Origin of the sequence: Cupriavidus sp. KK10 (genome assembly GCF_018223725.1) — a bacterium.
GTDB classification, from domain to species: domain Bacteria; phylum Pseudomonadota; class Gammaproteobacteria; order Burkholderiales; family Burkholderiaceae; genus Cupriavidus; species Cupriavidus necator.
In genome coordinates, this window is record NZ_CP073677.1 from 387,627 (window position 1) to 442,483 (window position 54,857).

General features: G+C 67.3%; 57 protein-coding genes and 1 tRNA gene (2 of these 58 cut by a window edge). 33 read left to right on the forward strand and 25 right to left on the reverse strand.

Annotated features, from left to right (window positions below; translation table 11 throughout):
* The 4 genes from ptsP to mnmH all read left to right on the forward strand — a co-directional run.
* Positions 1 to 1,050, forward strand: partial view of a phosphoenolpyruvate--protein phosphotransferase gene (gene ptsP, locus KB879_RS02005; RefSeq protein ID WP_153953190.1) — the 3' portion only. Its footprint begins 723 nt before the window's first position; only the last 1,050 of its 1,773 coding nucleotides appear in the window; its start codon lies beyond the left edge, outside the window; the stop codon is at positions 1,048 to 1,050.
* A gap of 214 nt (positions 1,051 to 1,264) precedes the next feature.
* Positions 1,265 to 1,570: a bacterioferritin-associated ferredoxin gene (locus KB879_RS02010; protein ID WP_041227713.1), complete on the forward strand. Its 306-nt coding sequence runs from the start codon at positions 1,265 to 1,267 to the stop codon at positions 1,568 to 1,570.
* A 126-nt stretch (positions 1,571 to 1,696) separates the two neighbouring features.
* Positions 1,697 to 2,176, forward strand: coding sequence for a bacterioferritin (gene bfr, locus KB879_RS02015; RefSeq protein ID WP_013955425.1), 480 nt, complete (start codon positions 1,697 to 1,699; stop codon positions 2,174 to 2,176).
* A 191-nt stretch (positions 2,177 to 2,367) separates the two neighbouring features.
* Positions 2,368 to 3,471, forward strand: a complete 1,104-nt coding sequence (mnmH, locus tag KB879_RS02020; protein WP_153953191.1) for a tRNA 2-selenouridine(34) synthase MnmH — start codon at positions 2,368 to 2,370, stop codon at positions 3,469 to 3,471.
* Between the two features lie 9 nt (positions 3,472 to 3,480).
* Here the strand turns inward: mnmH and KB879_RS02025 are convergent, their stop codons facing one another.
* The 3 genes from KB879_RS02025 to gpmA all read right to left on the reverse strand — a co-directional run bounded on the left by KB879_RS02025 (position 3,481) and on the right by gpmA (position 6,954).
* Positions 3,481 to 4,254: a molybdopterin-synthase adenylyltransferase MoeB gene (locus tag KB879_RS02025; protein ID WP_211980658.1), complete on the reverse strand. Its 774-nt coding sequence runs from the start codon at positions 4,252 to 4,254 to the stop codon at positions 3,481 to 3,483.
* Positions 4,255 to 4,420: 166 nt separating this feature from the next.
* Positions 4,421 to 6,028 (reverse strand): S41 family peptidase, encoded by a 1,608-nt coding sequence (locus KB879_RS02030; protein WP_013955428.1) that lies wholly within the window; start codon positions 6,026 to 6,028, stop codon positions 4,421 to 4,423.
* Positions 6,029 to 6,207: 179 nt separating this feature from the next.
* A complete protein-coding gene (gpmA, locus tag KB879_RS02035; protein ID WP_010814831.1) occupies positions 6,208 to 6,954 on the reverse strand; it encodes a 2,3-diphosphoglycerate-dependent phosphoglycerate mutase in 747 nt (248 codons plus the stop codon).
* A gap of 188 nt (positions 6,955 to 7,142) precedes the next feature.
* On the opposite strand from gpmA, the gene KB879_RS02040 reads away from it, so the two are divergent.
* The 5 genes from KB879_RS02040 (at position 7,143) to KB879_RS02060 (ending at position 10,706) form a co-directional block, all read left to right on the forward strand.
* Complete coding sequence (locus KB879_RS02040) at positions 7,143 to 7,556, forward strand: rhodanese-like domain-containing protein (RefSeq protein WP_041227714.1); 414 nt, start codon at positions 7,143 to 7,145, stop codon at positions 7,554 to 7,556.
* 83 nt (positions 7,557 to 7,639) lie between these two features.
* Positions 7,640 to 7,897: a glutaredoxin 3 gene (gene grxC / locus KB879_RS02045; RefSeq protein WP_013955430.1), complete on the forward strand. Its 258-nt coding sequence runs from the start codon at positions 7,640 to 7,642 to the stop codon at positions 7,895 to 7,897.
* A gap of 155 nt (positions 7,898 to 8,052) precedes the next feature.
* Positions 8,053 to 8,571, forward strand: a complete 519-nt coding sequence (gene secB, locus KB879_RS02050; protein WP_010814828.1) for a protein-export chaperone SecB — start codon at positions 8,053 to 8,055, stop codon at positions 8,569 to 8,571.
* Between the two features lie 104 nt (positions 8,572 to 8,675).
* Positions 8,676 to 9,692, forward strand: a complete 1,017-nt coding sequence (locus KB879_RS02055) for an NAD(P)H-dependent glycerol-3-phosphate dehydrogenase (protein ID WP_211980659.1) — start codon at positions 8,676 to 8,678, stop codon at positions 9,690 to 9,692.
* A 36-nt stretch (positions 9,693 to 9,728) separates the two neighbouring features.
* Positions 9,729 to 10,706: a tripartite tricarboxylate transporter substrate binding protein gene (locus KB879_RS02060; protein WP_013955432.1), complete on the forward strand. Its 978-nt coding sequence runs from the start codon at positions 9,729 to 9,731 to the stop codon at positions 10,704 to 10,706.
* A 16-nt stretch (positions 10,707 to 10,722) separates the two neighbouring features.
* On the opposite strand, the gene trmL is transcribed toward KB879_RS02060, so the two are convergent.
* Together trmL and KB879_RS02070 are read right to left on the reverse strand one after the other, a co-directional pair.
* A complete protein-coding gene (trmL, locus tag KB879_RS02065; RefSeq protein ID WP_211980660.1) occupies positions 10,723 to 11,193 on the reverse strand; it encodes a tRNA (uridine(34)/cytosine(34)/5-carboxymethylaminomethyluridine(34)-2'-O)-methyltransferase TrmL in 471 nt (156 codons plus the stop codon).
* A gap of 83 nt (positions 11,194 to 11,276) precedes the next feature.
* The gene (locus tag KB879_RS02070; protein ID WP_249221243.1) at positions 11,277 to 11,945 is read right to left on the reverse strand and encodes a ComF family protein; all 669 of its coding nucleotides are present in this window, start codon (positions 11,943 to 11,945) and stop codon (positions 11,277 to 11,279) included.
* A gap of 70 nt (positions 11,946 to 12,015) precedes the next feature.
* On the opposite strand from KB879_RS02070, the gene KB879_RS02075 reads away from it, so the two are divergent.
* From KB879_RS02075 to KB879_RS02110, 8 genes are all read left to right on the forward strand, one after another.
* Positions 12,016 to 12,969, forward strand: coding sequence for a methyltransferase domain-containing protein (locus KB879_RS02075; RefSeq protein WP_193351035.1), 954 nt, complete (start codon positions 12,016 to 12,018; stop codon positions 12,967 to 12,969).
* A gap of 272 nt (positions 12,970 to 13,241) precedes the next feature.
* Positions 13,242 to 13,751, forward strand: coding sequence for a DUF2244 domain-containing protein (locus KB879_RS02080; protein WP_013955437.1), 510 nt, complete (start codon positions 13,242 to 13,244; stop codon positions 13,749 to 13,751).
* Positions 13,752 to 13,809: 58 nt separating this feature from the next.
* Positions 13,810 to 15,072, forward strand: coding sequence for a cytochrome c oxidase subunit II (coxB, locus tag KB879_RS02085; protein ID WP_013955438.1), 1,263 nt, complete (start codon positions 13,810 to 13,812; stop codon positions 15,070 to 15,072).
* Between the two features lie 38 nt (positions 15,073 to 15,110).
* The gene (gene ctaD / locus KB879_RS02090) at positions 15,111 to 16,718 is read left to right on the forward strand and encodes a cytochrome c oxidase subunit I (protein WP_010814820.1); all 1,608 of its coding nucleotides are present in this window, start codon (positions 15,111 to 15,113) and stop codon (positions 16,716 to 16,718) included.
* 74 nt (positions 16,719 to 16,792) lie between these two features.
* Positions 16,793 to 16,924, forward strand: coding sequence for a cytochrome oxidase small assembly protein (locus KB879_RS02095; protein WP_010814819.1), 132 nt, complete (start codon positions 16,793 to 16,795; stop codon positions 16,922 to 16,924).
* Between the two features lie 17 nt (positions 16,925 to 16,941).
* Entirely contained in the window at positions 16,942 to 17,553 is a 612-nt protein-coding gene (locus KB879_RS02100; RefSeq protein WP_013955439.1) for a cytochrome c oxidase assembly protein, read from the forward strand.
* 39 nt (positions 17,554 to 17,592) lie between these two features.
* Entirely contained in the window at positions 17,593 to 17,817 is a 225-nt protein-coding gene (locus KB879_RS02105; protein WP_013955440.1) for a DUF2970 domain-containing protein, read from the forward strand.
* A 144-nt stretch (positions 17,818 to 17,961) separates the two neighbouring features.
* Complete coding sequence (locus tag KB879_RS02110; RefSeq protein WP_013955441.1) at positions 17,962 to 18,822, forward strand: cytochrome c oxidase subunit 3; 861 nt, start codon at positions 17,962 to 17,964, stop codon at positions 18,820 to 18,822.
* A 129-nt stretch (positions 18,823 to 18,951) separates the two neighbouring features.
* Here KB879_RS02110 and KB879_RS02115 read toward each other — a convergent pair whose 3' ends face one another.
* Positions 18,952 to 19,161, reverse strand: a complete 210-nt coding sequence (locus tag KB879_RS02115; protein WP_013955442.1) for a twin transmembrane helix small protein — start codon at positions 19,159 to 19,161, stop codon at positions 18,952 to 18,954.
* A gap of 75 nt (positions 19,162 to 19,236) precedes the next feature.
* Here KB879_RS02115 and KB879_RS02120 point away from each other — a divergent pair, with 75 nt between their 5' ends.
* From KB879_RS02120 to KB879_RS02140, 5 genes are all read left to right on the forward strand, one after another.
* On the forward strand, positions 19,237 to 20,004 hold the full coding sequence (locus KB879_RS02120) for an SURF1 family protein (protein WP_211980661.1): 768 nt from the start codon (positions 19,237 to 19,239) through the stop codon (positions 20,002 to 20,004).
* Between the two features lie 53 nt (positions 20,005 to 20,057).
* The gene (locus tag KB879_RS02125; protein ID WP_194946769.1) at positions 20,058 to 20,708 is read left to right on the forward strand and encodes a cytochrome C oxidase subunit I; all 651 of its coding nucleotides are present in this window, start codon (positions 20,058 to 20,060) and stop codon (positions 20,706 to 20,708) included.
* 10 nt (positions 20,709 to 20,718) lie between these two features.
* On the forward strand, positions 20,719 to 21,831 hold the full coding sequence (locus KB879_RS02130) for a heme A synthase (RefSeq protein ID WP_013955445.1): 1,113 nt from the start codon (positions 20,719 to 20,721) through the stop codon (positions 21,829 to 21,831).
* Positions 21,828 to 22,772, forward strand: a complete 945-nt coding sequence (cyoE, locus tag KB879_RS02135) for a heme o synthase (protein WP_013955446.1) — start codon at positions 21,828 to 21,830, stop codon at positions 22,770 to 22,772. The genes KB879_RS02130 and cyoE overlap by 4 nt, the downstream gene beginning before the upstream one ends.
* Positions 22,773 to 22,900: 128 nt before the next feature.
* Entirely contained in the window at positions 22,901 to 23,521 is a 621-nt protein-coding gene (locus tag KB879_RS02140) for an SCO family protein (RefSeq protein WP_211980662.1), read from the forward strand.
* Between the two features lie 106 nt (positions 23,522 to 23,627).
* On the opposite strand, the gene rpoH is transcribed toward KB879_RS02140, so the two are convergent.
* Complete coding sequence (rpoH, locus tag KB879_RS02145; protein ID WP_371827408.1) at positions 23,628 to 24,524, reverse strand: RNA polymerase sigma factor RpoH; 897 nt, start codon at positions 24,522 to 24,524, stop codon at positions 23,628 to 23,630.
* A 369-nt stretch (positions 24,525 to 24,893) separates the two neighbouring features.
* Between rpoH and KB879_RS02150 the strand changes: the two genes are divergently transcribed.
* The gene (locus tag KB879_RS02150; protein WP_211980664.1) at positions 24,894 to 25,769 is read left to right on the forward strand and encodes a pirin family protein; all 876 of its coding nucleotides are present in this window, start codon (positions 24,894 to 24,896) and stop codon (positions 25,767 to 25,769) included.
* Between the two features lie 19 nt (positions 25,770 to 25,788).
* On the opposite strand, the gene ybiB is transcribed toward KB879_RS02150, so the two are convergent.
* From ybiB to KB879_RS02175, 5 genes are all read right to left on the reverse strand, one after another.
* Complete coding sequence (gene ybiB / locus KB879_RS02155) at positions 25,789 to 26,781, reverse strand: DNA-binding protein YbiB (protein WP_211980665.1); 993 nt, start codon at positions 26,779 to 26,781, stop codon at positions 25,789 to 25,791.
* A 95-nt stretch (positions 26,782 to 26,876) separates the two neighbouring features.
* Entirely contained in the window at positions 26,877 to 27,680 is an 804-nt protein-coding gene (locus tag KB879_RS02160; protein ID WP_013955451.1) for an ABC transporter ATP-binding protein, read from the reverse strand.
* 18 nt (positions 27,681 to 27,698) lie between these two features.
* Positions 27,699 to 28,604: a nitrate ABC transporter permease gene (gene ntrB, locus KB879_RS02165; protein ID WP_211980666.1), complete on the reverse strand. Its 906-nt coding sequence runs from the start codon at positions 28,602 to 28,604 to the stop codon at positions 27,699 to 27,701.
* A gap of 51 nt (positions 28,605 to 28,655) precedes the next feature.
* Complete coding sequence (locus tag KB879_RS02170; protein ID WP_211980667.1) at positions 28,656 to 29,966, reverse strand: CmpA/NrtA family ABC transporter substrate-binding protein; 1,311 nt, start codon at positions 29,964 to 29,966, stop codon at positions 28,656 to 28,658.
* 365 nt (positions 29,967 to 30,331) lie between these two features.
* Entirely contained in the window at positions 30,332 to 30,979 is a 648-nt protein-coding gene (locus tag KB879_RS02175) for an ANTAR domain-containing response regulator (protein ID WP_211980668.1), read from the reverse strand.
* 255 nt (positions 30,980 to 31,234) lie between these two features.
* Between KB879_RS02175 and KB879_RS02180 the strand changes: the two genes are divergently transcribed.
* Both KB879_RS02180 and maiA read left to right on the forward strand, forming a co-directional pair.
* On the forward strand, positions 31,235 to 31,936 hold the full coding sequence (locus tag KB879_RS02180) for a fumarylacetoacetate hydrolase family protein (RefSeq protein ID WP_211980669.1): 702 nt from the start codon (positions 31,235 to 31,237) through the stop codon (positions 31,934 to 31,936).
* Between the two features lie 4 nt (positions 31,937 to 31,940).
* A complete protein-coding gene (gene maiA, locus KB879_RS02185) occupies positions 31,941 to 32,588 on the forward strand; it encodes a maleylacetoacetate isomerase (RefSeq protein ID WP_013955456.1) in 648 nt (215 codons plus the stop codon).
* A gap of 72 nt (positions 32,589 to 32,660) precedes the next feature.
* Here maiA and ftsY read toward each other — a convergent pair whose 3' ends face one another.
* Positions 32,661 to 33,821: a signal recognition particle-docking protein FtsY gene (gene ftsY / locus KB879_RS02190; RefSeq protein ID WP_013955457.1), complete on the reverse strand. Its 1,161-nt coding sequence runs from the start codon at positions 33,819 to 33,821 to the stop codon at positions 32,661 to 32,663.
* A gap of 217 nt (positions 33,822 to 34,038) precedes the next feature.
* Here ftsY and KB879_RS02195 point away from each other — a divergent pair, with 217 nt between their 5' ends.
* The 5 genes from KB879_RS02195 to KB879_RS02215 all read left to right on the forward strand — a co-directional run bounded on the left by KB879_RS02195 (position 34,039) and on the right by KB879_RS02215 (position 38,820).
* Entirely contained in the window at positions 34,039 to 35,586 is a 1,548-nt protein-coding gene (locus KB879_RS02195; RefSeq protein ID WP_211980670.1) for a pitrilysin family protein, read from the forward strand.
* Positions 35,587 to 35,595: 9 nt separating this feature from the next.
* Complete coding sequence (locus tag KB879_RS02200; RefSeq protein WP_211980671.1) at positions 35,596 to 36,978, forward strand: pitrilysin family protein; 1,383 nt, start codon at positions 35,596 to 35,598, stop codon at positions 36,976 to 36,978.
* A gap of 82 nt (positions 36,979 to 37,060) precedes the next feature.
* Positions 37,061 to 37,765 carry a 16S rRNA (guanine(966)-N(2))-methyltransferase RsmD gene (rsmD, locus tag KB879_RS02205; protein ID WP_013955460.1) on the forward strand — a complete coding sequence of 235 codons (705 nt, stop codon included), beginning with the start codon at positions 37,061 to 37,063 and terminating at the stop codon, positions 37,763 to 37,765.
* Positions 37,766 to 38,005: 240 nt separating this feature from the next.
* Positions 38,006 to 38,491: a pantetheine-phosphate adenylyltransferase gene (coaD, locus tag KB879_RS02210; protein ID WP_010814369.1), complete on the forward strand. Its 486-nt coding sequence runs from the start codon at positions 38,006 to 38,008 to the stop codon at positions 38,489 to 38,491.
* A gap of 68 nt (positions 38,492 to 38,559) precedes the next feature.
* A complete protein-coding gene (locus tag KB879_RS02215) occupies positions 38,560 to 38,820 on the forward strand; it encodes a YfhL family 4Fe-4S dicluster ferredoxin (RefSeq protein ID WP_010814370.1) in 261 nt (86 codons plus the stop codon).
* A gap of 98 nt (positions 38,821 to 38,918) precedes the next feature.
* Here KB879_RS02215 and KB879_RS02220 read toward each other — a convergent pair whose 3' ends face one another.
* The 8 genes from KB879_RS02220 to KB879_RS02255 all read right to left on the reverse strand — a co-directional run bounded on the left by KB879_RS02220 (position 38,919) and on the right by KB879_RS02255 (position 47,187).
* Positions 38,919 to 40,778: a PhoX family phosphatase gene (locus tag KB879_RS02220; protein WP_211980672.1), complete on the reverse strand. Its 1,860-nt coding sequence runs from the start codon at positions 40,776 to 40,778 to the stop codon at positions 38,919 to 38,921.
* Positions 40,779 to 40,973: 195 nt separating this feature from the next.
* Entirely contained in the window at positions 40,974 to 41,570 is a 597-nt protein-coding gene (gene pth / locus KB879_RS02225) for an aminoacyl-tRNA hydrolase (RefSeq protein WP_013955462.1), read from the reverse strand.
* Positions 41,571 to 41,721: 151 nt separating this feature from the next.
* Complete coding sequence (locus tag KB879_RS02230; RefSeq protein WP_153953202.1) at positions 41,722 to 42,339, reverse strand: 50S ribosomal protein L25/general stress protein Ctc; 618 nt, start codon at positions 42,337 to 42,339, stop codon at positions 41,722 to 41,724.
* A 132-nt stretch (positions 42,340 to 42,471) separates the two neighbouring features.
* Positions 42,472 to 43,425 carry a ribose-phosphate pyrophosphokinase gene (locus tag KB879_RS02235; protein WP_010814374.1) on the reverse strand — a complete coding sequence of 318 codons (954 nt, stop codon included), beginning with the start codon at positions 43,423 to 43,425 and terminating at the stop codon, positions 42,472 to 42,474.
* Positions 43,426 to 43,519: 94 nt separating this feature from the next.
* A tRNA-Gln gene (locus KB879_RS02240) sits at positions 43,520 to 43,596 on the reverse strand.
* A gap of 59 nt (positions 43,597 to 43,655) precedes the next feature.
* Positions 43,656 to 44,534 (reverse strand): 4-(cytidine 5'-diphospho)-2-C-methyl-D-erythritol kinase, encoded by an 879-nt coding sequence (ispE, locus tag KB879_RS02245; protein WP_013955464.1) that lies wholly within the window; start codon positions 44,532 to 44,534, stop codon positions 43,656 to 43,658.
* Between the two features lie 8 nt (positions 44,535 to 44,542).
* Positions 44,543 to 45,136, reverse strand: a complete 594-nt coding sequence (gene lolB / locus KB879_RS02250; RefSeq protein WP_013955465.1) for a lipoprotein insertase outer membrane protein LolB — start codon at positions 45,134 to 45,136, stop codon at positions 44,543 to 44,545.
* Between the two features lie 92 nt (positions 45,137 to 45,228).
* Entirely contained in the window at positions 45,229 to 47,187 is a 1,959-nt protein-coding gene (locus KB879_RS02255; protein ID WP_013955466.1) for a tetratricopeptide repeat protein, read from the reverse strand.
* 153 nt (positions 47,188 to 47,340) lie between these two features.
* Here KB879_RS02255 and mutM point away from each other — a divergent pair, with 153 nt between their 5' ends.
* The 3 genes from mutM to mutY all read left to right on the forward strand — a co-directional run bounded on the left by mutM (position 47,341) and on the right by mutY (position 51,732).
* On the forward strand, positions 47,341 to 48,219 hold the full coding sequence (mutM, locus tag KB879_RS02260; protein ID WP_013955467.1) for a bifunctional DNA-formamidopyrimidine glycosylase/DNA-(apurinic or apyrimidinic site) lyase: 879 nt from the start codon (positions 47,341 to 47,343) through the stop codon (positions 48,217 to 48,219).
* Positions 48,220 to 48,501: 282 nt separating this feature from the next.
* Positions 48,502 to 50,454 carry a dynamin family protein gene (locus tag KB879_RS02265; protein ID WP_211980673.1) on the forward strand — a complete coding sequence of 651 codons (1,953 nt, stop codon included), beginning with the start codon at positions 48,502 to 48,504 and terminating at the stop codon, positions 50,452 to 50,454.
* Between the two features lie 99 nt (positions 50,455 to 50,553).
* Positions 50,554 to 51,732, forward strand: coding sequence for an A/G-specific adenine glycosylase (mutY, locus tag KB879_RS02270; protein WP_211980674.1), 1,179 nt, complete (start codon positions 50,554 to 50,556; stop codon positions 51,730 to 51,732).
* A gap of 23 nt (positions 51,733 to 51,755) precedes the next feature.
* On the opposite strand, the gene KB879_RS02275 is transcribed toward mutY, so the two are convergent.
* From KB879_RS02275 to hprK, 4 genes are all read right to left on the reverse strand, one after another.
* Positions 51,756 to 52,415, reverse strand: coding sequence for an LON peptidase substrate-binding domain-containing protein (locus KB879_RS02275; protein WP_013955470.1), 660 nt, complete (start codon positions 52,413 to 52,415; stop codon positions 51,756 to 51,758).
* Between the two features lie 91 nt (positions 52,416 to 52,506).
* On the reverse strand, positions 52,507 to 53,391 hold the full coding sequence (rapZ, locus tag KB879_RS02280; protein ID WP_013955471.1) for an RNase adapter RapZ: 885 nt from the start codon (positions 53,389 to 53,391) through the stop codon (positions 52,507 to 52,509).
* A 117-nt stretch (positions 53,392 to 53,508) separates the two neighbouring features.
* Positions 53,509 to 53,901, reverse strand: coding sequence for a PsiF family protein (locus KB879_RS02285; protein ID WP_010814383.1), 393 nt, complete (start codon positions 53,899 to 53,901; stop codon positions 53,509 to 53,511).
* Between the two features lie 162 nt (positions 53,902 to 54,063).
* A protein-coding gene (gene hprK, locus KB879_RS02290; protein WP_010814384.1) for an HPr(Ser) kinase/phosphatase crosses the window boundary here: on the reverse strand, positions 54,064 to 54,857 show its 3' portion. It continues 178 nt past the right edge of the window; only the last 794 of its 972 coding nucleotides appear in the window; its start codon lies beyond the right edge, outside the window; its stop codon occupies positions 54,064 to 54,066.

Below are 54,857 nucleotides of genomic sequence, written 5' to 3' on the forward strand. Positions count from 1 at the left end.
GACCCGACCGCCATCATCCTGGAAGAGTACCGCCACCGGCAGAGCGAGCGCGCGCTGGAAAAGAAGCGCCTGCAGCGGCTGCGGCATACCCCGGCGGTGACGCTGGACGGGCTGGAGATCGACCTGCTGGCCAATATCGAGATGGCCGAGGATGCCGGCGCGGCGCTGTCGGCCGGCGCGGTCGGCGTGGGCCTGTTCCGCTCTGAATTCCTGTTCATGAACCGGCGCGACGAGCTGCCGGGCGAAGACGAGCAGTTCCAGGCCTATCGCGGCGCTGTCGATGCCATGCACGGGCTTCCGGTGACTATCCGCACCATCGACATCGGCGCCGACAAGCCGCTCGATGCCCGGGGCGACGGCCGCAGCGATGACTTCGAGACCGCGCTGAACCCGGCGCTGGGTCTGCGCGCGATCCGCTGGTCGCTGTCCGAGCCGGGCATGTTCCTGACCCAGCTGCGCGCGCTGCTGCGGGCTTCGGCCTTCGGCCCGGTGCGGCTGCTGGTGCCGATGCTTGCGCACGCCAGCGAGATCGACCAGACCCTGGCGCTGATCGCCAAGGCCAAGCGCCAGCTCGACGAGCGCGGCGAGGCCTACGATCCGGGCATGAAGGTCGGTGCCATGATCGAGATCCCGGCGGCGGTGCTGCTGCTGCCGCTGTTCCTGCGCAAGATGGACTTCCTGTCCATCGGCACCAACGACCTGATCCAGTACACGCTGGCCATCGACCGCGCCGACAACGCGGTGGCGCACCTGTTCGACCCGCTGCACCCGGCGGTGCTGCAGCTGGTGGCGCGCACCATCCGCGAGGCCAACCGCGCCGGCGTGCCGGTGGCCGTGTGCGGCGAAATGGCGGGCGACCCGTCCATGACCCGGCTGCTGCTGGGCATGGGGCTGCGCGAGTTCTCGATGCACCCGGCGCAGCTGCTGCGGGTCAAGCAGGAGATCCTGCATGCCCACTGCGAACGGCTCGAGCCGTTGGTCGACCAGGTCCTGCAGGCCTACGATCCGGAGGAGCAGGCGACGGCTTTGCGGCAGCTGGCACGACCATAAAGCCAACAGGGTTTTCTGGTGCAGCAGGGCGGCTGATGCAGCACTTTAATAAGCTGGAAAGTGCCGCCTCAGCCGCCTTCTTTTTGCATCCTGTGGCGTCTACCCGACCTCTTCCTATGTGGCTTAATGGGAATTGTTATCATTATTGATCTCTGATATTCTGACGTTCATTCGCAGTGGCATGCCGGTGCCACGCGCCCCACAGGAGGGAGTTGTGTACGTCTGTATCTGCAACCAGATCACCGATCGTGAGATTCACGGTGCTGCGCACCTGGGCATCGAAACCCTCGACGAACTGGCCGAAACGCTTGGTGTCGGCACGTGCTGCGGCCGCTGCCGCGACTGCGCGCAGCAGGTGTTGCAGGAAGGCGTGGCAGCGGTGCGCAACGTCACCGTGGCGACCCTCGCCAACATCCAGGTTGTGGAGATTTCTTCCTGTTCCGCATCGGGCCCATGTACCATAATGGACACTCGGGACCCGGCAGTCGCGAACGACCAGCGCAAGGCGCTGGTGGCCTGAACGCGCCCATGAACTGAAGATCCGGTTCACGGCGCGCTTTTGCGCTTTTTCCTTTTTCACTGACTGCACGGCGCCATTGGCGCCGTTTCGTGTTTTTGCGCGGGCCCGGTGCAACAGGAGCCGCCAATGAAAGGTGACAAGAAGGTCATCCAGCATCTGAACGCCCAGCTCAAGAACGAGCTGACCGCGATCAACCAGTATTTCCTGCACGCCCGCATGTATCGCCACTGGGGCCTGAAGAAGCTCGGCGAGGTGGAGTACAAGGAATCGATCGGCGAAATGAAGCACGCCGACCGCCTGATCGAGCGCATCCTGATGCTGGACGGCCTGCCCAACCTGCAGGACCTGCACAAGCTGCTGCTCGGCGAAGACACGCCCGAAATGCTCAAGTGCGACCTGAAGCTCGAGCAGACCGCGCACGCCACCGTCAAGGAAGGCATCGCCTACTGCGAATCCGTGGGCGATTACGTCAGCCGCGAAATCCTGGTCGATATCCTCACCGATACGGAGGAACATATCGAATACCTGGAAACGCAGCTGGACCTGATCGACAAGGTTGGGCTGCAGAACTACCTGCAGTCGCAGTTGGAGCCGGGCGAGCAATAAGCCGGTCTCCGGCGTGGCCGCTCTCGATGAGCGGCCCGCCCCAGCGCGCGGCGCCATTCGGCATCGCCGTTTTGCTCGCCTGTTGGCAGTAACCCTTCTCATTCCAATTCCTGTCTTCATCCAGGCGTCGCTGGCGGGCAAAGGCTCCTGTCCCGCCACGGCGCCGCGCGGAACTCACCCTATGACCAGTGATGCGCCCTGACACCGCGGACTTCCGCACCCTGTTCCTCAGCGGCGTGGCCATGCTTGACGTGCGCGCGCCGCTGGAATTCGCGCGCGGGGCCTTCCCCGGCGCGGTCAACCTGCCGCTGATGGACGATGCCGAGCGCCATGAGGTGGGTCTGTGCTATGCGCAGAAGGGCCAGCAGGCGGCAATCGAACTTGGCCACCAGCTGGTTTCGGGCCTGCGCAAGGCGGCGCGGATCGCAGCCTGGGCGGAGTTTGCGCGCGCGCATCCGGACGGCTACCTGTATTGCTTCCGCGGCGGGCTGCGCTCGCAGCTGGTGCAGCAATGGTTGCACGCGGCCGGTGTCGATTACCCCCGCGTGACTGGCGGCTACAAGGCGATGCGCGGCTTTCTGATCGAGACCACCGATGCTGCGGCGGCGGAGCAGCAGTGGTTCGTGCTGGGCGGCCTGACCGGCAGCGGCAAGACCGATGTGCTGGCCGACGTGCCCGCCGCGATCGACCTCGAAGGCCATGCGCGGCACCGCGGCTCGGCCTTCGGGCGGCGCGCGCTGGCGCAACCGCCGCAGATCGATTTCGAGAACGCACTGGCCATCGACGTACTGCGGCATATTGACGCAGGCTGGCGCGCGCTGGTGGTGGAGGACGAGGGCCGCTATATCGGCAGCCGCGACGTGCCGCAGGCGCTGACGCAGCGCATGCAGGCCAGCCCGCTGGTGTGGCTGGACGCGTCGTTCGATGAACGCGTGGAGCGCGTGCTGCGCGACTATGTTCAAGGGCTGGCGGCGGAGTTCATCGCCGAGAAGGGCAGCACGGAAGGCTTCGAAGCCTACGCCACGCGCCTGCGCGAGGCCATGGCCGGGATCTCGCCGCGGCTGGGCGGCGCCCGCTACGGCAAGCTGTCAGCGTTGCTGGACCAGGCGCTGGCGCAGCAGGCGGAGCGGGGCGAGGTGGATTTGCACCGCGACTGGATTGCCGTGCTGCTGCGCGAGTACTACGATCCGATGTACGCCTTCCAGCGCGAACAGCACGAGGCGCGCATCGTCTTTCGCGGCGACCGCGCCGCCGTCACCGACTGGCTGCGGGCGCACACGGCGCAGCGGGACTAGCCTTCGGCTTCAGTGCCCGGCGCAGACCGGGCAATCCGGCGTACGTGCCAGCCGCATCGTGGTCCATTCCATCGACAGCGCATTGACCATCAGCAGCCGGCCCGCCAGGCTCTCGCCGACACCGGCGAGCAGCTTGAGCGCCTCGGCCGCCTGCACCGTGCCGACCATGCCGACCAGCGGCGCGAACACGCCCATGGTGGCGCAGGCCACTTCCGGCGCGGGTTCGGCCGGCGGGAACAGGCAGGCATAACAGGGCGCGTCGGGCTGGCGCCGGTCGAACACGCTGATCTGGCCATCGAAACGCAGCGCCGCGCCTGACACCAGCGGCACCTTGTGGCCCACGCAGGCGCGGTTGACCGCCTGGCGCGTAGCGAAGTTGTCGCAGCAGTCGAGCACCACGTCGGCCGTGGCGACGAGCTGGTCAAGCTCTGCATCGCCCACGCGCGCGGGCACCGTCACGATCTCCAGCCCGGGGTTGATGCGCAGCATGCCTTCGCGCGCCGAATCCACCTTGGGACGGCCCACGTTGGCGGTGGTGTGGATGATCTGGCGCTGCAGGTTGGTCAGGTCGACTTCGTCGTTGTCGACCACCGTGATGCGGCCCACCCCGGCCGAGGCCAGGAACGGCAGCGCGGCCGCGCCCAGGCCGCCGGCGCCGATCACCAGCGCATGGCCGGCAAGCAGGCGCCGCTGGCCCTCGATGCCGAGCTCGTCCAGCAGGATGTGGCGCGAGTAGCGCAGCAGTTGTTCGTCGTTGAGGCCGTCGTTCTGGTCGTCGTTCATGATGGCTGGCGCGGGGCTGGTGCGGCGCTTCGTGTTGCGGTGAGGGCGGCAGGGCCGGGCAGGTCACGCCTGGCATTGTGCTCCAAGTTGCTTTCCCATGCCGGGCGGGCGGGAATGAAAAAAGCGGCCCCGCAGGGCCGCTTCTGGTGTGGCGCAAGCCCCGGCTTCAGGGAGCCTTGCCCGTCGGCGTGCCCAGCGGCTCGCCGATCGGGGCGCTGGCTGGCGGCTGCTTGGCGGGGGCCGGTGCCGCCGGCTTGGCTGCCGGTGCGCTGGCGCCCTTGGCGCCGCTCTTGCCCGAGGGCTTTGCCGCCTTGCCGTTGTCGGCCGGCGGATTGGTTTCCAGCTTCGACTTGGAGCGCTTGACCGGCTGGCCGTTGAGCTGGGCGATGGCCTGCTGCAGCATGAAGTCTTCGGCCGAGCCAAATTCCACCGGCTTCTTGCGGCGGTCCTTCTCGCGCTCTTCCGGTGACTTCTTCGCGTTCTCTTCTTCCAGGCGGCGCAGCTCGTCCACGCGGCGCTGCTCGCGCTCGGTCATTTCCGGCTCCTCCGATTCCTGCTTGTTGTGCAGGTGGCGCTCGGTGTCGATCTCGCGCGTGATCAGCGCGTCGTCTGGATCGCCTTCGGGGTTCTGGTCGACCGGGATGTCCGGACGGATGCCCTTGGCCTGGATCGACTTGCCGCTCGGCGTGTAGTAGTACGCGATGGTCAGCTTGATGCCGGTGTCGTTGGTCAGCGGGCGCACGGTCTGCACCGAGCCCTTGCCGAAGGTGGTCTTGCCCATGATCTGCGCGCGGTGATGATCCTGCAGCGCGCCGGCCACGATCTCGGAGGCCGAGGCCGAGTAGGCGTTGGTCAGCACCACCATCGGGATCTTCTTGTACAGCGCGGGCAGGCCCTTGAGCGGATCGTCTTCCAGCGACGACAGGCGGTAGTTGTTGTACGACGCCTTGTACACGCGCTTGGCATCGGGCACCTGGCCGTTGGTGGATACCACCGTGGCGTCTTCCGGCAGGAACGCCGCGGCCACGCCGACCGCGCCCTGCAGCACGCCGCCGCCGTTGTTGCGCAGGTCCAGCACCAGGCCCTTCATGTTGGGGTTCTTCTGCGCCAGCTCGGCCAGCTTGCGGGACAAGTCGGAGATGGTGCGTTCCTGGAAGCTGGTCAGGCGGATCCAGCCGATATTGTTGTCCAGCATCTTGGCCTTGACCGACTGCACGCGGATTTCGGCGCGCGTGATCGAGACCGGGAAGGTGCGTTCCTCGCTCTTGCGGTAGATGGTCAGCGTGACCTTGGTGCCGGGCTCGCCGCGCATGCGCTTGACCGCCTGCTCCAGCGGCAGGCCGCGCACGGGCTTGTCGTCGATGCGGGTGATCAGGTCGCCCGGCTGGATGCCGGCGCGGAAGGCCGGGGTGTCCTCGATCGGGTTGATCACCTTGACCAGGCCTTCTTCCTGCGAGATCTCGATGCCCAGGCCGGCAAAGCGCCCGCGCGTGCCTTCCTGCAGTTCCTTGAAGTCTTTCTCGTCGAGGTAGGACGAATGCGGGTCGAGGCTGGCGACCATGCCCTTGATGGCTTCGGTCAGCAGTTTCTTGTCATCGACCGGCTCCACGTACTCGCGCTTGATCTGCCCGAAGATATCGGCCATCAGCCGCAACTGGTCAAGCGGCAAGGGCCCCGATGAGTTCTGGGCGGTCGCCGAAATCTGCAGCGTGGCGAGCACGCCGGCGACGAGGCCGACAGAAACTAGGCTGATGTTCTTGAGCGTCTTGCGCATGAGGGCTGCCTGAACGTGTACTCGAAGTACTGGTGTACGGTAGGGAGATTATGCCGGCTGCGGCCGCCCGGCGCCGGGCGGTTTGTCCGACAGTATAAGTGCGTGTGGTGAAACGGGCCTGTCCCGTCCCGGCTCAGGGTGGGCGGCCGCACATCCGCGCGCGGCCGCCCGGGCCGGCTTCAGCGTGCCTTGCCCTGGCTGGCCACGGCCGCCAGCGAGGCGGCGATGGCGTCCTGGTCACCCAGGTAGTAGTGGCGCAGGGGGCGCAGGTCGGCGTCCAGCTCATAGACGAGCGGGGTGCCGTTGGGGATATTGAGTCCGACGATATCGTCATCCGAGATCTGGTCCAGGTATTTCACCAGCGCGCGGATGCTGTTGCCATGGGCGGCAATGACCACGCGCTTGCCGGATTGGATGTCGGGGGCGATGGATTCGTTCCACAGCGGCATCACGCGGGCCACGGTGTCCTTCAGGCACTCGGTCAGTGGGATCTCGTTGCGCGGCACATTGGCGTAGCGCGGATCGTCGTACGAGGCACGCGGATCGGTGGGCTCCAGTGCGGGCGGCGGCGTGTCATAGCTGCGGCGCCACACCAGCACCTGCTCGTCGCCGAACTTGGCGGCGGTTTCTGCCTTGTTCAGGCCGGCCAGCGCGCCGTAGTGGCGCTCGTTCAGGCGCCATTCGTTGCGCACCGGGATCCACATCAGGTCCATTTCATCCTGCACATGCCACAGCGTGCGGATGGCGCGCTTGAGCACCGAGGTATAGGCCACGTCAAAGCCCAGGCCGGCATCCTTGAGCAGCTTGCCGGCCTGGCGCGCCTGGTCGGCGCCGGTTTCGGTCAGGTCGACGTCGACCCAGCCGGTAAAGCGGTTTTCAAGGTTCCACGTGGATTCGCCGTGGCGGATGAGGACGAGCTTGTACATGCTGCTGCTTCCAGAGAGTAGGTAACCTGCATGCGTCCGCGCCGTCACCTGGAGGGGGCTGATGGGTTCCTTGTGGACATCCCATGTCTCAGACAGGCGACAATGGCGGATGGCCATGCGACGGCAGGGCCTGGACGCCAAACCGCGTATTTTATAATGCCGCCGACCCAACCTACCGGAATGCCAACGTGAATTTCTTCGCCGACTACAACAACCTCGCTCTGATCGCCCTCGCCGTGGTCTCGGGCGGCCTGCTGGCCTGGCCCGCGATTTCGCGCAGCACCCGCGGCAAGACCGTCAATACGGCCGCCGCGACCCAGCTGATCAACAAGCGCGGCGCGGTCGTGGTCGACATCCGCGAGCCCGCCGAGTATGCCAAGGGTCACCTGCCCCAAGCCAAGAGCGCGCCGCTGGCCGACCTGCCCTCGCGCGCGGCCGGCCTTGCAAAGGACAAGGCTGCCCCCATCATCGTCGTGTGCCAGACCGGCCAGCGCTCGGGCAAGGCCCAGGCAGCGTTGAAGGAAGCCGGTTACAGTGAGATCTACGCGCTCGAGGGCGGCATCGCCGCCTGGCAGCAGGCAGGCCTGCCGCTGGTGAAGTAATCCCGGGCAGCACCGCCGTATCCGTCACAGCGCGCCCCCGGCCAGGCCGGGCTGCGCGCGCATTGCATTCAAGGAGAACCCGCATGGCCCGTGTCGTCATGTACAGCACCGTTGTGTGCCCGTATTGCCTGATGGCTGAACGCCTGCTCAAGTCCAAGGGCGTGGAAATGATCGAGAAGATCCTGATCGACCGCGAACCCGGCAAGCGTGAAGAGATGATGGCCCGTACTGGTCGCCGCACCGTGCCGCAGATCTACATCGACGAGACCCACGTGGGCGGCTTCGACGACCTCTCGGCGCTGGACCGCCAGGGCGGCCTGGTGCCGCTGCTGGCTGCCTGAGCCGGTTCCGGCACACTCCCGGCGCGGGTGAATTCGCCACCCGCGTCATGTACCATATGCGTTTTCCAACCGGGCACCGGCCACCCTTGCACGACGCAAGGGCTGCGGCCACCGCGCCCGATGCACATCCAGCCCATCCTCCCCGGAAGCCTTTCATGAGCGACCAGCAAAACACCCAGCAGGACGATCAACCCTTCTTCAACATCCAGCGCGTCTACCTGAAAGACATGTCGCTGGAGCAGCCCAATTCGCCCGGCATCTTCCTGGAATCGGAAGCCCCGTCGGTGGAAGTGCAGGTCAACGTCGGCGCTTCGCAGCTGCAGGAAGGGATCTTCGAGGTGGTGGTGACGGGCACCGTGACGACCAAGGTGCAGGACAAGGTTGCCTTCCTAGTGGAAGCGCACCAGGCCGGCATCTTCGATATCCGCAACGTGCCGGTGGAGCAGCTGGACCCGCTGCTGGGCATCGCCTGCCCGACCATCCTGTACCCGTACCTGCGCGGCAATATCGCTGACGTGATCACCCGGGCCGGCTTCCAGGCCATCCACCTGTCGGAAATCAACTTCCAGGCGCTGTATGAGCAACGCCTGCAGGCCGCCATGGAAGAAGCCCAGGGTGCCGAAGGCGGCAACAGCGGCATCGTGATGCCCGACGGCAGCCAGGCCCGCCACTGATTCCGGCGGCCTGAGCCATCATCGAAACGGGGCTGCGGCCCCGTTTCGACTTTGGACTACCATCGGTGGCGTGAACCTCCGCGCCATCTTCTGTTCGAGCTGCCATGAAACTGACCTTCCTCGGTGCCGGTGCCTGGGGCACCGCCCTCGCCAGCCATGCCGCGGCCACCAACGACGTGGTGCTGTGGGGACGCGATCCCGCGCAACTCGCGGCGATTGCGGCCACGCGTGAGAACGCCGCCTACCTGCCCGGCGTGACGCTGTCCGGGCGGCTGGCGGTGCAGGCGGATTTCGAGCAGGCCGTGGCGCATGCCGCCGACGATGCCGACGGCATTGTGGTGGTGGCAACGCCGGTGGCGGGCTTGCGCGAGATGACGCGCCGGCTGGCCGCGCGCAGCGCCAGGCCGGTGTCGATGCTGTGGTTGTGCAAGGGCTTCGAGTCCGGCACCCACCTGCTGCCGCACCAGATGGTGCGGGCCGAGCTCGATGCCACCGGGCGCACCGAGGGCTTTGCCTACGGCGTGCTGACCGGCCCCAGCTTCGCGCGCGAGGTGGCGCTGGGGCTGCCGTGCGCGCTGACTGTGGCGGGCAACGAGCCGTCGCTGGCCGAACGCGCGCAGGCGGCTTTCCACCATCACGCGATGCGCATCTACGGCAGCGACGACCTGACCGGCGTGGAAGTCGGCGGTGCGGTCAAGAACGTGCTGGCCATTGCCACCGGCGCCAGCGACGGGCTGGGCCTGGGCCTGAACGCGCGCGCCGCGCTGGTGACGCGCGGGCTGGCCGAGATGACGCGCCTGGGGCTGGCGCTGGGCGGCCGGGTCGAGACCTTCATGGGCCTGGCCGGCGTGGGCGACCTGATCCTGACCGCCACCGGCGACCTGTCGCGCAACCGCAAGGTCGGCCAGCAGCTGGCGGCGGGGCAGAGCCTAGAGCAGATCCTGGCCGGGCTGGGCCACGTCGCCGAAGGCGTGCGCTGCGCCCAGGCGGTGGCCGAGCTGGCCGCCACGCACGGCGTCGAGATGCCGATCGCCCGCGCGGTCTGCGCGGTGCTGTTCGACGGGCTGAGCGCCGCCGATGCGGTGGCGCAGCTGCTGCAGCGCGACGCGCGCGACGAATGACTACCCGCGTATCCACCTTCTGATCCTCTGCACCGCATGCCCACACGACGACAAGCGCTGATCGCGCTGGCGGCTGCCTGCGCTGCCGGGACTTCCGGCAGCGTCTTCGCCCAACCCTGGCCCGCGCGGCCGATCCGCATGGTGGTGCCGTTCCCGCCGGGCTCGTCGCCCGACTTGATCGCGCGCATCGTGACCGAAAAGCTGGCCGCCGCGCTGGGCCAGCCGGTGGTGGTGGAAAACCGTCCCGGCGCCGGCGGCAATATCGGCACCGGCATGGTGGCGCGCGCCGCCCCCGATGGCTATACGCTGCTGTTCACCATCAACGGCCCGCTGGTGACCGCGCCGACGCTGTCGCGCAACCTGAACTACGACCCGTTCCGCCAGCTGGCGCCGGTCACGCTGGTGGCGACCTCGCCCAACGTGCTGGTGGTGGATGCGCGCCTGCCGGTGCACAACCTGCGCGAGTTCGTCGCGCTGGCACGGTCGAAGCCGGCTGAGCTGAACTATGGCTCGCCCGGCAACGGCAGCGCCTCGCACCTGGCGATGGAGCAACTGAAGGCGATGGCGGGCATCGACCTGCAGCACGTGCCGTACCCCGGCTTCCCGCAGATCACCACGGCGATGGTGGGCGGGCAGGTGCAGGCGGGCTTCATGGTGCCGGCGATCGCGATGCCGCAGGTCAACGCGGGCAAGCTGCGCGTGCTGGCCGTGACCACCACGGGGCGCACGGCGGTGTTGCCGTCGGTGCCGACGGTGGCGGAATCCGGCTACCCGGGCTTCGAGGCGATTTCCTGGCAGGCGGTGCTGGCGCCGGCGGGCACGCCGCAGGCTGTGATCGACCGGCTCTACCGCGAGCTGGTGGCGATCATCGGCAGCGCCGACGTGCGCGACAAGATGCGCGCGCAGTATTTCGTGCCGGCCGGTACCGCGCCAGCCTCGCTGCGCCAGACCATGGTGAGCGAGAAGGCACGCTGGGACAAGGTGATCCGCGCCGCCGGCGTGCAGCCGGAGTAGGCGCTGGCCGGGCGGCTCAGCTGCCGCCTTCGAACCCGTTCTGGCGCCACGCCTCGAACACCACCACGGCGACCGTGTTCGACAGGTTCAGGCTGCGGTTGTCGGGCCGCATCGGCAGCCGGATGCGCTGCGCGGGCGGGAACCAGTCGCGCCGCTCCGGTGATAGCCCGCGCGTCTCGGAACCGAACACGAACCAGTCCCCGGGCCGGAACGCCATCTGGCCGAACGGCGTCGAGCCGCGCGTGGTCAGCGCGAACATGCGCGCCGGGTCGGGCTGCTCGCTGGCCATGAGCGCGTCCCAGCTTTCATGCACGCGCATGGTGGCGTACTCGTGGTAATCCAGTCCCGCGCGGCGCATGCGCGCGTCTTCCAGCGGAAAGCCCAGGGGTTTGACCAGGTGCAACTGCGCGCCGGTGTTGGCGCACAGGCGGATCACATTGCCGGTATTGGGCGGGATTTCCGGTTCGACCAGGACGACATTGAACATGATGCAGGGGATGGCGGGCGCGCTGCGCCCTTCGTCAGAACGGTGCGCAGCTTACCGCGCGCACCGGCCAGTGTCATCCAAAGCTACGGCGTGCGCAGCGCGACGATCACGCTGACGCGGGCCGCGCCATGCGCCTTGAGCACGCTGGCGGCTTCGTGCACGGTGGCGCCGGAAGTCATCACATCGTCCACCAGCGCCACGTGCAGGCCGTCCAGCCGCACGGCGCGCGCCAGCCGGAAGGCGCCGCGCAGGTTCACCTGCCGGGCGGCCAGGTCCAGCGCGCGCTGGCTGCCGGTGTCGCGCTGGCGCTGCAGCAGCACCGGGTCGGCGCGCAGGCCCAAGTGGCGCGCCAGCGGCCGCGCGATTTCCCAGGCCTGGTTGAAACCACGCGCGGCCAGCCGCTGCGGTGACAGGGGGATGGGTGCGATCAGGTCGGGCGGCGCCCGCCGGGCGCCGGCCCAAGCCCCCGGCAGCCCCGCGGCCAGCCGGGCCGCGAGCCAGCCCGCCAGTGGCAGCGCGTGGCCGAACTTGAGCGCCAGCACCAGCTGGTCCTGGGGCGACGCGTAGTCGCCCAGCGTGTGGGCGTGATCGAATGCCAGGGGCGATGCGGCGCAGGCCGGGCAGTGGAAGTGGCGCCCCAGCGCCAGCGCGCAGGCCGGCCAGCACCTTGCCGGCGGCGCCGGCAGCCAGCGCGGCGCGCGCGTATACTTGCCGTCCGGCCGCAGCCCATCGGGCGCCGCGGCCGCGTTCATCCGGCGCCCGGGCCTGATCCTGTATCTGCCCCCGCGCCGGTTCCTGATTTTCTTGCTGCCCTGTCTGCCCGTGTCCCTGCATGCCGCTGATTCCCCCGATGCCTTCCTGCCCCCCGCGCGCCTGACCCGGCTCGCCTTCGACCGGCGCAGCCGCGGCTTCGGCCAGCTGGACTTCCTGCTGGGCGAAATCGGCCGCCGCATGCAGGAGCGCATGGAAGTGATCCGCCTGGCGCCGCAGCGCGCGCTGGATATCGGCTGCGGCCACGGTCAGGGCCTGGCCGGGCTGCGCGACCGCTTCCCGGATGCGCAGATTGCCGGGCTGGACATCTCCGGCGCGATGCTGGCCGAGGCCGGCCAGCGCGACCCGCAGCGCCGGCCCGGCTGGATCGGCCGCATGCTGGGCAAGCGGCCGCTCTTTGACCTGGTCCAGGGCGATCTTGCCACACTGCCTTTTGCGCCCGCGAGCTTCGACCTGCTGTGGTCCAACCTGGCGCTGCACTGGCATCCGGAGCCGCACCGCGTGTTCCCGGAGTGGCACCGCGTGGCGCGCGACGAAGGGCTGGTGCTGTTCTCGCTGTTCGGCCCGGACACCCTGAAGGAGCTGCGCGCGGCCTTTGCCGAAGTCGACGAAGCTCCCCATACGTTGCGCTTTGTCGACATGCACGATATCGGCGACATGCTGGTGCACAGCGGCTGGTCCACCCCGGTGATGGACATGGAGACGCTGACCGTGACCTACGAGTCCCCCGCCACGCTGCTGCGCGAGGTGCAGGCCTTCGGCGGCCTGCGCGGGCCGGCCGCTGCGCTGCCGCAGGGCCTGCGCGGCCGCGGCTGGTACCAGGCGCTGGCGCAGGCGCTGGAGCGGCGGCGCAACGCCGACGGCGTGATCCCGCTCACCTTCGAGATCGTCTACGGCCACGCCTGGAAGCTGGCCCCGCGTGGCGGCCAGGCGGTCGACGACCAGGGCCGCGCGGTGGTGCCGCTGGACCAGATCGGCCGTGCAAGGCCGCGCCGGACAAGTTAAAACAGAGTTAACTTGCGCCGGTGCGGGATTGCCGCAAACATAGCACCGGCGCGGCGGGCAGGGCGATGGCGGGGCTCTTCCCTATGCACAGAATCAAGCGGCGCGCAAGCCGTCCGGTCAAGGCGCGCCCTTGTCCGTGTATAGGAAGCGCCCTATAATGCGCCAGTTTGTCGCAGTGGTCCCCTGGCACAAGAACGTCCTGGTTTTGCACTTGCACTGTGCGGCCCGGGCGCCATCGTCCCGGGTGTGCATCCGATGCAGAGTGGTTGGCGATGCAAGACTTGGGTATCGCACTCCAGACGGCAGGTGGTGACTCCGGCGGAAATCTCGACGGACCTCTCCCCGCGCCCCACGACTGGCTGATGAAGCGGAATTGCTCGCTGTCTCCACGCCAGGTCGGCTGGTTTTACCTCTCGATCCTCACGGTTTCGCTTGCCATCGCGTTGTTTTTCGCGTGGCAAGGGTCCTGGCTCGTGCTGCCATTTGCCAGCATCGAGCTGATCGGGCTGGGGATCGCGCTGCTGGTGTATGCGCGCCATGCGACAGACTATGAGCGCGTCAGCATTACCGACGGCATGCTGGTCGTGGAGACAGCCAGCGGCACAAAGGTGACGCGCCGGGAATTCAACCCGCGCTGGGTGCGGGTCGAACTGGGTGAATCGTTCCGCGCGCTGGTGACGCTGCGCTCGGGCGGGCGTGAGGTACAGGTGGGGTGTTACGTGGACCCGTACCGGCGACGCAAGTTCGCGCAGGAGCTCGCAGCGGCCTTGCGCCGCCTCTGAGAGGCGGCGGTGGCGGCGGCGGGGACAGATTTGAATCTGTAAATTGGGTAGATAACAAATGAAAATGTGGAAGAAGGCATCCGCAGTTTGTCTGGCCGGCGCGTCCCTGCTTGCCAGCCAGACGGCGTCCGCGGTCAGCGACATGCCGGGCGGCCCCGCCGTGCGCCAGCTCAACCTGACCGAGCCGGTTACCAAGATCGCCGAACAGATTCACTGGCTGAACTGGATGATGCTGATCATGTGCACGGTGATCTTCATCGCGGTATTCAGCGTGATGTTCTATTCCGTCTTCAAGCACCGCAAGTCCAAGGGTGCGAAGCCTGCTGCCTTCCACGAGAGCATCACGGTCGAAGTGATCTGGACCATCGTCCCGTTCATCATCGTGATTGCGATGGCCCTGCCGGCGACCAAGACCGTGGTGGCGATGAAGGACACCACCAACTCCGACGTCACCATCAAGGCCACCGGCTACCAGTGGAAGTGGGGCTATGACTACCTGAAGGGCGAAGGCGAAGGCATCTCCTTCGTGTCGACCCTGACCACCCCGCGCGAGCAGATCAACAACGAGCAGCCCAAGTCGAACACCTACCTGATGGAGGTGGACAACGAGCTGGTCGTGCCGGTCAACAAGAAGATCCGCATCGTTACCACTGCCAACGACGTGATCCACGCCTGGATGATCCCGGCCTTCGGCGTCAAGCAGGATGCGATCCCCGGCTTTGTGCGCGACACCTGGTTCAAGGCCGAGAAGATCGGCGTGTACCGCGGCCAGTGCGCCGAGCTGTGCGGCAAGGAACACGCCTTCATGCCGATCGTGGTGCGCGTGGTTTCGGACGCCGACTACACCAAGTGGGTCGACGGCAAGAAGAAGGAGCTGGCGGCCAAGGCCGACGATCCCAACAAGACCTGGACGCTGGACGAGGCCAAGGTGCGCGGCGAGAAGATCTACGCAGCCAACTGCGCGGTCTGCCACCAGCCCAACGGCAAGGGCGGCGGCGCCTTCCCGGCGCTGGACGGCTCCAAGGTGGTGAACGGCCCCAAGGCCGGCCAGATGCACATCCTGCTCGAAGGCAAGGGCGGCATGCCGTCGTGGAAGCAGCTCTCGGATACCGAGCTGGCCATGGTCATGACCTATACGCGCAACGCCTGGAGCAACAAGACGGGTGAAGTGATCCAGCCGAGCGACTTCGTGGGTGCCCGCGCGGGCAAGTTCCCCGAGGGCGGCGGCGCGGCCGGCGGCGAAGCGCCGAAGGCCGAAGCCAAGCCGGCCGACAAGGCTGACAAGCAGGCCAGCCTCGCGGGCAACCGCGTCGCGGGCTGACCCGCTGAAGACAGAACAGGATTAGAGGAGCATTTGCGATGAGTACTGCTACCCCGGACGCGCTCGCCCATCCGCACGATCACGCGCATGACGACCACGCGCACGACCACCCGCATGGCTGGCGCCGCTGGCTGTTCGCGACCAACCACAAGGACATCGGTACGCTGTACCTGCTGTTCTCGTTCATCATGCTGCTATCGGGCGGCTTGCTGGCACTGCTGATCCGCCTGGAGTTGTTCGAGCCGGGCCTGCAGTTCTTCCGCCCCGAGCTGTTCAACCAGTTCACCACCATGCACGGCCTGGTGATGGTGTTCGGCGCGATCATGCCGGCCTTCGTCGGCTTCGCCAACTGGATGATCCCGCTGCAGATCGGCGCGTCCGACATGGCGTTCGCGCGCATGAACAACTTCAGCTTCTGGCTGATGCCGCCGGCCGCGCTGCTGCTGGCCGGCTCGTTCCTGGTCCCGGGCGGCGCCACCGCCGCCGGCTGGACCCTGTACGCGCCGCTGTCGGTGCAGATGGGCCCGGGCATGGACATGGCCATCTTCGCGATGCACATCATGGGTGCGTCGTCGATCATGGGCTCGATCAACATCATCGTGACCATCCTCAACATGCGCGCCCCGGGCATGACGCTGATGAAGATGCCGATGTTCTGCTGGACCTGGCTGATCACCGCCTACCTGCTGATCGCCGTGATGCCCGTGCTGGCTGGCGCCATCACCATGGTGCTGACCGACCGCCATTTCGGCACGAGCTTCTTCTCGGCCGCCGGCGGCGGCGACCCGGTGATGTACCAGCACATCTTCTGGTTCTTCGGCCACCCCGAGGTGTACATCATGATCCTGCCGGCCTTCGGGATCGTCTCGCAGGTGGTGCCGGCGTTTGCCCGCAAGCGCCTGTTCGGCTACAGCTCGATGGTGTACGCCACCGCCTCGATCGCCATCCTGTCGTTCATCGTGTGGGCCCACCACATGTTCACGACCGGCATGCCGGTGACCGGCCAGCTGTTCTTCATGTACGCGACCATGCTGATCGCGGTGCCCACCGCCGTGAAGATCTTCAACTGGATCGCCACCATGTGGCGCGGCTCGATGACCTTCGAGACCCCGATGCTGTTCTCGATCGGCTTCATCTTCGTGTTCACCATCGGCGGCTTCACCGGCCTGATGCCGGCCGTGGCCCCGATCGACATCCAGCTGCAGGACACCTACTTCATCGTGGCGCACTTCCACTATGTGCTGGTGGCCGGCTCGCTGTTCGCGCTGTTCGCGGGCTTCTACTACTGGGGTCCGAAGTGGAGCGGTTTCATGTACAACGAAACCCGCGGCCAGATCCACTTCTGGGGCTCGATCATCTTCTTCAATGTCACCTTCTTCCCGATGCACTTCCTGGGTCTGGCCGGCATGCCGCGTCGCTATGCCGACTATCCGACCCAGTTCGCGGATTTCAACGCGATCGCGTCGATCGGTGCGCTGGGCTTCGGCCTGATGCAGGTGTACTTCTTCTTCTTCGTGGTGCTGCCGTCGTACCGCGGTGGCGAGAAGGCCGCCGACAAGCCCTGGGATGGCGCCGAGGGCCTGGAGTGGACCGTGCCGTCGCCGGCGCCGTTCCACACCTTTGAAGTTCCCCCGCAGGTCCGCTAAGGCGCGGCCAGCGTAATCAGGCAGCGGGAGGCGGCAGCGTCCGCCTCCCGCGCCGGCAGGCAACAGAAGCAACTATGCAGTCTCCAGACAAAAGCCCATCACGCCCGGACCAGAAGGCCGCCAACCGCCGCCTTGGCCTGATCCTGCTGTCGATCGTGGTGGTTTTCTTTCTGGGGTTCTTCGCCAAGATGATGTTTCTTGGCTGAGGCGGCAGGGTAGCGAGATGAGCAACGACCAGCAGGCTGGCAGGGAAGCGGACAAGCGGTTCAACCGCGGCATGATGCTGCGCCTGGTCGTGATCGTGGCCGTGATGTTCGGCTTCGGCTATGCGCTGGTGCCGCTGTACAAGAAGATCTGCGAGATCACCGGCATCAACGTGATCACCACGCGCGAGCTGCACGGCGCGGTGAAGAACACGCAGGTCGACAAGAGCCGCACCATCACGGTGGAGTTCGACTCCAACGCGCGCGGGCCCTTCGCCTTCCGGCCGGTGAAGAACAGCATGGAAGTGCACCCGGGCGAGATGGCGACGATCGTCTATGAGGTGGCCAACGGGCAGCCGCGCGATATCTCGGCGCAGGCCATCCCGAGCTACGCGCCCAAGCAGGCGACCCAGTATTTCATGAAGCTGGAGTGCTTCTGCTTCAAGCAGCAGACGCTCAAGGCGAAAGAGGCGCGCGAGATGCCGGTGGTGTTCGTGATCGATCCCGCGCTGCCCAAAGATGTGAAGAATATTACGCTGTCGTACACCTTCTTCGAGGTGGGTGCGCCGGTGGCGCAGGCGCCCGAGGGCCAGGTGGCGCCGCAGCCGGCACCGGCCGGCAAGGGCATCTGAGACGGCTGCGGTGCATGCCGGGGCTGAGGAGGACGGGCGATGGATGAGATGAAGGACGCGGTCAAGCGCAAGATGTCGTTCGCGCAAACCATGCGCGCGGTGCTGTGGTCGTTCATCGGCCTGCGCAAAGGCGCCGAGCACGAGCGCGACATGGCCCGGTTAAACCCGGTGCATGTGGTGATCGCAGGCGTGATCGCGGCGGCCATCTTCATCGCGGTGCTGGTGGTCATCGTGCGCATCGTGGTGGGACAGGCAGCGGGATAGCAGGGCAGGAAGGGTAGACAACAAAAGCAGTCGCAGAACAAAGCAACCGCGGCGGCGGGGCCGGCCCAGAGGAGGGGGCGGCCCGCAGTGCCAAAGCGCGGATCACGAATACTGAATCAAAGACTCTGAGCTGGAGATAAAAGAATGAGTGCGAATCGCGCAAACGCTCCGTACTACTTCGTACCGGGCCCGTCGCGCCACCCGATCACGGCAAGCTTCGGCCTGCTGATGACGGGCGCGGGAGCCGCCGGTTGGGTAAACGGGCAGCCCTGGGCGCCGTACCTGTGCGGCTTCGGCCTGCTGTGGTTCCTGTTCGTGCTCAAGAGCTGGTTTGGCGACGCCATCAGCGAGTCCGAAGGCGGCATGTACGGCAAGAACATCGACCTGTCGTTCCGCTGGTCGATGGGCTGGTTCATCTTCTCGGAGGTGATGTTCTTCGCGGCTTTCTTCGGCGCGCTGTTCTATGCCCGCACCATCGCCATGCCGTGGCTGGGCGACCTGAACAACAAGATCCTGTGGCCCGACTTTGCCGCGGTGTGGCCCAACACCGGCCCGGCCGGCGTGGTGGAAAGCTTCCAGACCATGGGTCCGTGGCCGATCCCGACCATCAACACCGCGCTGCTGCTGATGTCCGGCCTGACGCTGACCTGGGCGCACCACGCGCTGCTGGCCGGCAAGCGCAGCCAGCTGATCCAGGGCCTGTCGCTGACCATCCTGCTGGGCGCGGTCTTCATGTGCTTCCAGGTGTACGAGTACATGCACGCCTACTCGGAACTGAACCTGAAGCTGTCCTCGGGCATCTACGGCTCGACCTTCTTCCTGCTGACCGGCTTCCACGGCTTCCACGTGACCATGGGCGCTATCATGCTGACCGTGGTGCTGATCCGCGTGCTGAAGGGCCACTTCACGCCTGATCACCACTTTGCATTCGAAGGCGCTGCCTGGTACTGGCACTTTGTTGACGTGGTGTGGCTGTTCCTCTACGTCGTGGTGTACTGGCTGTAAATCCGGCTGCCGTACCCGCCGGCGCGCCCCTCGGGGGCGGCCGGCGCCAACGCAAAAGAGAAACGCCGCAGGAGGTTGTCCAGCCTGCGGCGTTTGTCTTTTGCGGGCCTGCTGCCCGCGTCCTGGCGTTCAGGGCGCCATGCGGATGCCCGTGCTGTGGATCCAGCCCATCCAGTTCGAGAACAGGATGAACAGGAACAGCGCCACCGAGAACCCGACACGCAGCATCAGCGAGCGCATCATGTTGGGCGTCGTGCCGCGGTCGCGCATCATGAAGAACAGGGCGGAGGCCAGGCTGGCGATGATCAGGATGAAGGCAACGATGATGACAATGCGCATGGCGGGGCAGGTCGGGGCAAAGAGCGACGGAAAAACCCATTATCGCACCGGCCCGCGTTGTGGTCCCGCCTGGCGATGACAGTGCGCCGCAGGTTCAGCCCGCTGCCGCTGGCCGCCGCGCTGGTGGTGATCGCCGTGACCTGCGCGCTGGGCAACTGGCAGCTCAACCGCGCGCACGACAAAGAGGCGCGCGCGGCGCGGCTGCAGGCGCTGTCGGCGCAGCCGCCGGTGTTGCTGGGCACGGCGCCGCTGCCGCAAGTTGTGACCGACCGCACGGTCCGCGTGACCGGGCGCTTTGACACGGCCCGCAGCGTATTGCTGGATAATCGCCCCCACGGCAATGGCAGCAGCCCCGGGGATAGCCGCGCCGGCTTCCTGGTGCTGACGCCGCTGCGGATTTCAGCCGCCTCGCCAGCGCCAGCAGGTGCCGCCGGCGCCATGCAGGCGGTGCTGGTGCTGCGCGGCTGGCTGCCGCGCGATGCCCAGGACCGCACCAGGATTGCGCCGTTCCCCACGCCCGAGGGCGAGGTAACGATCGAAGGCACGGCACTGGCGGCCGTGCCGCGGGTCTATAGCCTGGGCCAGGACGCCGCTGGCAGCAAGATCCGCCAGAACCTGGACATCGCTGCCTATGCGGCCGAAACCGGCCTGGCGCTGCACCCGCTGGTGCTGGAGCAGCGCAGCGACACCGGCGATGGCCTGGCGCGCGACTGGGCCCCGGCCGACTTGGGCGCGGACCGACACTACGGCTATGCCTTCCAGTGGTTCGGGCTGGCCGCGCTGACGGTGGTGCTGGTGGCCGTGCTGGGCTGGCGCCGCGCGCGCCGGGTGGCCGCACCGTAACTCGAATGAACCGGGCGCATGCGCTCGCCGAAGACAAAGGACAGACGTACTCCATGGCACAGCAAGACTCCGCCCCGGCCGCCGCGGCCTCGCCGCCGGATACCCGCATCGATGCGCGCACGCGCCGCGGCCGCCTGCAGATGCTGATGCTGTTGCTGGTGTGCGCGTCGCCGGTGATTGCCTCTTACTTCACCTACTACGTGATCAAGCCGCGCGGTGGCGCCACCAACTACGGCGCGCTGGTCGACCCGCAGCGGCCGATGCCGCCGGTGCGCGTCACCGACGAGCAGGGTCGTGCCGTGCCGCTGGAGCAGTTCCGCGGCAAATGGCTGCTGGTGACCGCCGATCCGTCCGCCTGCGACGAGGCCTGCGCGAAGAAGCTCTTCACCATCCGCCAGATCCGCGCCGGGCAGGGCCAGGACCGCGAACGGATCGTGCCGGTGTGGCTGGTGACCGATGATGGCAAGATCGACGAGCGCCTGACCGCCGCCTACAACGAGCCCTACGCCGGTGTGCGTTTCCTGCGCATCGACCGCCAGGCCGCCCAGCAGTGGCTGCCGGCCGAACCCGGCAAGCGCGCCGAGGACACCCTGTTCCTGGTCGACCCGCTGGGCAACCTGATGATGCGTTTCCCGCAGGACCCGGACCCCAAGAAGATGAGCGGCGACCTGAAGAAGCTGCTCAAGGTCTCGCGCATCGGCTAAAGGGGACGGCATGCTGCTGCAACTGGCCATCATCGGCATCCTGATCGCGCTGTTTCCGCTGTCCTACGTGCTGGTGAAAGGGGACCGCAACAAGTACCGCAAGCTCGCCTGGATCACGGCGTTCCTGACGCTGGACCTGATCATGTTCGGCAGCTTCACGCGCCTGACCGACTCCGGCCTGGGCTGCCCGGACTGGCCCGGCTGCTACGGGCACTCCAACCCGCACGCCGCGATGGAGCCGATCCGCGCGGCCGAGACCGCGCTGCCCAGCGGCCCGGTGACGCTGGCCAAGGCGTGGATCGAGATGATCCACCGCTACTTCGCCATGGCGGTCGGGGTGCTGATCATCACGCTGATGGTGCTGGCGTGGGTCAAGCGGCGCGAGCTGAAGCAGTCGCCGTGGTTCGCCACCGGGGTGCTGCTGCTGGTGTGCGTGCAGGGCGCGTTCGGCGCCTTCACTGTGACCCTGAAGCTGCAGCCCGTCATCGTGGTCACGCACCTGATGCTGGGCATGGCCCTGCTGGCCGTGCTGATCCAGCTGGGCTCGCGCAACGATCCGCCGCACCCGGTCGCGGCGCAGGCCGCGCGCCTGCGCTGGCCGGTGCGCATCGGCCTGCTGCTGCTGGTGATCCAGATCTTCCTGGGCGGCTGGGTCAGCACGAACTACGCGGTGCTGGCCTGTACCGACTTCCCGCTGTGCAACGGCCAGCTGGTGCCCGAGATGGATTTCCGCCACGGCTTCACGCTGTGGCGCCAGCTGGGCATGACCGCCGACGGCGACTACATCCCGCACGCGGCGCTGGTGGCGATCCACTGGGTCCACCGCGGCTTTGCCTTTGTCGTGCTGGGCTACCTGGCGTGGCTTGGCCTGCGCGCGCGCAGGCTTGAAGGGCTCGCGCGCGCGGCCGGCTGGCTGCTGGGCACGCTGGTGCTGCAATTGGCCACCGGGATGTCCAATATCGTGTTCGACTGGCCGCTGGTGGCCGCGGTTGCGCACAACGGCGGCGCGGCGCTGCTCCTGCTGCTGCTGGTCCGCCTCCACTACAATACAGGGCTCGCAGGGCTCACCATGCGGGCCGCCGGCGCCCCCGCTGCCGTGCCGAACGCCGCCCGCGCCACATGAAAGACAAGACCCCTTCCGTGGTTACCGCTACCCACCCCCATTCGCTGGGCAAGTTGAGCCGGATACGGCACCTTGCCCGACAATACGCCGCCCTGACCAAGCCGCGCGTGACGCAGCTGGCCGTGTTCTGCGCCATCATCGGCATGTTCCTGGCCACGCCCGGCATGGTGCCGTGGCGCGTGCTGATCGGCGGCGCCGCCGGCATCTGGCTGCTGGCCGGTGCGGCCTTTGCCATCAATTGCCTGGTCGAGCAGAAGATCGACGCGCTGATGCGCCGCACCGCGTGGCGCCCGTCGGCCACCGGCGAGATCACCACGCCGCAGACCCTGGTGTTCTCCGCCATCCTGGGCGGCGCCGGCATGTGGCTGCTGCACGTCTACGCCAACGACCTGACGATGTGGCTGACCTTTGCCACCTTCCTCGGCTACGCGGTGGTCTACACCATCCTGCTCAAGCCGGCCACGCCGCAGAACATCGTCATCGGCGGACTGTCCGGGGCGATGCCGCCGGCGCTGGGCTGGGCCGCGGTGGCGGGCGAGGTGCCGGCCGAGGCCTGGTTCCTGGTGCTGATCATCTTCACCTGGACCCCGCCGCACTTCTGGGCACTGGCGCTGTACCGCCGCGCCGACTACGCCAAGTCCGGCCTGCCGATGCTGCCGGTCACGCACGGCGAGCGCTATACGCTGCTGCATATCCTGCTGTACACGCTGATCATGATCGCCGCGACGCTGCTGCCCTTTGTCTACGGCATGAGCGGCTATATCTACCTGGCGGCCGCGCTGGCGCTGGGCGCGGGTTTCCTGGCCTATGCCTGGAAGATGTACCGCAACTATTCAGACGAACTGGCGCAGCGCACCTTCCGCTTCTCGATCCTGTACCTGTCGCTGCTGTTTGCCGCGCTGCTGGTCGACCACTACTTCAAGTTCGTGCCCCAGGTCTGACCTGTGGCCCACCGGCTGCGGCATCTTGTCGCGGCCGGCGCAGCGTGGCGACACGATCGGCGATACTGCGTGATGTCGCCGCCCTCCGGTGCCGCCGTTTCCTCCCACCCCTGACCGGTTTCCGCCGCATGCCCCGCCTAAGCCCCGCCTCCGGCCTGTTCGCCGCCTTCCGCCGCTTTTCCCTGCTGGCCGCGCTTGCGCTGGCCGTGGCTGCCTGCGGGCAGCAGAAGGTCTCGTTCCGCAATGTCGACATCACCGGCGCGGCGGACTTCGGCAAGGACTTCTCGCTGACCGACCATCACGGCAAGGTGCGCACCATCGCCGACTTCAAGGGCAAGGCGGTGGTGATGTTCTTCGGCTACACCCACTGCCCGGACGTGTGCCCGACCACGATGGCCGAACTGAAGGCGGTGATGGAGAAACTGGGCCCGGACGCCGACCGCGTGCAGGTGCTGTTCGTCACGGTCGATCCGGAACGCGACACGCAGGCGCTGCTGGCCCAGTACGTGCCGGCCTTCGATGCGCGCTTCCTGGGGTTGCGCCCGGCCGACGAAGCCGCACTGCAGAAGGTGACCAAGGACTTCAAGGTGTTCTATGCCAAGGTGCCGGGCAGCTCCCCGAGCAACTACACGGTGGACCACTCCGCGGGCAGCTATGTGTTCGATCCGGAGGGCAAGCTGCGGCTGTTCATCCGCCACGGCCAGGGTCCGGATCCGATCGCGCACGACCTGAAACAGCTGCTGTCGTGATGTGAAAGGGAGGGAAGGGGTGCGGCATAACGTCGCACTTGTCCCCTCGCGGGCAACAAAAAGGCCGGTCCAGTGGACCGGCCTTTTGCATGGCTGGGGGAGCGGGTCAGGCGAACGCCTGCAGCGCCCCCTTCATCTTCTTCATGGCCGCGGCCTCGATCTGGCGGATGCGCTCGGCCGAGACGCCGAACTCGTCAGCCAGCTCATGCAGCGTGGAGCCGCCCGAGCCATCGTCCTCGACGTGCAGCCAGCGCGCCTCGATGATGCGGCGGCTGCGTTCGTCCAGCTTGGCCAACGCCTCTTCCAGACCCTCGACCTGCATGCGGTCGTGGCGCTTGGCTTCCAGCACGCGGGTGGGCTCGTTGTGGTTGTCCGCCAGGTAGGCGATGGGGGCGAATTCCTCTTCGCCGTCGTCGATCTGGCCTTCCAGCGCCAGGTCGCCGCCCGACAGGCGGGTTTCCATCTCCATCACTTCTTCGGGCTTGACGTTCAGCTCGCGCGCCACGGCCTCGACCTGCTCCGGCGTGAACGTGTGTGCGCCCTGCTTGTGGCTGCGCAGGTTGAAGAACAGCTTGCGCTGGGCCTTGGTGGTGGCCACCTTGACCATGCGCCAGTTCTTCAGCACGTATTCGTGGATCTCGGCCTTGATCCAGTGCATCGCGTACGACACCAGGCGCACGCCCTGGTCGGGGTCGAAGCGCTTGACCGCCTTCATCAGGCCGATATTGCCTTCCTGGATCAGGTCGGCGTGGGGCAGGCCGTAGCCCAGGTACTGGCGGGCAATCGACACCACCAGGCGCAGGTGGGACATCACCATCTGGCGGGCAGCATCAACGGAGTCGTGGTCGCGGAGCTCGCGCGCCAGGCGCTGCTCTTCCTCCGCGGTCAACAACGGAATCCGGTGGACAGCCTGGATATAGCTGTCGAGGTTGCCAACGGTGGCCGGGAAGGTCAGCGCAAAGCTGCCCGTGCTCCGGGGTGCCGTCGGCAGACGGTTATTCAGGGTTTGGTCGGCAGACAAGACTGCGTTCACTCAATGGCTCCTTTCGCATCCGGCGGTTCGGTTGCCGGTGTGCCGCGCCTCTTGGTCGGCGGCACTGCAACACATATTAGCACTCAGGCCGGGTGAGTGCTAATTGGAGTCCCGATGGCAGTGATAGTTCCACTCGATTGCTCTTGCGGATAGCATAGCTACTTACCGCTTCGAGCGGCGGAAACGATACCCACGGTTCGGCGCACAGGATATTAGAGCGGCGCGGGGCACGGGGGTTCTGCCCGCTGCTGCAATGATTTGTTGCAGCAGCGGCTACACTCGACCCACCTGCGGCGCGCTGGCATCCTTGCGAGCCTCTCTCATTCCACCGGAGGAGTTATGTCTGCTATCGAACACTTGCTCAAGCCGCATGTGCGCGACCTGGGCGATTTTACCGTGCGCCGGCTGTTGCCCGCCGCCGCTACCCAGACCGTCGGGCCGTTTATTTTCTTCGACCATATGGGGCCGGTGCAGCTGCCGCCGGGCGCCGGCGCTGATGTGCGTCCGCATCCCCATATCGGGCTGGCCACGGTCACCTACCTGTTCGAGGGCGAGATCATCCACCGCGACAGCCTGGGCAGCGACCAGGCGATCCGCCCAGGCGACGTCAACTGGATGACCGCCGGGCGCGGCATCGTGCACTCGGAACGCTCGCCCGAGCATGTGCGCCCCGCCGGGGCCCGGCTGCACGGCATCCAGACCTGGGTGGCACTGCCGCAGGAGCATGAGGGTGCCGAGCCGTCGTTCTTCCACCATCCCGCTGCCACGCTGCCGCAGATCGAGCGGCCGGGCGTGCGCATGGTGGTGATTGCGGGCGATGCCTTTGGCCAGGTCTCTCCGGTCAAGGTCTTCAGCCGCACCCTGTATGTGGCGATCGAGCTGGATGCGGGCGCGAGCGTGGAGATCCCGGCCGAGCATGCCGAACGGGGCGTCTATCCGGTGGATGGCGCGGTGGCGCTCGACGGCGAGCCGCTGCCGGCCGAGCATATGGTGGTGCTCACGCCGGGCCAGCCCGCGACGCTGACGGCCACGGCGCCGTCGCGCGTGATGCTGCTGGGCGGCGACCCGACCGACGGGCACCGCTTTATCTACTGGAATTTCGTTGCCAGCAGCAAGGTGGCGATCGAGGCTGCCGCCCAGCGCTGGGAGGACGATCAGTTCCCGCACGTGCCGGGCGAGACCGAGCGCATCCCGCTGCCTCCGCGCAAGGCCTGACAGCGGTCCCGGGGCTGGCTCAGACCGGGCTGGCCCAGGTCACGTGGGTGCCTTGCCGCAGGCATTCGCGGATGGCATCGACCTGGATCGCGATCGGTGCCGGCACCGGCACCGCGCCGTCCAGCACGCGCCGGATCCAGGCCACGGTCTGGCCGGCGTCGCTGCCGGGCGGCAGTTCAGGTACTTCGGCCAGTGAACCCACGGCCGGATCGACCAGCGTCTGCTGGTGCCCCTCATGCAGCCAGTCGATGCGGCTGGTGCGGCGCGCATCGGCCACCACTTCGCCCTCGGTGCCGCGTGCCAGCAGCACGTTGGCGGGCTCATGCGAGAAGTAGTCGGTCAGCGTCTCGCGGTATTCGGGGTGGGTGTAGCTGTACAGGCGCAACCCTTCCGCGGGCGAATGCTCGCCCACCGGCTGCAGCATCTTGGCCACCGTATGCGCCGAATTGCGCAGGCCGATCACGGTGCGCCGCTCCAGCAGCTGCGACAGCCCGGGCGACAGCACATCCACCGGCAACACCGCGAGCGGCCCGAGGTCGCTGCCCTCGCGCAGCCGTGCCGAGGCCTCGTCGGTCGTCGCGCACAAGGGCACGCCCAGGGCCTCGAACAGCGTCATGCTAGTCACGCGGCCATTGAACAGGCGCGTGCCGTGCACCAGCACGGGGACATCTTCGCGCGCCAGCAGCAGCGCCAGCAGCGGCACCAGGTTGGGTTGCTTGCGCGCGCCGTTGTAGCTGGGGATCACCACCACCTGCCGGTCAGGCGGCGCCGGCAGCGGCTGGCAGTGCGCATGGGCGGCTTCCAGCATGCCCGCCAGCTCGTGCGGGGCCTCGCCCTTGATGCGGTAGGCCATCAGGATGGCGCCAAGCTCCAGGTCGGAGACGCGCCCGGCCAGCATGGCGTCGAACAGGGCCTGCGCGTCTTCGCGGGGCAGCGCGCGCGCGCCGTTGACGCCGCGGCCGATCTCCTTGATATAGCGGGCAGCAGGGAAGGACGTGGCTGGCGTGGTCATGGCGGCGTGGGGGTAGTCTGTTCTGGGTTCATGATAGCGGAGCCAGGCCGCCGCGCCCACCGCCGCCGGTCACCGCGCATCGCCTCCTGAGGACACTACGCGGCTTCCTGCAGCGCCGGGTTGCGCTGCTTGCGGTAGAGGAAGTCCAGCACCGCGGTGCGGCAGGCGTGATAGGCCTTGTCATCGGCCAGCGCGACGCGGTCGCGCGGGCGCGGCAGGCCCACCTTCAGGATCTCGCCGATGGTGGCGGCCGGGCCATTGGTCATCATCACGATGCGGTCGGCCAGCAGCACGGCCTCGTCGACGTCGTGGGTCACCATCACCACCGTGCTGCGAGTGCGCGCCACGATCTTGATCAGCTCGTCCTGCAGGTGCGCGCGCGTGAGCGCATCGAGCGCGCCGAAGGGCTCGTCCATCAGCAGCACCTTGGGCGCCATCGCCAGCGCGCGGGCAATGCCCACGCGCTGCTTCATGCCGCCGGAGATTTCATGCGGGTACTTGTTCTCGGCGTGCGTCAGGCCCACCAGCGCCAGCGTGTCATGCGTGCGCGCCTTGAGCTGTGGCTTGCTCTCGTTGGCGGCGAAGACGCGCTCCACGCCCAGGTAGACGTTCTCGAAGCACGTCAGCCACGGCAGCAGCGAATGGTTCTGGAACACCACCGCGCGCTCTGGCCCCGGCCCGGCGATCTCGCGCCCGGCGCAGATCAGCGCGCCGGTGGTGGGCGTGGCCAGTCCCGCGACCAGGTTCAGCAGTGTGGACTTGCCGCAGCCGGAATGGCCGATCAGCGTGATGAACTCGCCCTCGGCGATCTGCAGGTTGATATCGCGCAGGGCGACGAACGGGCCCTTGCGGGTCTTGAAGGTCTGGCCGACGTTTTCGATGCTGACGAACTTGTCCATGGCGATTCTCCCCGCGTATCAGTTGGTGCCGTAGCTGAAGCGCCGGGCCAGCGCCAGCAGCGCGTGCTCGAGCAGCAGCCCGATGATGCCGATCACGAAGATCGCGATCACGATGTGCTCGACCTTCAGGTTGTTCCATTCGTCCCACAGCCAGAAGCCGATGCCGGTGCCGCCGGTCAGCATCTCGGCCGCGACAATCACCAGCCACGCGGTGCCGATCGACAGCCGCACGCCGGTCAGCATGTAGGGCAGCACTGCGGGGAACAGCACCCGCGTGAATACCTTCCATTCCGACAGGTCCAGCACGCGCGCCACGTTCAGGTAGTCCTGCGGCACGCGCGTGACGCCCACCGCGGTGTTGATCACCATCGGCCAGATTGAGCAGATAAAGATCGCCCAGATCGCGGCCGGGTTGGCGGCCTTGAACAGCAGCAGGCCGATCGGCAGCCACGCCAGCGGCGAGACCGGGCGCAGCAGGCTGATCACCGGCGCGGTCATCGCGTTCAGGAAGGCAAAGCGCCCGATCAGGAAGCCGGCCGGGATGCCGACCAGCGCGGCCAGGCCGAAGCCCGCCGCGACGCGCGCCAGCGATGCCAGCACGTTCCAGCCGATGCCCTGGTCATTGGGCCCGTTGCGGTAGAACGGGTCGGCAAACAGCGGCACCGCGGCGTTCCATGTGGCCTGCGGCGTGGGGATGGCCGGGATCATCGTGGCGATGCCGTGCCAGGCCAGCACGAACAGGGCAAAACCCAGTACCGGCGGCACGGCCTTGAGCACCAGCGCGGCGACCGCTTCGCGGCGTTGCGCACGCCGGGCCTGCGCGGCGATTTCCTGCTCGCGCCGGCGCGCCCGCTCCTTGGTGTCGGGGTCGGCGCTGGCGGCTACGGTTGCACCATCGGGCGCAGTGTGGGCTATGGCATTCACGTCTGGCTCCTTTCGTCAGGGGCACTGCGGATCAGTGGGGGAAGGCTTGCGTCAGGCCTTGATCTTGAAACCGTCGGCGTAGGCCTTGGGGTCTTTGCCGTCCCAGACCACGCCGTCGATCAGCTTGGCGCTGCGCATGTCGCTCTTGGGCAGCGGCACCTGGGCGGCGGCGGCGGCCTGCTTGTAGACGTCGATGCGGTTGACCTGCCTGGCCACGGCGAGATAGTCCGGATGTTCCTTCAGCAGGCCCCAGCGCTTGTGCTGGGTCAGGAACCACATGCCGTCGGACAGGTACGGGTAGTTGGCGCTGCCGTCCTGGTAGAACTTCATCGCGTCGGGGTCGTCCCAGGTCTTGCCCAGGCCGTTGGTGTAGCGGCCCAGCATGCGGTCCAGGATGATGTCCATGTCAGTGTTGACGTAGGACTTGGCGGCGATGGTCTCGGCGGTCTTGCGGCGGTTGGAGGCCGACGCATCGATGAACTTCGATGCCTCCAGCACCGCGGCCACCATCGCGCGCGCGGTGTTGGGGTATTTCTGCACGAATTCGGCGGTGGTGCCCAGGGTCTTCTCGGGGTGGCTCTTCCAGATGGCCTGCGTGGTCTCGGCGGTGAAGCCGATCTTGTCGGCGATGGCGCGCGCGCCCCAGGGCTCACCCACGCAGAAGCCGTCCATATTGCCCACGCGCATATTGGCCACCATCTGCGGCGGCGGCACCGTGATCGCCTTGGCGTCCTGCATCGGGTTGATGCCGTTGGCTGCCAGCCAGTAGTACAGCCACATCGCATGCGTGCCGGTGGGGAAGGTCTGGGCGAAGGTGTAGTCGCGCTTCTCCTTCATCATCAGCGCCTTCAGGCTGGCGCCGTCCTTCACGCCTTTCTCGGCGAGCTTGGAGGACAGCGTGATGGCCTGGCCGTTGTGGTTCAGGTTCATCAGCACGGCCATGTCTTTTTTCGGACCGCCGATGCCCAGCTGCACGCCGTAGATCAGGCCATACAGCACGTGCGCCGCGTCCAGCTCGCCGTTGACCAGCTTGTCGCGCACGCCGGCCCACGAGGCTTCCTTGGTCGGCGTGATCTTGATGCCGAATTTCTTGTCCAGCCCGAGCGTGGCGGCCATCACCACCGAGGCGCAGTCGGTCAGCGGGATAAAGCCGATGCGCACATCGGTCTTCTCGGGCGCATCCGAGCCCGCAGCCCACGCACCGGCGCGCACCAGCGGATCGACCAGCGTCATCACGCTGGCGCCGGCGATGGTGGCCAGCACGCGGCGGCGGCCGCTGCTGGCCGGGACGGCGTCGGCAGCCGCGTCGGAAACGTGGACGGCTGCGTGCAGCGGCTTGGCAATCCTGAGGCGAGAGGGCATTGCATGGCTCCAAGAAAAAAGGCGTCCCTGCCGCGACCGGCTTCGCCAGAAGACCGGTGCGGCGCAGGGACGCCGTTGTCCGTGGCGTGACGCAGCCCGCGTTGGCCGTGTCCGCCGAAATGGTTGGTCGGCCGCCGTTGGCCGATACCTGCATAACGCAAGGCGTATGCCAGCCTGTGCAGTGCAGCATTCGAGGGCGGATTTGTGACGGATCGGGAGGGAATGGTCGGATGCGGTGCGCGCGCGGTCGCCGCTGCCACATTCGGGGGAGCCGGGGAGGGAGGTGACGCCGCGCGGCAGCGCCAGGAGCGTGCATTGCACCAGTCGCGTGCGGCAGCGCACCACGACTGGCAGGCGGGAGCGGCTCAGCCCATCACGTCGATCACGCGCTGGGCCGCGTCCACCAGCTTTAGGCCGCGCTCCATCGCCATGCCGCGCAGGCGCTTGTAGGCCTCGTCCTCGCTGAGGCCGCGCGCCTGCATCAGCAGCCCCTTGGCGCGCTCGACCACCTTGCGCTCGGCCAGCTTGAGCCGGGTGGCATCGAGCTCGGCGCGCAGCTGCTGGTCCAGTTCAAAGCGAGCGTAGGCCACGTCGAGCACGGTCTTGACGCGCTCGGCGCGCAGGCCGTCGACGATATAGGCGGTGATCCCCGCCGTCAGCGCTGCCTTGATGCGCTGGCTGTCGTCGTTATCGGTGAACAGCACGATCGGGCGCGGCGCATGCTGGGTCGAGACGCAGACATGCTCGATGGTGTCGCGCGCGGCGGATTCGGACGCGATGATCAGCATGTCGGGCTGGGTGGCCGTGATCACATCCGGCAGGCGCAGGTCGGCATCGACGATCTGGATCTCGGTAAAGCCCGCGCTGACCAGCCCGCCGCGGATGATCTCGACGTTTAGCGGGTCGGCGTCATGCGGGTCCCGCACGAGCAGGATCCGCAACACCCGGCCGCCGGCAGTCGGCGGGGCAGGTGCGGCGGGGGTGGGCGATGGGGGCGGGTGGCGTCGTGTCATGGCTAGGCTCTGTTGCAGTGCGCCATGCAAGATTCGCGCCGGGTAAGTATCCGGTCACCTGCGCCAGTCCGGTGCGGTGGCGCTGCGAGGATGCCTGGATTCATTGTATGCGGTCGTACGCAGAGCCAACTCTCGCGGTGTATCCTGTTGCCCTGCTGCGCCGGGCGCGTCTGCTGGCGACGCCGCGAGTGGCTGCATCCCGCAACCCCGCATCCCTGCGCCGCAGCACTGATCAGAACAAATCTGGAGAGATGCATGACCGAATTCGTGTTCGCCCCGCCCGCGCCCGTTGGCGTGCCGGTGCGCGGCAGCAACGCTAGCTTCCCGGTCCGGCGCGTGTACTGCGTCGGCCGCAACTATGCTGCCCACGCCCGTGAAATGGGCTCGGACCCCGACCGCGAGCCGCCGTTCTTCTTCTGCAAGCCGTCCGATGCGGTCAGCTATGTCGCCGACGGCACCGAAGGCGCCTTCCCGTACCCGCCGGGCACCAGCAACTGCCACTATGAAGTGGAGCTGGTGGTGGCGATCGGCAAGGGCGGCCGCGACATCCCGGTCGACCAGGCGGCCGGCCACGTGTTCGGCTACGCCGTGGGCCTGGACATGACCCGCCGCGACCTGCAGAACGAATCGAAGAAAACCGGCCGCCCCTGGGAGACCGGCAAGGCATTCGACCAGTCCGCGCCGATCGGCCCGATCGTGCCGGTGTCGGCCATCGGCCATCCAGAGAAGGGCGCAGTGACGCTGGCGGTCAACGGCGTGGAAAAGCAGCGCGGCGACCTGTCCGACCTGATCTGGTCGGTGCCGGAGATGGTGTCGTACCTGTCGAAGCTGTTCGAGCTGCAGCCCGGCGACCTGATCTTCAGCGGCACGCCCGAAGGCGTGGGCCCCGTGGTCAAGGGCGATGTCATGCACTGCCACGTCGGCGGCGTGGGCGATCTCACCATCAAGGTAGTCTGATCCGATGCTCAAGCTTTACAGCTATTTCCGCAGCTCGGCCTCGTTCCGCGTGCGCATTGCGCTGGAGCTCAAGGGGCTGTCCTATGACTATGTGCCGGTGCACCTGCTCAAGGAAGGCGGCCAGCAGCTCAAGCCGGAATTCCGCGCCGTGAACCCTGACGGCCTGGTGCCGGCGTTCGTCGACGGCGAGCACGTGCTGCAGCAATCGCTGGCCATCGTCGAGTACCTGGACGAGATCCACCCCGAGCCGAAGTTGCTGCCCGGCACGGCGCTGGACCGCGCCTATGTGCGCGGACTGGCCCAGGAGATCGCGTGCGAGATCCACCCGCTGAACAACCTGCGCGTGCTGAAGTACCTGAAGCACACCGTGGGCGTGACCGACGAGGTCAAGGACGCGTGGTACCACCACTGGATCGAGCTGGGCTTTGCGTCGCTGCAGACCAACCTGGAGCGCGGCGGCAAGGCCGGGCGCTTCTGTTTTGGCGATACGCCCACGCTGGCCGATATCTGCCTGGTGCCGCAGGTGTTCAACGCGCAGCGCTTCAATATCGACCTGGCCCGCTACCCGGCGATCGCCAGGATCTATGAAACCTGCATGGAGCTGCCTGCCTTCCAGAAGGCGCAGCCGAAGTCGCAGCCCGACGCGGAATAAGCGTTCGCAGGCCTGCAAGGCAAAACGCCCCGGCACTGCCGGGGCGTTTTGCTTGGCGCAGGTTGCCGGGCCTTATCCCAGCAGCGCGTCGGCGAACTCGTCCGCCTTGAACGGTTGCAGGTCTTCCACTTTCTCGCCCACGCCGATGAAGTAGACCGGCACCGGGCGCTGGCGCGCGATCGCCGCCAGGATGCCGCCCTTGGCGGTGCCGTCGAGCTTGGTTACGATCAGCCCGGTCAGGCCCAGCGCGTCGTCGAAGGCCCGGGTTTGCTGCAGGGCGTTCTGGCCGGTATTGGCGTCGATCACCAGCAGCACCTCGTGGGGCGCGCTCGGCATAGCCTTGCTGATCACGCGCTTGACCTTCTTGAGCTCTTCCATCAGGTGCAGCTGCGTCGGCAGGCGGCCGGCGGTGTCGGCCATGACGATGTCGATGCCGCGCGCCTTGGCCGCATTGACGGCGTCGAAGATCACCGCCGCCGGGTCGCCGCTTTCCTGCGCCACCACGGTGACGTTGTTGCGCTCGCCCCAGATCGTCAGCTGCTCGCGCGCGGCGGCGCGGAAGGTGTCGCCGGCGGCCAGCAGCACCTTCTGGTCATAGCGCTGGAAGTGCTTGCACAGCTTGCCGATGCTGGTGGTCTTGCCGGCGCCGTTGACGCCCGCGATCATCATCACCATTGGCTGCTCGCGGCCCAGCGCCATGGTCTTTTCCAGCGGGCGCAGCAGCTGGGTCAGCAGCTCGCGCAGTGCCGCCTTGACGCCTTCAGCGGTCTCGATGCGCTCGGCCTTGACGCGCTTGCGCAGCTCGCCCAGCAGGTACTCGGTGGCTTCGACGCCGGCATCGGCCATCAGCAGCGCGGTTTCCAGTTCTTCGAACAGGGCCTCGTCGACCTTGACGCCGACGAACAGCGTGCCGATGTTGCGGCTGGTCTTGGACAGGCCGGTACGCAGCCGATGCATCCAGCCCAGCTTCGCTTCAGCGGTCTGGGCGGGCGGCGGGACCAGCTCGAGCGCTTCGGCCGGTGCGGGCGCCGGCACGGGGACCGGGGCTGCCACGGGCGCTGGGGCAGGGGGTGGCACTTGCGCTGGGACCGGTGCCGGTGCGGGCGCAGGGACTGGCGCAGGCGTGGGGGCCGGTGCCGGCACAGGGGCGGGGACCTCGACCGGAGCGGGGGCCGGGGCTGGCGCCTCGACGGGCGCGGGCTCGGCCTTGCGCTTCTTCCAGAAACTAAACATTGGGGAATGGAGTCAATACCGGGGGCGATACCCTGGCGGCAGCCAATGCCAGCAGGCAACCGGTTATAAATCAATGGGTTACGCAGGTGTCGCGATGGCTGGGGAGAAACCGTTGTGGTCCCGGCCGGCGATTGCGTATAGTTCGCTACATGGCAGATTCATGCGCGCAGTCTTGCGCACGTGAGTCGATCGGCAAAATTCTAGCAGACGGGGTCGCATGAACCATTGCGCTGTCCTGACCGCTGCGGGCGCACAAGGCACCAAAGCCTGCGTCCAAACGCGCATCCAACGCCTCTCACAACCTTCCAATCCGCTTTCTGCCCGCGCCGCGCGTCTTGCGCGGCGTGTCATTCCCACGCTGCTGCTGGCCTTGCTGCCCTGGTCGATGCCGGCGGGGGCGCAGGAAGCCGTGCCCTCGCCGAGGCCCGGCACGCAGACCGCCCTGGCCGGCGCGACCGCGCAGGGCACGACTGAATACCGCCTGTCCAACGGGCTGCGGCTGATCGTCAAGGAAGACCACCGCGCGCCCACGGTGGCGCACCAGATCTGGTACCGCGTGGGCGGCATCGATGAGGTCAGCGGCACCACCGGCGTGGCGCACATGCTCGAGCACATGATGTTCAAGGGCACGCCCAAAGTTGGCGTGGGCGAGTTCTCCAAGCAGGTGGCCGCGCTGGGCGGGCGTGAGAACGCCATGACCAACCGCGACTTCACCATGTACTACCAGCAGATCGGCAAGCAGTATCTGCCGAGGATGATGGAGCTGGAGGCCGACCGCATGGCCAACCTCATCATCACCAAGGACGAGTTCGAACGCGAGATGAAAGTGGTGATGGAAGAACGCCGCCTGCGCACCGACGACTCCGCGCGCGGTACCGTCTATGAGCAGCTGCTGGCCACGGTCTACACCGCCGCCGCGTACCGCCACCCGGTGATCGGCTGGATGGACGACCTGGTCAACATGCGCGTGGATGACGTCAAGGAGTGGTACCGGCACTGGTACGTGCCCAACAACGCCATGGTGATTGTCACCGGCGACGTCAAGGCCGAGGAAGTGCGCGCTCTGGCGGAGCGCTACTACGGCAAGGTCAAGCCGCGCACGCTGCCGCTGCGTAAGGACCAGGAAGAGCCGGCGCAAAAGGGCATCAAGCGCATCTGGGTCAAGGCGCCGGCCGAGAACCAGTACATGGTGATGGCCTACAAGGTGCCGCGCCTGCGCGATATCGAGAAGGACGTCGACCCCTACGCGCTTGAGGTGCTGTCGGCCGTGCTCAACGGCTACGACAACGCACGCCTGACGCGTGAACTGGTGCGCGAGCAGCGCCTGGCCGACGACGTCAACGTCGGCTACGACAGCATCAACCGCGGCGAGTCGCTGTTCGTACTCGACGGCACGCCGGCCACAGGCCACAACACCGACGAGATCGAGCGCGCGCTGCGCGCCGAGGTCCAGCGCATCGCCAAGGAAGGCGTGTCGCCGGAAGAGCTCAAGCGCGTCAAGGCGCAGGTGGTGGCCGGCCAGATCTACAAGCGTGATTCGGTGTTCGGGCAGGGCATGGAAATCGGCGTGTCCGAGATCTCGGATATCTCCTGGCGCCAGATCGACCGCATGCTCGACAAGATCAAGGCCGTCACGCCGGCGCAGGTGCAGGCCGTCGCCGCGAAGTATTTCAACGACGACAACCTGACCGTGGCCACGCTGGTGCCGCAGCCGATCGATCCAAACAAGCCCAAGCCCCAGGCCCCGTCGGGCCTGCGCCACTGAGGAAAGGCGATGACTCAGTACGTCACCACCCCGCAGCGTGCGCTGCGCAAACTGGCCGGCGCCGCATTGGGCGCCGTCGTCCTGCTGGCCGCGCAACTGGCGCAGGCCGCGATCCCGATCGAGCACTGGACCGCGTCCACCGGCGCCAAGGTGTTCTTCGTGCACAGCCCGTCGATCCCGATGCTCGACGTCAATATCGACTTCGACGCCGGCAGCCGCTATGACCCGCCGGGCAAGGCCGGGCTGGCCACGCTGACCGCCGCGCTGCTGGACAAGGGCGCCGCGGCGCTGGAGGGCCAGCCGGCGCGCGATGAAGCGAAGATCGCCGATGGCTTTGCCGATACCGGTGCCGCCTTTGGCGGCGCTGCCGGCGGCGACCGCGGCGGCATCGGGCTGCGCACGCTGACCGAGCAGCCGGAGCTGGACCAGTCAGTCGCGCTGGCCGCGCAGCTGATCAAGGCACCGACCTACCCGGACGCCGTGGTCGGGCGCGAGAAGCAGCGCCTGATCACCGCCATCCGCGAAGCCGACGTCAAGCCCGGCGTAATCGCCGACAAGGCGCTGGCCAAGGCCATGTATCCCGACCACCCCTACGGCGTGGCCGCGACGCCGGACAGCGTGGCGTCGATCACACGCGACGACATCGTCAGGTTCTGGCGCGACAACTACGGCGCGCAGCGCGCCGTGGTGACGCTGATCGGCGCGGTCGACCGCAAGCAGGCCGAAGCCATTGCCGAGCAGCTCACGCGCGGGCTGCCGCCCGGCAGCGCGGCGCCGGCCATGCCGCAGGTGCGCCTGAACATCGCCCCGAGCGAGCAGCGCATGCCGCATCCGGCACAGCAGTCCAGCGTGGCCATCGGCCAGCCGGCCATTGCCCGCGGCGACCCCGATTACTTCGCGCTGCTGGTGGGCAACTACGTGCTGGGCGGCGGCGGCTTCAGCTCGCGCCTGACTGACGAGGTGCGCGAGAAGCGCGGCCTGACCTACGGCGTGGACAGCTACTTCGCGCCGTCCAAGCAGCCGGGTCCGTTCGGCATCAGCCTGCAGACCAAGAAGGCGCAGACCGACGAAGCGCTGGCGCTGGTGCGCCAGGTGCTGGCGCGCTTTGTCGCCGAGGGCCCGACCGAGAAAGAGCTGCGCGCGGCCAAGGACAACCTCATCAACGGTTTCCCGCTGCGCATCGACAACAACCGCAAGCTGCTGACCAACGTCGCCAATATCGGCTGGTACGGGCTGCCGCTGGATTACCTGGACACCTGGACCGCCCAGATTGGCAAGGTCACGCGCGAGCAGGTCAGGGCCGCTTTCCAGCGTCATGTGCGCCCGGACAATATGGCGACGGTGATCGTCGGCGGCCCGGTGGCAGCGCCTGCGACCGCCGCCAGGCAGTGATGCCGGCACCGCTTGGGCCCGTCATGCGCGCCGGGGCTCCGGCGCGTGCGGCGAACCGGCCCGCAGGCTCTACAATCACGGGATGAATTCGCGTTCCCGATTGCCGACGCCCGCCACCGGCGGGCGACCCGCCTCTCCTGCCGCTGCCAGCGGCGGGCGTTCCCCCGTTTCCGCGGCGCCACGCCAGGCACCGCGCCAGGCACCACGCCAGGAACCGTCCCAGGTCCGCATCATCGGCGGCCGCTGGAAGCGCACCTTGCTGCCCGTTCCCGACGCCCAGGGCCTGCGCCCCACGCCCGACCGCGTGCGCGAGACGCTCTTCAACTGGCTCGGCCAGGACCTGTCCGGGCTGGAATGCCTGGACCTGTTCGCCGGCTCCGGCGCGCTCGGCTTCGAGGCCGCCTCGCGCGGTGCCGCCGCGGTCACGCTGGTCGAGTCCAATGCGCGCGTGGCCAAGCAGCTGCGCGACAACCAGTACCGGCTCGACGCGGCCCAGGTGCGCGTGATGCAGGGCGATGCCTTTGCCATTGCCGCGCAGCTGCCCGATGCCAGCTTCGACGTGGTTTTCCTGGATCCGCCCTTTGCCGAGGACTGGATCGGGCCGGCGCTGGAGCATGCGGCGCGGCTGTCGCGGCCCGGCGGCGCAGTCTATGTCGAGACCGACCATGCGCTGACCGGTGCCGACGCGCCGGTGCCGGCATCGCTTGAAATCGTGCGCCACGCGCGCGCCGGCGCGGTGCATTTCCACCTGCTGCAGCATCGCGTGCCGGGCAACGGCGCGGCCTGATGCACCAGGCTGGGGCGATTGTCGGGGTAGGCCTGTTCCGCAATGAGGAAGGTCCCCTTCCTCAATAGGAAACGGGTTCTTAGCTGCGCTGCGGCAAAACGGTGCGCCGGGCGACTTCCAAGTGGCGCATTTGGGGTTACACTACGCCGCTGTCACAACGCTCGCGACGCAGCACCCACGCCGGTCCGGCCGGCGCAAGAGGCGGCCCACGGCCGGCAGCGGGCAGATCAAGGAGGAAGTATGGTCATCGCGGTCTATCCCGGCACGTTCGATCCAATGACCCGGGGACACGAGGATCTGGTCCGCCGTGCGTCGAACATCTTCGACGAACTGGTGGTGGGCGTGGCGCACAGCCCCAACAAGCGCCCGTTCTTTTCGCTCGAAGAGCGCATCGGCATTGCCCGTGAAGTGCTCGGGCATTATCCCAATGTGCGCGTCGAAGGCTTTTCCGGCCTGCTCAAGGACTTTGTGCGCAACAACAATGCGCGCGTGATCGTGCGTGGCCTGCGCGCGGTGTCCGACTTCGAGTACGAATTCCAGATGGCAGGCATGAACCGCTACCTGCTGCCCGACGTGGAAACCATGTTCCTGACGCCGTCGGACCAGTACCAGTTCATCTCCGGCACCTTTGTGCGCGAGATCGCGGTGCTGGGCGGCGACGTCAGCAAGTTCGTGTTCCCGTCGGTGGAACGCTGGCTGCAAGAGAAAATCGGCAAACCGGAATAAAATAGCAGACTCAGATACGTCGAGTCGCGGCCAGTCGGGCGCGGGCGTGTCCGCAGGAAGGAAACACCATGGCGCTGATGATCACTGACGACTGCATCAACTGCGACGTTTGTGAGCCCGAGTGCCCGAACGAAGCCATTTCGATGGGGCCCGAGATCTATGAAATCGACCCCAACAAGTGCACCGAGTGTGTCGGGCACTTCGACGAGCCGCAATGCCAGCAGGTCTGCCCGGTCGCCTGTATCCCCAAGGATCCGAACCGCGTCGAAACGCATGAGGTCCTGATGCAGCGCTACCGGCTGCTGACGGCCGCAAAGCACGCCGCCTGACCCGCAGCTTCAGCCAGGCAAAAAAAGCCCCCGGCACCGCAAGGTGACGGGGGTTTAACTTTTCCCCAGTTACTGCTACTACCTACAACACTGCGCGGTCACGCACCCATCGGCTTGCCGTCGCTACGGCGCACCACGATGGTGGACGAGCGCGGCGGCTTGGCCGCGTCCGGCCACTTGCCGGTGGGATGCTGGATATTGATGAAGCAGGTGGTCAGGTCCGGCGTGTAGGCAATGCCGGTGATCTCGCAGCCGGTCGGGCCCGCCAGGAAGCGCCGGGACTGACCCGTCGGCGAGATGTAGTACATGCTGTTGTTGCCGAACGTGCCGGTATAGGTGGCGCTGGTGCTGGAATCGGTCTGCACCCACAGGCGGCCCTTGGGGTCGACGCGCAGGCCGTCCGGGCTGGAGAAGGTGTCGCCGTTGATATTGCCCTTCAGGTTGTCGGTGGCCAGCGACGGGTCGCCTGCCTGCAGCAGGATGCTCCACGTGAAGGTCGTGGCCAGCGGCGAATTGCCGGCTTCGTTCCACTTGACGATATGGCCGTGCAGGTTGTTCTTGCGCGGGTTGGCGGCGTCGGTCTGCTGGCGGCCGCTGTTGTTGGTCAGCGTGCAGTAGAGCGTCTTGTCCGGTGCGGCCGTGATCCACTCGGGGCGGTCCATCAGCGTGCCGCCGGCCACGCGCGCGGCCGATTTGGTGTTGATCAGCACATCGGCCTGGCTGGTGAAGTCGACCGTGCTCGGCGCCGGCGAGACCGCCGACTGGGTCCAGTTGCCCGGGTCCGATGCGCCGACGGTCAGGCCGTTCTTGCCCTGCGTCAGCTCGATCCACTGGCCGCTGCCGTCGGCATTGAACCTGGCAACGTAAAGCGTGCCGCTGTCCAGCAGGTTGGCATTGGCGGCGCGGTTGTTCGGATCGAAGGCCTTGCTCGGGATGAATTTGTAGATGCAGCCCGGCGTGCCGTCATCGCCCATATAGAAGGCGACGTTGTTGCTGGCGTCGGTCAGGAAGGCGACGTTCTCATGGTCGAAACGGCCCATCGCCGTGCGCTTGGCCGGCGCGCCCAGCGTGCCGTACGGGTCGATCTCGACCACCCAGCCGTAGCCGTTCTCGGCCTGGGTCGGGTCGATGTAGTTGTCCGTGCTTTCTTCGCAGGTCAGGTAGGTGCCCCACGGCGTGTAGCCGCTCGAGCAGTTGTTGAGCATGCCGACCACGGTCGAGCCCACCACCGAGGCGGCCGGGCCGCCCACGCGGTACAGCGTGTTGCCGGTGTAGCGCTTGTTGTAGATCGAGTCGCGCTTGACCTGCCACTTGCCGCTGACGGCCAGTTCGACTTCGATCACCGAGATGCCCACCGCCGACAGGGCGATGCGCTTTTGCTCCGCGCTTGCGGTGGCGGCGTTGTAGGCGGTCGGGAACAGGATGTTGTAGTCCGGCAGTTCGTGGTTGATCGCGAGCAGGCCGCCCTTCTGCGGATCGACGCCCGGCAGCGCGAAGTAGTGCATGCCGTCGTGGTTGCCTCCGGCCTGGCGCTCGGTTTCGGCCGAGGACTGGAAGGCGCCGGCATAGCCGGTGGCGCCGGCTTCGACCGGGTCGCCGGCGGAGAACAGCACGTCGACGCTGTAGCCGTTGGGCACGACCACGGTATCGGCGGTCGACTTGGCGATCGGCTCGAAGGTGACGTCGTAGCTCGGGGCGACCGCGGCGGGCGCGGGGGCCGGAGCGGGTGCGGGCGCGGGGGCCGGTGCCGGTGCCGGTGCGGGATCGTCATCGCCGCCACAGGCGGCCAGCAGGCCGCTGCCGAACGCCGAGGCCAGCGACAGGCCCAGGCCGCCGCGCAGCACCCGGCGGCGGGCCGGATTGGCGGCTACGATGTCTTCAAGCATCTGGCCGGGCACTTCAACGTCGGGCTTGGCAGCGCGGCTGGCGGCTCGTGCTTCATCGGTCAGGTACGACATGGGCTTCCTCCTGTGGGTTGTCATGCGCATCGGCCACCATGCGATACCGATGCGATTGGAAACCACGGAATGTATGTGCCGCCCATGGCACTTTGATGACATATTGTCTGCAACAGCAGTCTTGGACCGCCAAATGACGACGGGCCGCAGATGCGGCCCGTTTTCATGCTGTTGTCGCAGGGATGTGCGTATTTGTCAGCGCGTGGTGTGCAGCTGCGCCATGGCGCGTTCGGCATCGCCGCGCGCCAGCAGGCCGAGCGGGTCGATGCAGCGGTCGATGGCGGCATCGATGGCTTCCTGCTCCTCGCGCCGCGGCGGTTTGAGCACGAAGTTGACCACGTCCTCGCGGCCCGCGCCGGCGCCGCCGGGCGCGTTGCGCGGATGGCCCACGCCCAGGCGCAGGCGCCAGTAGTCCTGCGTGGACAGGTGGGCCGAGATGTCCTTGAGCCCGTTGTGGCCGCCCGCGCCGCCGCCGCGCTTGAGCTTGGCCGCGCCCGCCGGCAGGTCCATCTCGTCGTGCGCGACCACGATCTCGTCGGGGAGGACCTTGTAGAAGCGCGCGAGCGACACCACGGCCAGCCCGGAGCGGTTCATGAAGGTCGACGGCTTGAGCAGCCAGATATCCTGGTCCCACAGCCGCGCACGCGCGGCCAGGCCGTGGAAGCGGCCCTCCACGCGCATCGTGGCGCCGCCCATGCGGGCCAGCTGGTCCACCAGCCAGAAGCCGGCGTTGTGTCGGGTGGCCTCGTACTCCGCACCGGGATTGCCGAGGCCGACGATGAGCTTGATCATGCGTTTGACTGGGTCGTTGGCGCGCAAGGCTGCGCCACAAGCGCCAAGGATACCGAAAAACCGGCAGACGGCTGCCGGGCGAAAAAAAACCGCCGCAAGAAGCGGCGGTTTCTTCGTGGCGCGGCCGGCAGGCCGCAACCGCTGCTGCAGCTTAGGCAGCCGGCGTTTCGCCAGCGGCTTCGCCACCTTCGGCAGCTTCCGACACGGCACCAGCCGGTTGCGAGATGCTGGCGATAGCCGGGTTGTCGTCACCGTGGGTGATCACGGTCACGCCCTTCGGCAGCTTGATGTCCGACAGGTGGACGGTCTGGTTCAGCTCGGCGGCGGCCAGGTCCACTTCGATGAACTCAGGCAGGTCGGCCGGCAGGCACGACACTTCCAGGTCGTTCACGATGTGGTTGACGATGCCGTGGCCCAGCTTCACGCCAGGAGCGGTTTCCTGGTTCATGAAGTGCAGGGGCACCTTGACGTGGATCTTGTCGTTGGCCGACACGCGCTGGAAATCGACGTGCAGCACCAGCGGCTTGAACGGGTGCATCTGGAATGCGCGCAGCAGGGCCTGTTCCGACTTGCCAGCGACTTCCAGTTCCAGGATCGACGAGTGGAACGCTTCCTTCTTCAGGGCGTGCCACAGCGCGTTGTGATCCAGTTCGATCATCTTCGGTTCGGCGGCGCCGCCGTAGATGATGCCGGGGGTCTTGCCCGAATTGCGCAGGCGGCGGCTCGCACCCGTTCCCTGTACGCTACGCTCGAAAGCGACAACTTTCATGATGACTCCAAATGTAAGAAGGCTGTCCGCGACCAGACAGCCTCGTTGCGGCGCAAACAGAAAATGATGCGCCGATCAGGTCACGTTGATCGCTGAAAAACGGCGATCAACGCAGTAAAGCCCTAAATTCTATCAGGAACCCGCAAACAGCGACATGATCGAGTCGCCCTTGACGATGCGGGTGAAGGTCTCGGCCAGCAGCGGGGCGGTCGAGAGCTGGCGGATCTTGGTGCATTTGGCGGCTTCTTCGGACAGCGGGATGGTGTCGCATACCACCACTTCGTCCAGCGCCGAGTCCGCGATGCGGGCGGCCGCGCCACCCGACAGCACCGGGTGCGTGCAGTAGGCGAAGACCTTCAGCGCGCCGCGCTCCTTCAGCACCTGGGCGGCCTTGCACAGCGTGCCGCCGGTGTCGATCATGTCATCCATGATGACGCAGTTGCGGCCGTCGACTTCACCGATGATGTTCATCACCTCGGCCACATTGGCCTTGGGACGACGCTTGTCGATGATCGCCAGGTCGCAGTTCAGTTCCTTGGCCAGTGCGCGGGCACGGACCACGCCGCCGACGTCCGGCGACACCACCAGCAGGTCGCCGTAGTTCTTCTCGCGCAGGTCGCCCAGCAGTACCGGCGAAGCGTAGATGTTGTCGACGGGAATATCAAAGAAGCCCTGGATCTGGTCAGCGTGCAGGTCCATCGTCAGCACGCGCTCGACACCGGCGACTTCCAGCATGTTGGCCACGACCTTGGCCGAGATCGCGACGCGCGCCGAACGCGGGCGGCGGTCCTGGCGGGCATAGCCGAAGTAGGGCATGGCGGCGGTGATGCTGCGTGCCGAGGCGCGCTTGAGCGCGTCGACCATCACCATCAGTTCCATCAGGTTGTCGTTGGTCGGCGCGCAGGTGGACTGCAGCACGATGACGTGCTTGCCGCGAACGTTTTCCTGGATATCAACTTGAACTTCGCCGTCGGAGAAACGGCCAACCAACGCCTTGCCCAGAGGAATGCCGAGGTGCTGTACGACAGCCTCCGCGAGTTTGGGGTTGGCGTTGCCGGTAAATACCATCAAGCCTTCGCTGCTCATTCGGGGCACCTGTCTTGCTGCTGGGGGAGCTTGGTGTCACCGGCAAAGCCGGTGACTGATACAGAGGGTCCGTAAGGACACTATAGGAATGTAATGGCAGGGGAAGAAGGATTCGAACCTTCGAATGCCGGAATCAAAATCCGGTGCCTTGACCAACTTGGCGACTCCCCTACACAACCGGGCCGTTCTTCGTGGTACCAGACTGCCGTACCGCGCCGAACGAAAACTTGCTACGCGAGCGCTGCGAGCGGATGACGTGCCAGACTGCGCACACACCTGCCATCCCATTCAGGGGGCAACCTTTCCAAAACCTGCTGTGCTGTTGCTGCGTCGGGAAAACGCGCAAACACGCAGGCTCCGGAACCGGTCATCCTGGCATGCTGATTGTGTTGCTTCAGCCATGCTAGGGCTCGGGCGACTTCGCCGAACTTCGCTGTTGCTATCGGTTCCAGGTCGTTGCGACCGAAATCGAATTTGTTTGTGCGAGCAGCGAAGACCGCAATTATGGAGAGCGGCGTATCCCTTGTCAAGCACTCGTCCGAAAAAATTTCAGCGGTGGGGACATGCTGTTTCGGGTGGATGACTACGAACCAGCTGTCGGGCAGCTCGACTGGCGTCAGGTCCTCGCCGATGCCCTGTGCAAAGGCGTTCTGGCCCAACACGAACACCGGCACGTCGGCGCCCAGCGCGAGGCCGATGCGCATCAGTTCGGCACGCGCAAGGCCCAGTCCCCACAGGTGATTCAGCGCCAGCAGCGTGGTGGCGGCATCGGACGAGCCGCCACCGATGCCGCCGCCCATCGGCAGCACCTTGTCGATGGCGATATCGGCGCCGAAGGCCGTGCCGCTGGCAGCCTGCAAGGCGCGCGCGGCGCGCACTGTCAGGTCTGTGTCGGCCGGCACGCCGGGCACGTCGGTGACACGTGCGATGAGGCCGTCATCGCGCCTGCGGAAATGCAGCGTGTCGCACCAGTCGACCAGCTGGAACACGGTCTGCAGCGTGTGGTAGCCGTCGGCGCGGCGGCCGGTCACGTGCAGGAACAGGTTGAGCTTGGCCGGCGCGGGGCAGTCGCGCAGTTCGGGCGGGGGCAGGGGCTGGCTGCGGTGCATGGCGTGGTTCACGGCGTCTGGGGATCGATCACGAGGCGCACCGACAGCGGATTGCTGCCGGCGTCGCGCGCCAGGTCGATGCGGCGCGGCACTTGGGCGGCCGCTTCCTGCCAGGCGACGTAGCGCACGGTCCAGCCGTTCTGCGCCAGCGTTGCCAGCCGGCCCTGCTCGTCGCGCGTGGTGCGCGCGGGCGCGCCCTTGGTGGCGCGGCCGTGCAGCCAGTCGCGCATGCCGGACACCGGCAGCGCAAAGCCAAGTGCTTCTTCCATCAGGGTGTCGACCTCGGGCGCGTTGCGCGGCGGCTGGTTGGGCAGGTCGAGCGTGGCGCCGGACGGCGTGGCGGTCACCACGGCCAGGGTCTGGCCAAGCGGGGACACCAGGTCCAGTCGCACGTTGCGGCCCTGCTCTTCCCAGCGGAAGCTTCCCTGCACGCCTTCGTCGCGCCCGTAGCGCACGTAGTTGGCGGAGAAGCGGCCGGTGTATTGCTGGCTGGCGGCGGCCTGGTCGCCATCAAAGCTGCGCGACGGTGCCACGCTGGCACACGCCTGCAGCAGCAGCGGGGCGCCAAGGCAGAGGAGCGCCAGGCGTCGGGATCGGTTCATGGGCTTGGTCGTGAGGACGGCGGCGCGGCGGCGGCCGCCGGCTGACGGGAATCCGGCGCCGCGGACCCGGGCTGCGGGCCGCGGCGGCGGGGTTACTTGGACAGTTGCATGTTGACCTTGTAGCGGCGCAGCGTGTCGACCAGGGTCTCGTTCTCGGGATCGGTCCGGACGGCCTCGGTCCAGGTCTTGCGCGCTTCGTCGTGCTCGCCGAGCTGCCACAGCACCTCGCCCAGGTGCGCGCCGATCTCGGCCTCGGGCGCCTTGGAATAGGCGTTGCGCAGCAGGTCGGCCGCCGGGCGCAGGTCGCCCATGCGGAATTTGACCCAGGCCAGGCTGTCCATGATGTACGGATCATCCGGCCCCAGCTCGGAGGCGCGCTCCAGCAGCTTGAGCGCCTCGGGCAGGCGCTCGTTGCGGTCGGCCAGCGAGTAGCCCAGGGCGTTGTAGCCCTGCTTCTGCTGCGGCTGCAGCGCGATCACCTTGCGCAGGCCCTTTTCCATGCTGTCGTAGCGCTTCTGGCGCTCGTCGAGCATGGCCAGCTCGTAGATCCAGTCGGCGTTGTCGGGCTCGGCCGTGACGCGGTCGTTGAGCAGCTTGCGGGCGCGGTCATAGGCCTTGCTTTCCATCAGCGTGGCCACCTCGGCCTGGCGGATGGCGGTCACGCGCTGCGTGCGCTGGCCGGGATCGGGGATGTCCTCGGCGTCGGTGAGCATCTCGCCGAAGAGCGCCTGGGCGTCGTCGAGCTTGCCCATGCGCGCCAGCAACTGTGCGCGCTTGGCGGTGGCCGCGGGCGCCAGCCGGATGTCCTCGATGCGGTCCAGCCACTGGATGGCACCGGCGTAGTCCTTGCGCTCCTCGGCGATCTGCGCCAAGTACTGGTAGGCAATGTCGGGGTTGGCGGTGGGCTGCTTCTCGACCAGCTGCAAGTATTCCTTCAGGTACTGCTCGGCCTCGCCGTAGTTCTTGGCCTGCAGGCTGGTCAGGCCCAATGCCAGCGGCACGCGCGGGTCGCCCGGGGCTACCTTGCGCAGCGTCTCGAACTCCTGCCGGGCCGACTGCATGTCATTGCGCAGCAGGTACAGCCGCGCCAGCGTGATATGGCCGTTGACCGAATCGGGCGACTTGTCCAGGAAGCGCTTCAGGATCGCGACGGCTTCGTCGGGCTGTTTCTCGGCGCGCAGCTCGGCCGCCATCAGCGCGGCCGCTTCATAGTCCGGGCGCAGCCGCAGCGCCTGGTCGAGCGCGGCGAGCGCGCCCGGCTCGTCGCCGGCGACTTCCCTGGCGCGCGCCAGGGCCAGCTGCGTTTCAGGCAGCTTGGTGTCATTCTTGGTCAGGTCCTGCAGCAGTGTGGCCGCGCCGGCCGGATCGCTGGTGCGCGACAGCTGCTGCTGCAGCTGCAGGATGGCCTCGCCGCGATGGGTGGCCGGCACCGCCGCCAGCTGTTGCTGCAGCAGGGGCCGGGCATCGTCCCAGCGGCCGTTGAGCACCAGCAGCGTCGACAGCACCTGATTTGCGGCGGGTGAAGTCGGCGAAATCTCCTTCCACAGGCGCGCCGAGTCCAGCGCCTGCTGCGGGATGCGCGCATTGAAGGCGATCTCGGTGGCGCGCTGCGCGAAGCGCGGGTCGCGGGTCTGCCGGGCCAGTTCCATGTAGGTCCGGTAGGCCGGGCCGACCAGGCCCCGCTGCATGGAAATCTCTGCGGCCAGCACCATATAGACGATGTCGTCGGTCAGCTCCAGCGACGGCAGCGCGCTGCGTGCCGGCTTGCTGGCGGCGGCGGGGCGCTCGCTTTCGGCCGCGGCCAACTGCAGTGCCGATGGCAATGGCATGGCGCCCGCGGGCGGCGCGGCATGGCTGGCGCCGGCGGCCAGGGCCAGCAATGCCGAGGCGGCCAGCGCGCGCGCATGGCGGCGCGGCGCCTGGAAAAACCGGGCCAGGGCGCCAGCCGTGCGCGCTGTGCGGGGAACGGCGCCTGGAAAAGCGATCGGGAGGCCGCCCGCGGTGGCTTGCAACGTGGAGTCCGGCATCAGGTCCGGCATGAGGTCCGACATGTAGTGATTGCTCCGGCGCGCGCTGGCGAAGGATGGGAGAAAACGCATTGATGAGGCCATTGTAGCCTGCCGCTACAATGCGCTGCTTGGCGCCGCGGGCCGGTGCCCACAGGCGCCGCAGGAGTTTTGAGCGGTAACCAACGGAGAGGTTCGATGCCAGAATTGCCCGAGGTCGAAGTGACCCGGCGCGGCTTACTGCCGCATGTGGTGGGGCGGCGCATCGCCGCGGTCACGGTGCGCCACCGCGGCCTGCGCTGGCCGGTCGATCCGGAACTGGAAATGCGGCTGGCCCAGCGCGTGGTGCGCCGGATCGAGCGCCGCGGCAAATACCTGCTGCTGGAATGCGTGAGCGAGGCGGCGGGCGAGTCGGCCGGCTGGCTGCTGGTCCACCTGGGCATGACCGGCACGCTGCGGGTGCTGCCCGATGCGCCGCCGCCTGGCGCGCACGACCACCTGGACCTGTTGCTGGCCCCCGCGCCCGGCGCCGCGCTGGGCACCCAACCGGGCACCATCGTGCTGCGCTTTCGCGATCCGCGCCGCTTCGGCGCCATCCTGTGGAGCACGCTGCCCGAGGCCGAACTGCCGTCGCATCCGCTGCTGCGCACGCTCGGCATCGAGCCCTTCGATCCTGCCTTCGACGGCGCCTGGCTGCACCGCCACACGCGCGGGCGCAGCGCCGCCATTAAGACCGTGCTGCTGGCCGGTGGCATCGTGGTGGGCGTCGGTAATATCTATGCGTCCGAGAGTCTGTTCCGCGCCGGCATCCGCCCGACCACCCCGGCCGGGCGCCTGAGCCGCGCGCGCTGCGACCGCCTGGCGCAGGCGGTGCGCGAGACCCTGGCGCAGGCGATCGAGCGCGGGGGCAGCACGCTGCGCGACTTTGTCGGCAGCGACGGCGCCAGCGGCTATTTCCAGCTTGATTGCCTGGTCTACGACCGCGCGGGCCAGCCGTGCCGCGTCTGCGCCACGCCGGTGCGCCAGATCGTGCAGGGCCAGCGTTCCACCTTCTACTGCCCGAACTGCCAGCACTGAGCCCTGGCGGCAGCCGCCCGGGCAGGCGCCGTGTGGCGCACAATGCGCGCCGCCGGCGATTGTCGATGGGTCGGCGCAACACTCCTTGTGCAAGCCATGACCGAGGGACGTGAATTCCACAAAACCGCTGTGGAAACCTGTATCGTGTGTGCAGTCATAAAAAGTTACAAAATGGCCCGACCGCTTGCAGGGTAGACAGTGGTCGGGCCGGCATTGCGCGAACACGGGCGCAGCGCGAAAGCGGCGTGCCCCGAGGTAAAACCAAGTCAGCCGAACAGCTCCATGACAACGCTCGCCCATCAATTCGAACAATACGGCGCCTGGAGAACCGGGGTCCTCCAGTCACTGGCCGAATTCCAGTCCTGGCTGCAGCAGCACGACCTGTACGACGCCCAGGCCGATGACCGCGTGCAGCGCATCCAGAGCGTGCTGCGCAGCGACCGCCTCAAGGTCGCCTTTATTGCCGAGTTCTCGCGCGGCAAGAGCGAGCTGATCAACGCCATCTTCTTTGCCGACTACGGGCGCCGCATCCTGCCGTCGTCGGCGGGGCGCACCACGATGTGCCCGACCGAGCTGCGCTATGACGAGGCCGAGCCGCCGTGCATCCGGCTGCTGCCGATCGAGACACGCCTGCAGGAGGCCTCTACCGCTGACTTCCTGGAGGCCGGCACCTCGGCTTCGCACTGGCATTCGGTGCCGCTGGACCCGTCTTCGCCCGAGGGCATGCTGGCTGCGTTCCAGCACGTGGTGCAGACCGTGCGCGTGCCGCCCGCGCAGGCCGAGGCGCTGGGCCTGTACCACGAGAACGATCCCGATGCCGCCTACGCGGTCGATGCCGAGGGCATGGTCGAGATCTCGCGCTGGCGCCACGCCGTCATCAATTTCCCGCATCCGCTGCTGCGCCAGGGCCTGGTGATCCTGGACACGCCGGGCCTGAATGCGATCGGCACCGAGCCCGAGCTGACGCTGCGGCTGATCCCCGACGCCCATGTGGTGGTGTTCGTGCTGGCCGCCGATGCGGGTGTCACCAAGAGCGACCTGGAGCTGTGGCGCAGCCATGTCGGCGCCGGCCACCGGCGCGGCTGCCTGGCGGTGCTCAACAAGATCGACGGGCTGTGGGATCCGCTGCGCGAGCCGGGCGAGATCGCGCAGGAGATTGCGCGGCAGGTGTCCACCACCGGGCAGGTGCTGGGTATCGAGCAGTCGCGCGTCTATCCGGTATCGGCGCAGAAAGGCCTGGTGGCCAAGGTCACACACGACGACGAGCTGCTGGCGCGCAGCGGCCTGCCCGAGTTCGAGCACGTGCTGTCCGACCAGCTGATCCCGCGCCGGCGCGAGATCGTTTCAGACCAGGCGCACCGCCTGGTGCAGGACATGGCGCGCGCCGCGCAGCAGCTGCTGCAGACCCGCCGCCGCGATATCGTCGAGCAGCTGTTCGAGCTGCGCGGCCTGCGCGGCAAGAACCACGCGATGGTCAAGCACATGCTGATGCGCGTGCAGGGCGAGAAGGAAGAGTTCGAGCAGAGCATCAGCAAGTTCCAGGCGCTGCGCCTGGTTTTCGGCCGCCACAGTGCCGACATCATCAAGAGCCTGCAGCTGCGCGACGTGCGCCTCACCATGCGCAGCGCGCGCGAGCAGATGAAAGAGCGCTTCTTCTCGCGCGGCCTGCGCGAAGACATGGACGCGCTGTTCGCGCAGCTGACCAGGCTGGTGACCGATGCCGACAACAAGATCGGCCAGCTGCACCAGCTGATCGAAAGCATGTACCGGCGCTTCAACGCCGAGCACGGCTTCACGCTGCCCGCGCCGATGCAGTTCACTGCCGAGCGCTACGTGGCCGAGCTTGAGGAAACGCTGCGCCTGGTGCATGCGCACTTCGGCACGGTCAGCATGCTGACGCGCTCGCGCCCGCAGCTGGTGCAGAGCGCCTTCAGCACCATGGCCAGCCGCGTGCTGGAGAACTTCCGCGACCTGAACCGCGATATCGAGGTCTGGCTCAAGTCGGTGATGACGCCGCTGGAGGCGCAGGTGCGCGAGCACCAGAAGCAGCTGCGCCGGCGCGTCGATTCGATCGAGCGCATCCACGAGGCCACCGACACGCTGGAAAGCCGCATTGCCGAGCTCGAGGAAGTGCTCAACGGCCTGGACGAGCGCAGCGGCCGTATCGAGGGCTACGCGCAGCGGCTGCTGCGGCCGACGGCCGCCGCCGACAGCGCGAGCCTTGCGGTGGCGTAGCCAGATCCTGAAGCCGGTATATCATGTGGCGCCGCACTGAGCGGCGCCATTTACTTTGGTGCGCCGCCGTGCCCCCGCGCTTCAGAACGTTTCACCCAGATGCCCCGCAAACCAGCCCCCCGTGCCGTTCCCGCCATCCCCGACGATATCCGCGTGCCGCCCGACTTCGGCGCCCGCGTGGTCGACTGGCAGCGCCAGCATGGCCGGCACGACCTGCCGTGGCAGAACACGCGCGACCCGTACCGCATCTGGCTGTCGGAGATCATGCTGCAGCAGACCCAGGTGAGCGCGGTGATCGACTACTTCCAGCGCTTTGTCTCGCAGCTGCCCACGGTGCAGGCACTGGCGGCGGCGCCTGCCGACCAGGTCATGGCGCTATGGGCGGGGCTGGGCTACTACTCGCGCGCGCGCAACCTGCACCGCTGCGCCATGCAGGTGGTGAGCGAGCACGGTGGCCGTTTCCCGACCGATCCCGCGCTGCTGGCCACGTTGCCCGGCATCGGCCGCTCCACCGCCGCGGCGATCGCCGCGTTCAGCGCCGGCGTGCGCTCGCCGATCCTGGACGGCAACGTCAAGCGCGTGTTCGCGCGCTGCTTCGGCATCCACGGCCATCCGGGCGAGCGCGTGGTGGAAACGCGCATGTGGCAGCTGGCCGAGCTGGCCTTGCCAGCGGCAGGCCCGCGCCAGGCCGAGGACATGATCGCCTATACGCAAGGGCTGATGGACCTGGGCGCCACGGTATGCTCGCGCGGCAAGCCGGCCTGCCTGGCCGATGCCGGCGCGTGCCCGCTGTCGGCCGACTGCGTGGCGCGCCGCGACGGTCTCACCGGCGTGCTGCCCACGCCCAAGCCGCGCGCGGCCATCCCCGAGCGCAGCACGGTGATGCTGCTGGTCCGGCGCCAGCGCGAAGTGCTGCTGCGCCTGCGCCCCGGCAGCGGCATCTGGGGCGGGCTGTGGAGCCTGCCTGAGATGCCGGTCGACAGCGTGCCCTTCGACGCGGAAGCCGCCGAGGCGGCGGCGCTCGACTATGCCAGCGCCTTCGGCAAGCCCGCGCGCGCCGCGCTGACCGGCGAGCTGACCCATGTGTTCACGCACTTCCGCCTGCTGATCCGTGCCATCCGGGTCGATGTGAGTGCGGACGGCGCAAGCCTGATGGCGCAGGACAGCGCCGCGGAAGCCGCGCAGCGCTGGATCTCGCTTGACGATCTCGATGCGGTGGGGATGCCCGCGCCGGTGCGCAGGCTGCTGGAGGACCAGGCGCGCGGCGGGCTGTTCTGAAGTCTGGGGTTGGGGATCCGCGCCTAGAGCATGTGGTTCTGGCGCATGTAGCGGTGCACGATCTCGATGCGCATGCCGGCATCGGGCAGCGCCATCAGCATCTGCTTGGCCTTGAGCGGCACCGGCAGCAACTCACACAGCCGGTTGGCGACCCAGCTCGGGTCGTCCCACAGGTAGGGCTCGTCGAACGGCAGCCGGTCAGGGTGCTCGGCGTGCAGCCGCGTGACAATGCGCCGCAGCGCATCCAGGCATTCGCCCAGCAGCTCCAGCTTGCAGTCGATGATGTCGGGGGGCAGCACCTCGGCGCGGGCGACCAGCAGGCCGTCGTCGCGGGTGTCATGGCTGACGATATGGAAGCGCTCGCGGCCGCGCGCGCGGATCAGCAGCACGCCCAGCTGCTCCATGTTGCAGTCGACGATTTCCGCCAGGCAGCCGACCAGCTCGGGCACGGTAGGCTGGTCCGGCCGGGCCACTTCCTCGCCGCTTTCGATCAGGCAAACGCCAAAGGGTGTGTTGTCGCGCAAGCAGTTGCGCACCATGTCGACATAGCGCGCCTCGAACACGCGCAATGGCAGCCGTCCACCGGGAAACAGCACGGTGTGCAACGGGAACAGCGGCAGGTTGTCGAGCGTCCGTGGCGGAACTTCTGATCCCGTGGGACGGTAGAGGTCGGTCGAGGACATGCAGTGCCAGCTTGGGTATCGCGCAGCAATGGGCCAGCCGGCCAACGCGGTGCGCAGATGCCAGTGATCCCAGTGGGCAGTCCCGCCTGCGTCAGCCCGCCGGTGCGAGCTCTCGGTGTCTCACCAGCACATTACCATGCGCCCGGAAGTAGTTGGCAAGCCTTTCCGTAATATAGACCGAGCGATGCTGCCCGCCGGTGCAGCCGATCGCCACGGTCAGGTAGCTGCGGTTGTCGGCAATGAAGCTTGGCAGCCACTTTTCCACATAGGCGCGGATATCCTCGGCCATTGCCAGCACCATTGGCTGGGCCTGCAGGAAGTCGATCACCGGCGTGTCACGCCCCGTCAGCGGGCGCAAGGCCAGGTCGTAATAGGGGTTGGGCAGCGAGCGCACGTCGAACACCATGTCCGCATCGCTGGGCACGCCATGCTTGAAGCCGAACGACTCGAACAGCAGCGTCAGCCGCTGGCTGTCGTCGCGGATCAGCTCCTTGATCCAGCTGCGCAGCGTATTGGTGCGCACATTGCTGGTGTCGATGCGGTGCGCGGCCTCGGCCAGCGGGCTCAGCAGCGCGCGCTCCATCTCGATCGCTTCCATCAGCGCGGTGTCGTTGAAGGCCGGTTCAACGCCAGGGCCCGGCATGCCGTCGGTACGCACCGACAGCGGGTGGCGGCGGCGCGTCTCGGAATAGCGCTGCACCAGTGCGTCGGTGCTGGCGGTCAGGAACACCACCTCGACCTGGTGCTCCGCGGCCAGCGCGCGCACGGTGTCGGGCAGCTGGTCGAGCGACTCGCGGCTGCGGATGTCAGTGGCGACGCCCAGGTGCGTATAGCCCTGGCTGTCGAGGTAGCGGGTCAGTTCCGGGATGAACTGAGCCGGCAGGTTGTCCACGCAGTAGTAGCCTGCGTCTTCGAGCACGTTCAGTGCGACGGACTTGCCGGAACCGGATATGCCGGTGATGAGGATGATGCGCATAGCAACTGAAGCATAGCATCACGTGATGAAGGCGTCATGACACCACGCACAAAGCAAGCATGGCGAACCTCGCGGTTCGCCATGCTTTTGCCGTCAGTTTGCAGCGCTGGCTGCGGCTCAGGCTGCCTTGGACAGGCATTCCTTCATGTAGGCCTTGTATTCGTCGCCCTTCTTGCCCTTGCCCGACTTGCTGCAGGAAGCCATTTTCTCCTGCTGGGTCTTGGACGCGCCCTTGGACAGGCATTCCTTCATGAACGCCTTGCGTTCGTCGCCCTTCTTGCCGGCGGCTTGCGTATTGCAGGCCTTCATCTTGTCCTGCTGGGCGTTGGCTGCGGGCTTGTCCGGGGTAGCCGGGGTGGCGGGCGTGGCAGGCATGGCCGGCGTTGCCGGTGCGGTGGCCGCTGGCTTGGCTGGCGTGGCGGGGGTTGCCGGCGTGGCCGTGGTCTGTGCAAAAGCGCTGGCGGCGATCATCGGGGTGACCAGCGCGCACATCGCGATCAGTTTCTTCATGCTTGCTCTCCTGGGTGTGGAAAACTTCATGGCCGCGCGCCATTGCCGGCGTTGCAGCTTCCGTAACGGGCGCGATGCCCATTACAGCACAAAACGGAGCATGCCTGAAGAACGTTGACGTTCTGCGTCAACGCCGTTGTAAGCAAATGAAAACGCTGGGGCTCAGAGCAGGCGGCCCTGGCCGCGCGAAACCGCATCGGCCTGCATCGCGGCGCGCTGCCGGTCCATGAAGTCGCGCAGCGTATCGATGCCGCGCAGGCGCAGGATGGTGTTGCGCACCGCGGCCTCGACCAGCACGGCCAGGTTGCGCCCGGCCGCCACCTGGATCTTGACCATGTGGATCGGCAGGCCCAGCACGTCCAGGTATTGCGAATCGAGCGGCAGCCGCTCGAACTCGCCGTCGTTGCGGCGCACCAACTGCACCACCAGTTTGATCTTCATCTTCCGCCGCACCGCGGTCTCACCGAAGATGGTCTTGATGTCGAGCAGGCCCAGGCCGCGCACTTCAAGCAGGTTCTGCAGCAGCGGCGGGCAGCGGCCTTCGATAAAATCCGGCCCCAGGCGCACGAAGTCCACGGCATCGTCGGCCACCAGCCCGTGGCCGCGCGAGATCAGTTCCAGGCCCAGTTCGCTCTTGCCCAGGCCCGATTCGCCCATGATCAGCACGCCCATGCCCAGGATGTCGAGGAAGACCCCGTGCATGGTCACGCGCGGCGCGGAGATGCGCGACAGGTACAGGCGCAAGTGGTCGATCACCGCGGCCGACGACACCGGCGTGGTGAACAGCGGCGTGGACGAGCGCGTGCAGCGCAGTTCCAGGTCGGGCGGCGGCTCCATGCCGTCGGCGATCACCAGGAAGGGCGGCTCCAACAGGATCAGCTCGCCCATTTGGCGCTTGCGGGTCTCATCGTCCAGCCGCTGGTAATAAGTGATTTCGGGCTTGCCGAGCACCTGGA

Bases quoted from the DNA above. Each gene is read 5' to 3' on its own strand.
- bfr (WP_013955425.1), top strand. From the start codon at position 1,697: ATGAAAGGTGACAAGAAGGTCATCCAGCATCTGAACGCCCAGCTCAAG.
- mnmH (WP_153953191.1), top strand. From the start codon at position 2,368: ATGCGCCCTGACACCGCGGACTTCCGCACCCTGTTCCTCAGCGGCGTG.
- KB879_RS02025 (WP_211980658.1), bottom strand. From the start codon at position 4,254: ATGAACGACGACCAGAACGACGGCCTCAACGACGAACAACTGCTGCGC.
- KB879_RS02030 (WP_013955428.1), bottom strand. From the start codon at position 6,028: ATGCGCAAGACGCTCAAGAACATCAGCCTAGTTTCTGTCGGCCTCGTC.
- gpmA (WP_010814831.1), bottom strand. From the start codon at position 6,954: ATGTACAAGCTCGTCCTCATCCGCCACGGCGAATCCACGTGGAACCTT.
- grxC (WP_013955430.1), top strand. From the start codon at position 7,640: ATGGCCCGTGTCGTCATGTACAGCACCGTTGTGTGCCCGTATTGCCTG.
- secB (WP_010814828.1), top strand. From the start codon at position 8,053: ATGAGCGACCAGCAAAACACCCAGCAGGACGATCAACCCTTCTTCAAC.
- KB879_RS02055 (WP_211980659.1), top strand. From the start codon at position 8,676: ATGAAACTGACCTTCCTCGGTGCCGGTGCCTGGGGCACCGCCCTCGCC.
- KB879_RS02060 (WP_013955432.1), top strand. From the start codon at position 9,729: ATGCCCACACGACGACAAGCGCTGATCGCGCTGGCGGCTGCCTGCGCT.
- trmL (WP_211980660.1), bottom strand. From the start codon at position 11,193: ATGTTCAATGTCGTCCTGGTCGAACCGGAAATCCCGCCCAATACCGGC.
- KB879_RS02070 (WP_249221243.1), bottom strand. From the start codon at position 11,945: ATGAACGCGGCCGCGGCGCCCGATGGGCTGCGGCCGGACGGCAAGTAT.
- KB879_RS02080 (WP_013955437.1), top strand. From the start codon at position 13,242: ATGCAAGACTTGGGTATCGCACTCCAGACGGCAGGTGGTGACTCCGGC.
- coxB (WP_013955438.1), top strand. From the start codon at position 13,810: ATGAAAATGTGGAAGAAGGCATCCGCAGTTTGTCTGGCCGGCGCGTCC.
- ctaD (WP_010814820.1), top strand. From the start codon at position 15,111: ATGAGTACTGCTACCCCGGACGCGCTCGCCCATCCGCACGATCACGCG.
- KB879_RS02095 (WP_010814819.1), top strand. From the start codon at position 16,793: ATGCAGTCTCCAGACAAAAGCCCATCACGCCCGGACCAGAAGGCCGCC.
- KB879_RS02100 (WP_013955439.1), top strand. From the start codon at position 16,942: ATGAGCAACGACCAGCAGGCTGGCAGGGAAGCGGACAAGCGGTTCAAC.
- KB879_RS02105 (WP_013955440.1), top strand. From the start codon at position 17,593: ATGGATGAGATGAAGGACGCGGTCAAGCGCAAGATGTCGTTCGCGCAA.
- KB879_RS02110 (WP_013955441.1), top strand. From the start codon at position 17,962: ATGAGTGCGAATCGCGCAAACGCTCCGTACTACTTCGTACCGGGCCCG.
- KB879_RS02115 (WP_013955442.1), bottom strand. From the start codon at position 19,161: ATGCGCATTGTCATCATCGTTGCCTTCATCCTGATCATCGCCAGCCTG.
- KB879_RS02120 (WP_211980661.1), top strand. From the start codon at position 19,237: ATGACAGTGCGCCGCAGGTTCAGCCCGCTGCCGCTGGCCGCCGCGCTG.
- KB879_RS02125 (WP_194946769.1), top strand. From the start codon at position 20,058: ATGGCACAGCAAGACTCCGCCCCGGCCGCCGCGGCCTCGCCGCCGGAT.
- KB879_RS02130 (WP_013955445.1), top strand. From the start codon at position 20,719: ATGCTGCTGCAACTGGCCATCATCGGCATCCTGATCGCGCTGTTTCCG.
- cyoE (WP_013955446.1), top strand. From the start codon at position 21,828: ATGAAAGACAAGACCCCTTCCGTGGTTACCGCTACCCACCCCCATTCG.
- KB879_RS02140 (WP_211980662.1), top strand. From the start codon at position 22,901: ATGCCCCGCCTAAGCCCCGCCTCCGGCCTGTTCGCCGCCTTCCGCCGC.
- KB879_RS02150 (WP_211980664.1), top strand. From the start codon at position 24,894: ATGTCTGCTATCGAACACTTGCTCAAGCCGCATGTGCGCGACCTGGGC.
- ybiB (WP_211980665.1), bottom strand. From the start codon at position 26,781: ATGACCACGCCAGCCACGTCCTTCCCTGCTGCCCGCTATATCAAGGAG.
- KB879_RS02160 (WP_013955451.1), bottom strand. From the start codon at position 27,680: ATGGACAAGTTCGTCAGCATCGAAAACGTCGGCCAGACCTTCAAGACC.
- KB879_RS02170 (WP_211980667.1), bottom strand. From the start codon at position 29,966: ATGCCCTCTCGCCTCAGGATTGCCAAGCCGCTGCACGCAGCCGTCCAC.
- KB879_RS02175 (WP_211980668.1), bottom strand. From the start codon at position 30,979: ATGACACGACGCCACCCGCCCCCATCGCCCACCCCCGCCGCACCTGCC.
- KB879_RS02180 (WP_211980669.1), top strand. From the start codon at position 31,235: ATGACCGAATTCGTGTTCGCCCCGCCCGCGCCCGTTGGCGTGCCGGTG.
- maiA (WP_013955456.1), top strand. From the start codon at position 31,941: ATGCTCAAGCTTTACAGCTATTTCCGCAGCTCGGCCTCGTTCCGCGTG.
- ftsY (WP_013955457.1), bottom strand. From the start codon at position 33,821: ATGTTTAGTTTCTGGAAGAAGCGCAAGGCCGAGCCCGCGCCCGTCGAG.
- KB879_RS02195 (WP_211980670.1), top strand. From the start codon at position 34,039: ATGAACCATTGCGCTGTCCTGACCGCTGCGGGCGCACAAGGCACCAAA.
- KB879_RS02200 (WP_211980671.1), top strand. From the start codon at position 35,596: ATGACTCAGTACGTCACCACCCCGCAGCGTGCGCTGCGCAAACTGGCC.
- rsmD (WP_013955460.1), top strand. From the start codon at position 37,061: ATGAATTCGCGTTCCCGATTGCCGACGCCCGCCACCGGCGGGCGACCC.
- coaD (WP_010814369.1), top strand. From the start codon at position 38,006: ATGGTCATCGCGGTCTATCCCGGCACGTTCGATCCAATGACCCGGGGA.
- KB879_RS02215 (WP_010814370.1), top strand. From the start codon at position 38,560: ATGGCGCTGATGATCACTGACGACTGCATCAACTGCGACGTTTGTGAG.
- KB879_RS02220 (WP_211980672.1), bottom strand. From the start codon at position 40,778: ATGTCGTACCTGACCGATGAAGCACGAGCCGCCAGCCGCGCTGCCAAG.
- pth (WP_013955462.1), bottom strand. From the start codon at position 41,570: ATGATCAAGCTCATCGTCGGCCTCGGCAATCCCGGTGCGGAGTACGAG.
- KB879_RS02230 (WP_153953202.1), bottom strand. From the start codon at position 42,339: ATGAAAGTTGTCGCTTTCGAGCGTAGCGTACAGGGAACGGGTGCGAGC.
- KB879_RS02235 (WP_010814374.1), bottom strand. From the start codon at position 43,425: ATGAGCAGCGAAGGCTTGATGGTATTTACCGGCAACGCCAACCCCAAA.
- ispE (WP_013955464.1), bottom strand. From the start codon at position 44,534: ATGCACCGCAGCCAGCCCCTGCCCCCGCCCGAACTGCGCGACTGCCCC.
- lolB (WP_013955465.1), bottom strand. From the start codon at position 45,136: ATGAACCGATCCCGACGCCTGGCGCTCCTCTGCCTTGGCGCCCCGCTG.
- KB879_RS02255 (WP_013955466.1), bottom strand. From the start codon at position 47,187: ATGTCGGACCTCATGCCGGACCTGATGCCGGACTCCACGTTGCAAGCC.
- mutM (WP_013955467.1), top strand. From the start codon at position 47,341: ATGCCAGAATTGCCCGAGGTCGAAGTGACCCGGCGCGGCTTACTGCCG.
- KB879_RS02265 (WP_211980673.1), top strand. From the start codon at position 48,502: ATGACAACGCTCGCCCATCAATTCGAACAATACGGCGCCTGGAGAACC.
- mutY (WP_211980674.1), top strand. From the start codon at position 50,554: ATGCCCCGCAAACCAGCCCCCCGTGCCGTTCCCGCCATCCCCGACGAT.
- KB879_RS02275 (WP_013955470.1), bottom strand. From the start codon at position 52,415: ATGTCCTCGACCGACCTCTACCGTCCCACGGGATCAGAAGTTCCGCCA.
- rapZ (WP_013955471.1), bottom strand. From the start codon at position 53,391: ATGCGCATCATCCTCATCACCGGCATATCCGGTTCCGGCAAGTCCGTC.
- KB879_RS02285 (WP_010814383.1), bottom strand. From the start codon at position 53,901: ATGAAGAAACTGATCGCGATGTGCGCGCTGGTCACCCCGATGATCGCC.